55 protein-coding genes (2 of these 55 cut by a window edge) are annotated in these 57671 nt (G+C 54.5%); 30 read left to right on the forward strand and 25 right to left on the reverse strand.

The features are described from left to right. The 4 genes in view from flgE to flgB are tightly spaced (at most 27 nt apart) and all read right to left on the reverse strand, a layout consistent with a single transcriptional unit that may run on beyond the window. Positions 1 to 612, reverse strand: partial view of a flagellar hook protein FlgE gene (gene flgE, locus ABT56_RS08245; protein WP_047878402.1) — the 5' portion only. 600 nt of this gene lie to the left of the window's left edge; 612 of the gene's 1212 nt are visible here — the first part of the coding sequence; the start codon lies at positions 610 to 612; its stop codon lies beyond the left edge, outside the window. Positions 613 to 639: 27 nt separating this feature from the next. After that, entirely contained in the window at positions 640 to 1317 is a 678-nt protein-coding gene (locus tag ABT56_RS08250) for a flagellar hook assembly protein FlgD (protein ID WP_047878403.1), read from the reverse strand. 8 nt (positions 1318 to 1325) lie between these two features. Next, on the reverse strand, positions 1326 to 1745 hold the full coding sequence (gene flgC, locus ABT56_RS08255) for a flagellar basal body rod protein FlgC (protein WP_047878404.1): 420 nt from the start codon (positions 1743 to 1745) through the stop codon (positions 1326 to 1328). A gap of 2 nt (positions 1746 to 1747) precedes the next feature. Further along, positions 1748 to 2122: a flagellar basal body rod protein FlgB gene (flgB, locus tag ABT56_RS08260; protein ID WP_047878457.1), complete on the reverse strand. Its 375-nt coding sequence runs from the start codon at positions 2120 to 2122 to the stop codon at positions 1748 to 1750. Between the two features lie 109 nt (positions 2123 to 2231). On the opposite strand from flgB, the gene flgA reads away from it, so the two are divergent. From flgA to ABT56_RS08275, 3 genes are all read left to right on the forward strand, one after another. Continuing rightward, positions 2232 to 2942 (forward strand): flagellar basal body P-ring formation chaperone FlgA, encoded by a 711-nt coding sequence (gene flgA / locus ABT56_RS08265; RefSeq protein ID WP_053062419.1) that lies wholly within the window; start codon positions 2232 to 2234, stop codon positions 2940 to 2942. Positions 2943 to 3022: 80 nt separating this feature from the next. After that, on the forward strand, positions 3023 to 3283 hold the full coding sequence (locus ABT56_RS08270; RefSeq protein ID WP_047878405.1) for a flagellar biosynthesis anti-sigma factor FlgM: 261 nt from the start codon (positions 3023 to 3025) through the stop codon (positions 3281 to 3283). Next, complete coding sequence (locus ABT56_RS08275; RefSeq protein ID WP_047878406.1) at positions 3283 to 3717, forward strand: flagellar protein FlgN; 435 nt, start codon at positions 3283 to 3285, stop codon at positions 3715 to 3717. The genes ABT56_RS08270 and ABT56_RS08275 overlap by 1 nt, the downstream gene beginning before the upstream one ends. A 55-nt stretch (positions 3718 to 3772) precedes the next feature. On the opposite strand, the gene ABT56_RS08280 is transcribed toward ABT56_RS08275, so the two are convergent. The 8 genes from ABT56_RS08280 to ABT56_RS08315 are packed head-to-tail and all read right to left on the reverse strand — an operon-like array spanning position 3773 to position 11597. Further along, positions 3773 to 4201 (reverse strand): flagellar FliJ family protein, encoded by a 429-nt coding sequence (locus ABT56_RS08280; protein WP_047878407.1) that lies wholly within the window; start codon positions 4199 to 4201, stop codon positions 3773 to 3775. Next, positions 4201 to 5544, reverse strand: a complete 1344-nt coding sequence (fliI, locus tag ABT56_RS08285) for a flagellar protein export ATPase FliI (protein ID WP_053062420.1) — start codon at positions 5542 to 5544, stop codon at positions 4201 to 4203. The genes ABT56_RS08280 and fliI overlap by 1 nt, the downstream gene beginning before the upstream one ends. Continuing rightward, on the reverse strand, positions 5537 to 6241 hold the full coding sequence (gene fliH / locus ABT56_RS08290) for a flagellar assembly protein FliH (RefSeq protein ID WP_047878408.1): 705 nt from the start codon (positions 6239 to 6241) through the stop codon (positions 5537 to 5539). The genes fliI and fliH overlap by 8 nt, the downstream gene beginning before the upstream one ends. Then, a complete protein-coding gene (fliG, locus tag ABT56_RS08295) occupies positions 6241 to 7248 on the reverse strand; it encodes a flagellar motor switch protein FliG (RefSeq protein ID WP_047878409.1) in 1008 nt (335 codons plus the stop codon). The genes fliH and fliG overlap by 1 nt, the downstream gene beginning before the upstream one ends. Further along, entirely contained in the window at positions 7235 to 8959 is a 1725-nt protein-coding gene (gene fliF, locus ABT56_RS08300) for a flagellar basal-body MS-ring/collar protein FliF (protein WP_240478285.1), read from the reverse strand. Before fliF ends, fliG begins: the two co-directional genes overlap by 14 nt. A 20-nt stretch (positions 8960 to 8979) precedes the next feature. Further along, positions 8980 to 9324, reverse strand: a complete 345-nt coding sequence (gene fliE / locus ABT56_RS08305; RefSeq protein ID WP_047878410.1) for a flagellar hook-basal body complex protein FliE — start codon at positions 9322 to 9324, stop codon at positions 8980 to 8982. 27 nt (positions 9325 to 9351) lie between these two features. Beyond that, a complete protein-coding gene (locus tag ABT56_RS08310) occupies positions 9352 to 10743 on the reverse strand; it encodes a sigma-54-dependent transcriptional regulator (RefSeq protein WP_084722196.1) in 1392 nt (463 codons plus the stop codon). A gap of 11 nt (positions 10744 to 10754) precedes the next feature. Then, a complete protein-coding gene (locus tag ABT56_RS08315; protein WP_047878411.1) occupies positions 10755 to 11597 on the reverse strand; it encodes an OmpA family protein in 843 nt (280 codons plus the stop codon). A 644-nt stretch (positions 11598 to 12241) separates the two neighbouring features. Between ABT56_RS08315 and ABT56_RS08320 the strand changes: the two genes are divergently transcribed. The 7 genes from ABT56_RS08320 to flhA are packed head-to-tail and all read left to right on the forward strand — an operon-like array spanning position 12242 to position 18564. Then, on the forward strand, positions 12242 to 13147 hold the full coding sequence (locus ABT56_RS08320; protein WP_047878412.1) for a flagellar motor switch protein FliM: 906 nt from the start codon (positions 12242 to 12244) through the stop codon (positions 13145 to 13147). 8 nt (positions 13148 to 13155) lie between these two features. After that, the gene (fliN, locus tag ABT56_RS08325) at positions 13156 to 13515 is read left to right on the forward strand and encodes a flagellar motor switch protein FliN (protein ID WP_047878413.1); all 360 of its coding nucleotides are present in this window, start codon (positions 13156 to 13158) and stop codon (positions 13513 to 13515) included. After that, positions 13512 to 14246: a flagellar type III secretion system pore protein FliP gene (gene fliP / locus ABT56_RS08330; RefSeq protein WP_047878414.1), complete on the forward strand. Its 735-nt coding sequence runs from the start codon at positions 13512 to 13514 to the stop codon at positions 14244 to 14246. Before fliN ends, fliP begins: the two co-directional genes overlap by 4 nt. Before the next feature lie 21 nt (positions 14247 to 14267). Continuing rightward, on the forward strand, positions 14268 to 14537 hold the full coding sequence (locus ABT56_RS08335; RefSeq protein ID WP_047878415.1) for a flagellar biosynthetic protein FliQ: 270 nt from the start codon (positions 14268 to 14270) through the stop codon (positions 14535 to 14537). Positions 14538 to 14539: 2 nt separating this feature from the next. Continuing rightward, entirely contained in the window at positions 14540 to 15316 is a 777-nt protein-coding gene (gene fliR, locus ABT56_RS08340) for a flagellar biosynthetic protein FliR (RefSeq protein ID WP_047878416.1), read from the forward strand. Then, positions 15316 to 16443, forward strand: a complete 1128-nt coding sequence (gene flhB, locus ABT56_RS08345) for a flagellar biosynthesis protein FlhB (RefSeq protein WP_047878417.1) — start codon at positions 15316 to 15318, stop codon at positions 16441 to 16443. The genes fliR and flhB overlap by 1 nt, the downstream gene beginning before the upstream one ends. Positions 16444 to 16461: 18 nt before the next feature. Further along, positions 16462 to 18564, forward strand: coding sequence for a flagellar biosynthesis protein FlhA (gene flhA / locus ABT56_RS08350; protein ID WP_047878418.1), 2103 nt, complete (start codon positions 16462 to 16464; stop codon positions 18562 to 18564). A 102-nt stretch (positions 18565 to 18666) separates the two neighbouring features. Here the strand turns inward: flhA and ABT56_RS08355 are convergent, their stop codons facing one another. Both ABT56_RS08355 and ABT56_RS08360 read right to left on the reverse strand, forming a co-directional pair. Beyond that, positions 18667 to 22143 (reverse strand): PAS domain-containing hybrid sensor histidine kinase/response regulator, encoded by a 3477-nt coding sequence (locus tag ABT56_RS08355; protein WP_047878419.1) that lies wholly within the window; start codon positions 22141 to 22143, stop codon positions 18667 to 18669. Positions 22144 to 22285: 142 nt separating this feature from the next. Beyond that, positions 22286 to 23452, reverse strand: a complete 1167-nt coding sequence (locus ABT56_RS08360; protein WP_047878420.1) for a 3-phenylpropionate MFS transporter — start codon at positions 23450 to 23452, stop codon at positions 22286 to 22288. A 234-nt stretch (positions 23453 to 23686) separates the two neighbouring features. Here ABT56_RS08360 and ABT56_RS08365 point away from each other — a divergent pair, with 234 nt between their 5' ends. From ABT56_RS08365 to fis, 11 genes are all read left to right on the forward strand, one after another. Beyond that, on the forward strand, positions 23687 to 25498 hold the full coding sequence (locus tag ABT56_RS08365; protein ID WP_047878421.1) for a DUF294 nucleotidyltransferase-like domain-containing protein: 1812 nt from the start codon (positions 23687 to 23689) through the stop codon (positions 25496 to 25498). 24 nt (positions 25499 to 25522) lie between these two features. Next, positions 25523 to 26152 (forward strand): 3'-5' exonuclease, encoded by a 630-nt coding sequence (locus ABT56_RS08370; RefSeq protein WP_047878422.1) that lies wholly within the window; start codon positions 25523 to 25525, stop codon positions 26150 to 26152. Between the two features lie 266 nt (positions 26153 to 26418). After that, the gene (gene acs / locus ABT56_RS08375) at positions 26419 to 28368 is read left to right on the forward strand and encodes an acetate--CoA ligase (protein WP_047878423.1); all 1950 of its coding nucleotides are present in this window, start codon (positions 26419 to 26421) and stop codon (positions 28366 to 28368) included. Positions 28369 to 28713: 345 nt separating this feature from the next. Further along, positions 28714 to 29169, forward strand: coding sequence for a type II 3-dehydroquinate dehydratase (gene aroQ / locus ABT56_RS08380; RefSeq protein WP_047878424.1), 456 nt, complete (start codon positions 28714 to 28716; stop codon positions 29167 to 29169). 18 nt (positions 29170 to 29187) lie between these two features. Next, positions 29188 to 29649, forward strand: a complete 462-nt coding sequence (gene accB / locus ABT56_RS08385; RefSeq protein ID WP_047878425.1) for an acetyl-CoA carboxylase biotin carboxyl carrier protein — start codon at positions 29188 to 29190, stop codon at positions 29647 to 29649. A 16-nt stretch (positions 29650 to 29665) separates the two neighbouring features. After that, a complete protein-coding gene (gene accC / locus ABT56_RS08390) occupies positions 29666 to 31009 on the forward strand; it encodes an acetyl-CoA carboxylase biotin carboxylase subunit (protein ID WP_047878426.1) in 1344 nt (447 codons plus the stop codon). A gap of 214 nt (positions 31010 to 31223) precedes the next feature. Next, complete coding sequence (locus tag ABT56_RS08395; protein WP_047878427.1) at positions 31224 to 31505, forward strand: YhdT family protein; 282 nt, start codon at positions 31224 to 31226, stop codon at positions 31503 to 31505. Continuing rightward, positions 31498 to 32955, forward strand: a complete 1458-nt coding sequence (panF, locus tag ABT56_RS08400) for a sodium/pantothenate symporter (protein WP_047878428.1) — start codon at positions 31498 to 31500, stop codon at positions 32953 to 32955. Before ABT56_RS08395 ends, panF begins: the two co-directional genes overlap by 8 nt. A gap of 99 nt (positions 32956 to 33054) precedes the next feature. Then, on the forward strand, positions 33055 to 33939 hold the full coding sequence (prmA, locus tag ABT56_RS08405; protein ID WP_047878429.1) for a 50S ribosomal protein L11 methyltransferase: 885 nt from the start codon (positions 33055 to 33057) through the stop codon (positions 33937 to 33939). 148 nt (positions 33940 to 34087) lie between these two features. Beyond that, positions 34088 to 35053, forward strand: a complete 966-nt coding sequence (dusB, locus tag ABT56_RS08410) for a tRNA dihydrouridine synthase DusB (RefSeq protein WP_047878462.1) — start codon at positions 34088 to 34090, stop codon at positions 35051 to 35053. A 22-nt stretch (positions 35054 to 35075) separates the two neighbouring features. Beyond that, positions 35076 to 35372, forward strand: a complete 297-nt coding sequence (gene fis / locus ABT56_RS08415; RefSeq protein WP_005372656.1) for a DNA-binding transcriptional regulator Fis — start codon at positions 35076 to 35078, stop codon at positions 35370 to 35372. 83 nt (positions 35373 to 35455) lie between these two features. Here fis and ABT56_RS08420 read toward each other — a convergent pair whose 3' ends face one another. Beyond that, positions 35456 to 36562, reverse strand: coding sequence for an AAA family ATPase (locus ABT56_RS08420; protein ID WP_047878463.1), 1107 nt, complete (start codon positions 36560 to 36562; stop codon positions 35456 to 35458). Positions 36563 to 36676: 114 nt separating this feature from the next. Next, a complete protein-coding gene (locus ABT56_RS08425; RefSeq protein WP_084722197.1) occupies positions 36677 to 37903 on the reverse strand; it encodes a vWA domain-containing protein in 1227 nt (408 codons plus the stop codon). Positions 37904 to 38057: 154 nt separating this feature from the next. Between ABT56_RS08425 and ABT56_RS08430 the strand changes: the two genes are divergently transcribed. Together ABT56_RS08430 and ABT56_RS08435 are read left to right on the forward strand one after the other, a co-directional pair. Continuing rightward, entirely contained in the window at positions 38058 to 40130 is a 2073-nt protein-coding gene (locus ABT56_RS08430) for a leucine-rich repeat domain-containing protein (RefSeq protein ID WP_053062422.1), read from the forward strand. A gap of 163 nt (positions 40131 to 40293) precedes the next feature. Continuing rightward, the gene (locus ABT56_RS08435; protein WP_047878430.1) at positions 40294 to 40815 is read left to right on the forward strand and encodes a fasciclin domain-containing protein; all 522 of its coding nucleotides are present in this window, start codon (positions 40294 to 40296) and stop codon (positions 40813 to 40815) included. Between the two features lie 63 nt (positions 40816 to 40878). On the opposite strand, the gene ppnP is transcribed toward ABT56_RS08435, so the two are convergent. Further along, positions 40879 to 41160 (reverse strand): pyrimidine/purine nucleoside phosphorylase, encoded by a 282-nt coding sequence (ppnP, locus tag ABT56_RS08440; RefSeq protein ID WP_047878431.1) that lies wholly within the window; start codon positions 41158 to 41160, stop codon positions 40879 to 40881. Between the two features lie 174 nt (positions 41161 to 41334). Between ppnP and ABT56_RS08445 the strand changes: the two genes are divergently transcribed. Next, a complete protein-coding gene (locus tag ABT56_RS08445; protein ID WP_047878432.1) occupies positions 41335 to 41544 on the forward strand; it encodes a hypothetical protein in 210 nt (69 codons plus the stop codon). A gap of 7 nt (positions 41545 to 41551) precedes the next feature. On the opposite strand, the gene zntR is transcribed toward ABT56_RS08445, so the two are convergent. Beyond that, positions 41552 to 42013, reverse strand: a complete 462-nt coding sequence (zntR, locus tag ABT56_RS08450) for a Zn(2+)-responsive transcriptional regulator (RefSeq protein WP_047878433.1) — start codon at positions 42011 to 42013, stop codon at positions 41552 to 41554. A 196-nt stretch (positions 42014 to 42209) separates the two neighbouring features. Between zntR and purH the strand changes: the two genes are divergently transcribed. Together purH and purD are read left to right on the forward strand one after the other, a co-directional pair. Continuing rightward, positions 42210 to 43802 (forward strand): bifunctional phosphoribosylaminoimidazolecarboxamide formyltransferase/IMP cyclohydrolase, encoded by a 1593-nt coding sequence (purH, locus tag ABT56_RS08455; protein WP_047878466.1) that lies wholly within the window; start codon positions 42210 to 42212, stop codon positions 43800 to 43802. A 218-nt stretch (positions 43803 to 44020) separates the two neighbouring features. Continuing rightward, positions 44021 to 45313, forward strand: coding sequence for a phosphoribosylamine--glycine ligase (gene purD, locus ABT56_RS08460; protein ID WP_047878434.1), 1293 nt, complete (start codon positions 44021 to 44023; stop codon positions 45311 to 45313). 64 nt (positions 45314 to 45377) lie between these two features. Here purD and ABT56_RS08465 read toward each other — a convergent pair whose 3' ends face one another. Both ABT56_RS08465 and hupA read right to left on the reverse strand, forming a co-directional pair. Then, entirely contained in the window at positions 45378 to 46076 is a 699-nt protein-coding gene (locus ABT56_RS08465) for a DUF1481 domain-containing protein (protein WP_047878435.1), read from the reverse strand. A 40-nt stretch (positions 46077 to 46116) separates the two neighbouring features. Next, complete coding sequence (hupA, locus tag ABT56_RS08470; RefSeq protein ID WP_047878436.1) at positions 46117 to 46389, reverse strand: nucleoid-associated protein HU-alpha; 273 nt, start codon at positions 46387 to 46389, stop codon at positions 46117 to 46119. 227 nt (positions 46390 to 46616) lie between these two features. Here hupA and ABT56_RS08475 point away from each other — a divergent pair, with 227 nt between their 5' ends. After that, a complete protein-coding gene (locus ABT56_RS08475) occupies positions 46617 to 47672 on the forward strand; it encodes a CNNM domain-containing protein (RefSeq protein ID WP_047878437.1) in 1056 nt (351 codons plus the stop codon). 60 nt (positions 47673 to 47732) lie between these two features. On the opposite strand, the gene brnQ is transcribed toward ABT56_RS08475, so the two are convergent. Both brnQ and ABT56_RS08485 read right to left on the reverse strand, forming a co-directional pair. Continuing rightward, entirely contained in the window at positions 47733 to 49043 is a 1311-nt protein-coding gene (gene brnQ, locus ABT56_RS08480) for a branched-chain amino acid transport system II carrier protein (RefSeq protein WP_047878438.1), read from the reverse strand. Positions 49044 to 49526: 483 nt separating this feature from the next. After that, a complete protein-coding gene (locus ABT56_RS08485) occupies positions 49527 to 50114 on the reverse strand; it encodes a YjaG family protein (protein WP_047878439.1) in 588 nt (195 codons plus the stop codon). Positions 50115 to 50211: 97 nt separating this feature from the next. On the opposite strand from ABT56_RS08485, the gene ABT56_RS08490 reads away from it, so the two are divergent. Together ABT56_RS08490 and ABT56_RS08495 are read left to right on the forward strand one after the other, a co-directional pair. Then, complete coding sequence (locus ABT56_RS08490; RefSeq protein WP_047878440.1) at positions 50212 to 51126, forward strand: D-2-hydroxyacid dehydrogenase; 915 nt, start codon at positions 50212 to 50214, stop codon at positions 51124 to 51126. A gap of 17 nt (positions 51127 to 51143) precedes the next feature. Further along, on the forward strand, positions 51144 to 51755 hold the full coding sequence (locus ABT56_RS08495) for a uracil-DNA glycosylase family protein (protein WP_047878441.1): 612 nt from the start codon (positions 51144 to 51146) through the stop codon (positions 51753 to 51755). 167 nt (positions 51756 to 51922) lie between these two features. Here ABT56_RS08495 and hemE read toward each other — a convergent pair whose 3' ends face one another. Together hemE and nudC are read right to left on the reverse strand one after the other, a co-directional pair. Further along, a complete protein-coding gene (hemE, locus tag ABT56_RS08500; RefSeq protein ID WP_047878442.1) occupies positions 51923 to 52990 on the reverse strand; it encodes a uroporphyrinogen decarboxylase in 1068 nt (355 codons plus the stop codon). A 224-nt stretch (positions 52991 to 53214) separates the two neighbouring features. Beyond that, entirely contained in the window at positions 53215 to 53991 is a 777-nt protein-coding gene (gene nudC / locus ABT56_RS08505) for an NAD(+) diphosphatase (protein ID WP_047878467.1), read from the reverse strand. Positions 53992 to 54141: 150 nt separating this feature from the next. Between nudC and rsd the strand changes: the two genes are divergently transcribed. After that, positions 54142 to 54630 (forward strand): sigma D regulator, encoded by a 489-nt coding sequence (gene rsd / locus ABT56_RS08510; RefSeq protein WP_205626065.1) that lies wholly within the window; start codon positions 54142 to 54144, stop codon positions 54628 to 54630. Positions 54631 to 54808: 178 nt separating this feature from the next. On the opposite strand, the gene rpoC is transcribed toward rsd, so the two are convergent. Beyond that, positions 54809 to 57671 carry the 3' portion of a DNA-directed RNA polymerase subunit beta' gene (gene rpoC, locus ABT56_RS08515; RefSeq protein ID WP_047878444.1) on the reverse strand. 1355 nt of this gene lie beyond the right edge of the window, so only the last 2863 of its 4218 coding nucleotides appear in the window; the start codon falls outside the window, past its right edge; its stop codon occupies positions 54809 to 54811.

Raw genomic sequence — 57671 nt, forward strand, 5'->3', positions numbered from 1 at the left:
CTTGACGTAGTACTGGGTCATCTCATGCTCGCCACCTAATGAGTCGTAAACGGTAGTGGTAGAGCTAGAGGTGAACGTTGTCGGGTCTTCTGGGTCGAACGGCGATTTAGCCTGATCGATAACCGCCGACGTCGCATCCAGGTTCAGGCCCAGCTGAATATCGCTACTTGGCTTGGCTGGCATATCACCGGTTCCGATTTGCAAGTCACTCAACGAACCTGTCTGCAGGTTGCCGGTGGCAGTTACGCCATAGCCTTGCAGACGGCTGCCGTCGCTGGCTACCAGGTAACCATCGGCATCCATGCTGAACACACCGTTACGGGTATACATGTTCTGGCCGTTAGCCTTAACCATGAAAAAGCCCTCGCCGTTGATCGCAAGGTCACCGTTACGGCCGGTCGGGGTCGTGGTACCGGTAACGAAACTTTGACGAACCGCAGAAACCTCAACACCGTTCATCTGGCCACCGCCGAACTCCGGCGCGTAGATATCCTGAAATTCGGTACGTGACGACTTGTAGCCCGCTGTATTCACGTTGGCGATGTTGTGGCTGATGGTGTTCATCTGCTCACTGGTAGCGCGCAGGCCGCTCAGGCCGACATTAATAGACATTTGTATGCTCCTTGTTATATTTGATTATCAGGCTGTGATTTCGCGCATGTCGTACATCGACATGGTGCCCACGCCTTTCAGGCTAAGCAGAATTGCGCCACCATCGGCAGGAATATTGACCGACTCAACGTCAGCCGCAATCATCATTTTCTGGGTCCAAGCCTCGTCACCCTTCTCGGCCACGACCTCGAAGGAATACTCGCCACTGCCCAGATCATCACCCTCAATCTTGAACTCGGACATACCCGAGCCTTGTGGGCCAAGCTCAATCTTGTCGACCACTTCGCCTTTGTCGTTGTAAACCATCACTGTGGCCTTATCGACAGGCTTATCGAACTTAACGCGACCTTCCAGCGTCTGGTTCTCGCTCACTTCAAGCTCACCGTTGACTTCCATCAACACCTTCTTGCCAACCAAGTTGGTCGCCTGAAGCATCTCTACGTTGGTCATGCCGATGTTGAGGTTTGCCAAACCAACCTTGACCCCTTCCAGACTCTCTACCGCCGACATCATCCCCAACTGGGTCAGGTACTGGGTACCGTCCGTCGGGTTGAGCGGGTTCTGGTTCTTGATCTGAGCCACCATCATGGTCAGAAAACTGTTGCTGGTTGGCACCTGGCCATTTTGCTTTACATTCTGCTCCGATGCGGTATGCACCGGCTCATGGCTGTACTGGGCCGTTGTTTTTACCTGCGCTAAGCTCATTGCTTCTCCTAGCTAGTTTGACCAAGGCGCAAAATGCTTTGCTGCATGCTGCGGGCACGGGTCATTACGTCAACGTTTGTCTCAAAGCTACGCGATGCCGCCATCATGTCAGCCATCTCCTCCACGACATTGACCGTCGAATAGAAGACATAGCCTTCTTTGTCGGCTTTCGGGTGGTTAGGCTCATAGCGGCGGTGCAACGGCTCGTCACTTTCCACCACCGAATCCACTTTCACCTTGGCGCCCGGCGTACCGTTATCCAAATCCATCATCACGGTCGAGAACACCGGACGCTTGGCGTGATAGCCCTCCGCGTCAGATCCTGCAACCACATCGGCATTGGCCATATTGCTCGCCACCGTGTTCAAACGGATGGTCTGCGCCGTCATGGCCGAACCGGCAATCTCATAAATACTTGAAAATGACATGCTTACTGCCCGTTAATCGCCTTTTTCAGGCCGCTGAGTTTCATATTGAGAAAAGTCATGCTGGTTTCGAATGCCATCGCATTACCGGCAAATTCCGCCTGCTCGACACCGAGCTCAACGGTGTTTCCATCCTGTGAAGGCTGCTGCGGCAGCCGGTACATCAATTCGTGTTCCACATTCTGGTGACGGCGGGCAAGGTGCTTGTGGCGCGATGCCGATGCCGCTTCTTCCATCGCCTGGCTGAAACTGATATCCCGCGCCTTGTAGTGCGGGGTATCCACATTGGCCAGGTTACTCGCCAACACTTTTGCGCGTTGTGTTCTAAAGGCCAATGTATTAGGGTGTACCCCCAGGGCCTGTTCAAAATCGATTGCCATCAGCTCGCTGCCTCCAATCATTGAAGGCGGGTTAATGCACTTATCATGCCAACTTTATCCTAAAGCCGTATCAGGCACTTAACACCAAATGACGATCAGGAATGACACAATGCGGAACTCCTACTTCCGCACAGGAACACCCGGCCTTGCCGGACTATACCTATTGCTGTCAGGTATTGCCTTTCCGGTGCAAGGCCATCCGCTGCAACAGCAAGTCGAGCGCTACCTAACCAAGCAGGTCAGCCAGTATGCCCGCACGGTAGGAAGCCGGGACTATCGTATCGATATCAAGCCGATTGACGTGCCCGCCCCTTGTGGAAAACCCATCTCGCTCAGCATGAACCGAGCCGAACGGCCGCTAGGCCGGGTGACGGTCACCGCCGAGTGTCACCAGCCGAAATACTGGAAGACACGGGTTCGTGCCGATGTAGATGTTTTCCTGCCGCTGGTCACCTTGCGCCGCAATGTCGATCGGGAGCAGGTACTCAGCAGCAAACACCTCATACTGCGCCGAACGAGCCTGAAATCCCTCAGGCTGGGGTACTTTACGGCCATCGCCAAAGTCAGCGGCAAGCTCAGCAAGCGGAAATTAAGTGCCGGCACCGTGCTGACCCCAAGAATGATCGAGCTGCCAACCTTGATCAGACGGGACGATATGGTCACAATCAGGGCCAAGCGCGACAGCTTTACCGCCAGCATGAAAGGCGTTGCGTTAGAAGATGGACAGAAAGGGGAGCGGATTCGGGTACGCAACCAGTCGTCGGGGAAAACCATCACCGCGACAGTTAAGTCGGCCAATATCGTAGAGACAACTTTTTGACTCTTTCATCTTAAGATCGCTTAAGGGGTGGTCGCTAGTTCAAAATAGACCCGTAGCCCACCGATACACAGGCAACGAAAATGATTGGAAAAGTAACGTTCAACACCCAGCCGACACTTCGGCCGACCAGCGCAGCCGAGGCAAAACCCGCCTCTGACGTAGCGCCGGCAAAAAACAACCTGTCACCAATGCAGCAGGCCAAGCATGATGCCGCCCAGCACAGCGATGTGGACATGGACAAAGTCGCCGCGGCCAAAGCCCTACTACGCAGCCGTGACAACAGCGTCAACCTCGACAGCCTGGCTGACAAAATGCTCGACTTCTACCAAGGCGATGCGTAATGAGCAACCATAGTGCAGCCATCAAACAGCTGCTGACGGAGCTTTCTCGCGATGTGAAGGGCTACCAGCAACTGTCTGCCAAGCTCAAGCAACAGCATCAACTGCTGGCCAACCGGGACAGTCGTACCTTGCCTGCGCTCAATGACGAGCTAAACGCTCTGATGGGGGATCTATATCGCCATGCCCAGCAAAGGACACAGGTTCTGGAAAAAATGGGGCTGAGCCCAGATGATAGCGGGATGCAGCGCCTGTTCAAAGCCCTGCCTGCCACCCTCGGTCAACAGGGGCAACAGTTGTGGCAACAGCTATTTCAGCTGACCCAAGAGTGCCAAGAGCTCAACAACCAGAACGGTCGCCTGCTGGCACGCCACAAACAGATGATCGACAAACTGCTCAAACCCGAGCAGCAGTACTGCTACGGGCCGGGGATCTAACGGCCCGCTTATCCACGACACCACAAACCGTTCGCAATAGACCGCTCATGGATCGCTAGCGGCGGCGCATAAAGCGCTGCATAGCCAGCTCATCCAACATTTTCTGCTCCTGCTTGTCACGACGGGACTGCAATGCCGACTCCCGCTTGGTGATCAGACTTTCACCCATCTTGACCTGACGGTGCTGGTTGACAAGCCGAGTACTGACACTGCGCATCTCCACTTCCGTCAACGCCATTTCCTGACGTTGAAGCTTCACCAAGTTATCGACCTGATGGCGGAAACGCCCGATCCCCTTGAGCAACAATGCCGAGGTCTCCACGCCATGACCCAAGGAGTACTGCCCCGGCAGACTCTCAAGCAATTCAAGGCGTTGCTGGTGAGCGTTGTATTGCTGCTGCAACTGGCCCTGATTCTGCTTGAGCTCGTCGAACTTGCCTTCCTGCTGACGCTGCCAGGTTTGAAGTACCGCTAACCGGCGCATCAGAACTGTCCTCCAGACAACTGCAACAACTGCATTTGACTATCTTCCAGCGTCACCTTCTCGTTCATCTTCTGTTGCAGGAACTGACAAATCATCGGATAACTCTGAACGGCCAAATCCAATTGGTGATCCTGCCCCGGATGGTAACCACCGAGCGAAATCAAATCCTGAACCTGACGGTAACGGCTGTAAAGCTGCTTGACCCGCTGTGCCTGAGACAGCTGCTCAGGGCTCACCACCTGCGGCATTGCACGGCTGATCGACTGCTCGATATCTATCGCCGGGTAGTGCCCCTGCTCGGCAAGCTCTCGGTTCAGAACGATATGGCCGTCGAGGATAGCTCGTGCGGCATCGGCAATCGGATCTTGCTGATCATCACCTTCTGACAGAACGGTATAAAAAGCCGTGATCGACCCCCGCTCGGTCGCACCATTACCGGCCCGCTCCACCAACTGCGGCAGCAAGCTGAACACCGAAGGCGGATAGCCCTTGGTTGCCGGCGGCTCGCCGACGGCCAACGCGATCTCACGCTGGGCCTGCGCATAGCGGGTCAGCGAATCCATCAAAAGCAGCACGTCATGACCCTGATCGCGGAAATACTCGGCGATCCGGTGACACAGTACCGATGCGCGTAAACGCATCAATGGCGGATCATCGGCCGGGGAGGCAATGACCACGGCATGCTTCATGCCATCTTCGCCCAATGAGTGCTCGATGAACTCTCGAACCTCACGACCACGCTCGCCAATCAGCCCCACCACGGTAATTTCAGCCGTCGTGTTGCGGGTCATCATGCCCAGAAGGACACTCTTACCCACACCCGAACCGGCAAACAGGCCCATACGCTGGCCCTTGCCAACACTGAGCATGCCGTTGATGGCACGGACACCAACATCAAGCTGACGTGAAATCGGCAGACGCTTGAGCGGGTTGATAGACTCGCCCTGCAAGTTGATCCGGTGCTCTTGGGTAAAAGCACCTTTTTCGTCCAGCGGCTCGCCAAGGCCATTGAATACCCGGCCCAGCATACCGTAGCCGACGCTGATCTTGCTGTCGCCATGCAGCGGCAGCACGCGGCTGCCCGGGCGCAACCCCGTCGCATGTCGAATAGGCATCAGTACCGAGGCGTTGCGGTCAAAACCCACCACCTCAGCTTCGATATAGTCGCCCTGATCCGTTTCCACCATGCAACGCTGCCCGGTGGACAGGCGGCATCCCACCGCCTCCATCGTCAGACCAGCCATCCTCACCAGACGCCCGTAGGTGCGGGCCACCGGCACATCTGGCACCCGATCCATGGCCATACTCAGTTTGGTGGCAAGTTCTTCGGATAAATTACGCATCAGCTAACAAAGTATCCTTTACCACATCCATACACGCCGCCAATCGCTCTTCGCTGTCAGCCAATGCTTCAGAGTCACTGGTCACGACACGGCAACTACCGATAGCCAGGGTATCATCGGCAATCAGGTTCCACGCCGCCACCTGCTCAGGTACCAACTCGGTCAGACGCTGACTGTCCTGCGGATTCAAATAGACCTTGAGATCCGGCTTGTGATCGGGCAACTGAGCGAGGGTTTCCTCAATCAGATTCACCAGCTGGCTCGGCTGCAATGCCAATTCGGCACGAATTACCTGACGCGCGACTTTCATCACCAAATCACACAGCATTTCGCTCTGCTGCTGAACATGCTGATGGAAGGCCAGCTGGATCTGCTCCATAAGCTGGTTGGTCGACTGCACCACGCCTGCCACTTGCTGGCTGGCTTGCTGCATACCTTCCTGCCGGCCTTGCTGGCGGCCCTGCTCGAGCCCCTGAACCTGACCGGACTGAAGCCCTTGGTTCATGCCGTCCTGATAACCTTGCTCATGGCCTTTTTGCAGGCCATCTTGGAAACCGTTATTGAATTCGTCCTGGTAGGAACCACCCTCATCACCAAACAGGTCATCGTCAGGCGCATCAACCAACGGCGGGTAGTGGTAGTTGCGAAAACCACCCAATCCCGGAGTAATTACCGTCACGGACTGATCTTTTCTCATTATTCCACCACCGGTTCACTGAACAGCTGCAGCTCGACCTCACCCTGCTCGGCAAGCTGGCGCAGCAACTGCACCAACTGATCTCGGGCTTCCTCGACGGCGCTGATACGTACTCGTCCCTTACCTTCAATGGCCTCGCGCAAGTATTGCGCGGCACGTTTAGGCATAGTGGCAAAGATACGGTCAAGCAGCTCGGCATCTGCCCCCTTGAGCGCAGTCGCCAGCATGTCCTGATCGGCTTCGGTCACCAGACGGTCCAAGGTCTCTTCGCTCTGGCGAAGCAGCAGGCTAAAGTTGTACATCTTGGCCTCTAGCTTGCTCACCAACTCTGGGTCCAGCGTACGCAAACCGTTAAGCACGGCCTCGCTACGGCGGCCCTCAAGACGGTTGATGATTTCGGTCGCCTTCTGGGTACCGTCGATCATGGTACTGTTCTGTTGGCCGACCTGAGCAAGGAACTTCTCGAGAAGCACCTGCACCTCATAAATCATATCCGGGTGAATCTCGTTGAGGTTCGCCAGTCGGTACAGCAAATCATCGAGCCCTTCGGATGGCAGCAAGCCCAACAGCTTGGTCGCCACTTCAGGATCCAGATAGGCCAAAAACACGGCCTGCATCTGCGGGTGCTCACCGGCGATCAGTTCTGCCAGCTTGTTCGGCTCCAGCCACTGCAGACGCTGCAAGTTATGCTTGAGCGAATCACCATAGATCGAGTCCAGCAACGGCTGGGACAATGACTGCCCCAGCGCCTTGTTCAGGGTGCGCTCCAGATAATTGCGCGATGCCCCGGAGATCCCCGATTCAGTCCGAAAATCCTCAAAGAAACGGCGGAATACCGCTTCTGCCTGATCTTTCTTGACCGCCGGGATCCCCGCCATTGCAATTGACAACTGGCGTACCTGCTCGCGCTCCAGCTGCTGCAGCACATTCGCTGCAGCATCTTCGCCCATGCTAAGCAGCAAAATAGCTGCCTGTTCAATGTCCGATTTAATCTCAGTTGTCTGCATCTTTCGGTGTGATCCATTGTTTTACAACATGCGCAACGCGCTCGGGTTCTTTCTCTGACAGCATCTGCAAGTAAGAAGACTGTACTTCCAAGCCAGTCTCAGGACTTGGCAGATCCGCCAAAATGCTCTCTCGTTCCACCACCGGGCTCATGGAAATCGTTCCAGCTTCCACGGCTTTCGCAACCACCTCTTCGGCGCTGATCTTGGCCTTGCTCTTACCTTCGCCGTCGGTTTCGCTTTCCAGCGCATCGGCATCATTACCGTCCTTGGCGGCCGGCAGCGTCTTGCTGTTGGCTGCTTTGGCCAGTGGCTGCGCTTCAGTGTTGTTGCCCTTTAGCAGGCGCATCAACGGACGGACTACGACCAGCAGGATCACCAGTGCCACGATCGCCGATAGCAGATAACGCAGGTACTCTAGCCAAATTGGCTGCAGCCACCATTCCGGATTGGCATCAATCGCGGCATTGTCCGCTTTGCTGAACGGGAACACGTTAATGCTGATGCTGTCACCACGATCAGCCGTCAGGCCCAGCGCATTACCCAACATCACCTTGATATCGTCAAGCTGCTGCGGCGTGTAGCTGTCAGCCTTGCCGTTAATCACCACCGATACACTCAGTCGCTCCATCGCACCTTGCTGGTACTTAACATGCTTGAGAGTACGATCGACCAAATAATCACGCGATGACTCACCGCGCTCGTTTTGCATATTCGGATCTTTTTCCTCGTCCTCTTCCGGCGGACGGTTACTCAATGCCCCAGGAACACCTTTGGCATCTTTACCCACTTTGCGGTCATAAGACGAGAACTCAGAGCGCACTACGCCTTCTGGGGCATAGCTTTCTACTGTCGATTCAGTACGGTCAAAGTTAATTTCAGCCGCGACTTCTACTCGGAAATTATCCAGACCCACCATCGGCTGCAGCATCTTAGCGGCACGATCAATGTAGGTTTGCTCAAGGTTGTCACGGTATTTCAGATAAGCGGCATTGGCCTGTCCACCGTGTCCCTGCCCTTCCTGCGACGACAGCAAGTTACCATGCTGGTCAATCACATTGACGCGATCCGGCGGCAGGTCAGTCACGCTGCCTGAAACCAAGTTGACGATCGCAGCCACCTGATGCGGTTCCAAATGCTTGCCCGGCAACAGAGAAATCACCACCGATGCTGATGCCTGCTCTTTATCGCGGCGAACAAACAACGTCTGCTTGGGAATAGCAAGATGCACCCGGACATTACCCACTGCATCAATCGCCATAATGCTGCGGGCCAACTCGCCTTCCAGACCGTGGCGGTAACGGGCATTTTCGATAAACTGACTGGTGCCTAGGCTGGCATCCAGCGCCAGAATTTCAAGACCAGTCGGCAACTGGGCCTTTACCCCAGCAGCTGCCAACGCCATACGCGCCTTGCCAACCGAACTGCGCTCGACCATCACCTGGCCCTGCTGCGGTTCGATGTAATAATCCATGCCGTTTTCTTCAAGCACGGCTATAACCTGTGCCCGGTCAAACTGCTCATGCTCGCCATACAATGGCCGGTACTGGCTGTTACTCTGCCACAGGGCGATCACGACAACCGCGGTTACAATCGCGGCAACCAATACCAATACCATCAGGTTACGCAAGGCCGGAGAGCGCGCGGCCATCCCCGTGTTGCCCATGCCTGTGCTACCCATGCTGGCCAATTTACCTAGCCGCTGCTTAATCATTTCTGCCACCGAACAGCCCCTTAAACCGGCATTCGCATAACGTCGTCATAAGCTGTCAGCAGCTTATTACGCACTTGTACCATTGCAGAAAAAGACAGGCTTGCTGTCTGACTGGCAACCATCGCACCGACAAGATCATCGCTCTGTCCCAGATCAACCGCAGTCATCTTGGCAGAAGCCTGCTGGCCCTTCTGATCCACATCCTTAACCATATCAGTAATGATCTTGCCAAAATCGACCTGCTTATCCGCACCGGCAGATAAAGGGTTAGCCGCAATCTGCAGCGGTTCTGCAAACTGAATCTGTGCCTGGATTTCGCTCATCTGGCTCAGCGGTAGCTGCATGTTCATGATTTTGTCTTGCATTATTCGGTCTCAGTTCTCAATGTGGGCTTAGTTGATCAGGGTTTGCTCGGCCGTACCGTCGGTACCTGCCAGCAATTTTTCTATATCCACCCCCTGCTCGCGCATGGTTTGGATCTTGTAGCGAAGCGCACGAGTGGTCACGCCCAACTCCTGCGCCGTTTTGTTTCTATGGCCATTAAACCGCTTCAAAGTCGCGATGATCGTCTCAAACTCGGCCTGCTTGCGGCTTTGCTGCAAGTTCAGGGGTTGCGTCTCTTCATCGACATTGCCCAGCACGGCCATCGGCTGAGATGCCGTAGCCATCATGGCTGGCAGCATCAGCTCTTCCTCACGAATCAAACAGCCCCGGCTCATCACCAGGGCGCGTTGTACTACGTTATCTAGCTCGCGGACGTTTCCGGGCCATGGGTATTCACGCAATCGCTGCTTGGCAGCCTCGGTGAACATGCTCGTCCCCTGAGGCTGATGGCACTTCAGCAAGTGCTTGGCCAGCGGCACAATATCTTCAGGGCGCTCACGCAGCGGCGGGCAGGTCAGTGGAAAAACATTGAGACGGTAATACAGATCCGTTCTAAAACGTCCCTCCGCTACCGCGCTTTCCAAGTTTTGGTTGGTCGCTGCCAGCACCCGAATATTGAGTTTGATCTTCTGGTGGCTGCCCAGACGCTCCACTTCACGCTCTTGCAATACCCGCAGCAGCTTAGTCTGCAGCGTCATCGGCAACTCGCCGATCTCGTCGAGGAACAAAGTACCGTTATTGGCCATTTCCAGCTTGCCGGCATTGGCACTCACTGCGCCGGTAAATGCCCCCTTGCTGTGACCGAACAAAATCGATTCGATCATCGTTTCGGGAATAGCCGCACAGTTTATTGCAACAAACGGGCCATTTTCGCGAGCTGAAGAACGATGAATGAACTGGGCAAGTACCTCTTTGCCGGTGCCGCTCTCGCCGTTAATCAACACAGAGGCATCGGTCTGAGCGACCCGTTGGGCTAACTGGAACAACTGACGACTCTGCTCTGACTCCGCAACCACTTGAGATGATTGCGTTTTCATGACGGCCATACGTTGCAAAAGCTGATTCAAGTGATGGGCTTCAAACGGCAACAGCAGGTAATCCATCGCACCTTTTTTCAGGGCGCGAGTCACCTGCGCCGCCTGATGAACTTCCGACAGAACAACGACAGCACTGCGGCAATCCTGCCAATGCAGCTGCTGGATAATTTCAGCAGCTTCGACACCCTCGCCGAAAATTGCCGGGATCAGCACCATATCCCATTGCTGCTCGGCAACCTTTGCCAAACACTCAGGTAGGCTAGTCACCCACTCAATGTTCAAATCTGCTGCAATCGATGACGCCAACACCTGCTCCAACGCCTCATGGCGAGGATGGAACAGCAGAATGCTCTTTTGCCACATAGCTTGTGCCCCTACTGTTGTACGACCCGGACTCTAATCCGCCCCTTGTCTGCTGGCTGACCCTTCTCCTTAGGGTAGCGTCCACCATGGACCCGGACGCTGATCAACTTCGGCGAAACGCCTCTCTCGATCAGTAATGATGCCAGTTCATCCGCAATCTCTTTTGACTGACGCAACTTGATACTGTTGCGAGCGTTACTGTTCATGTAACCGTCAACCAATACCTTTTTGATGTTGCCTTTGGCTTCGATATAACGGGCAATGCCGTCCAATCGCATCAGGTCAAGCTCTGACAACTTGGTAGAATAAGGGGACAGGAAGAAGGTATTGTCCCTGACTTGGCTAAAGCCCATCGGCAACAAACGGTTCTGGCAAGCAAGAAACTCATCTGATGCACGGGTAAAGCGCACATTGCTGACCTCGATATTGGCCGCACCGCTAGCGACACTGATCGCCACATTGAGCCAATGACCCTGCATTAACTGCTCAAACATCGGGGCAGCATTATTAATCACCATTTTGCTGGTAATCCCGGAAACAATTGCCGATCCCACCCCTTCGAGCTCGAAGGGGGCGAAGTTTTCCCAAGCCGGCGGCATCACATGCAATGCAATGAAATACGTATCTTGCTTAACGCGATTACTGCTAAGTTGGAAAGACAACGGTTTGCCAGCTTGCAAATTAAATGACAGAGTACCAAAGCCCTGAACAGGCTGGCTCAACGTACATTCAGTTGCGCTACCGGTAAATGTCCATGTACTGTCTTCTAGGCTATTGTGCCATTTAACCAACGTTGCTTGAGACGCAACTGAATATAGCAATAGAAAACATGCCAGTACCGCCTGGATATACATCAACCACACCCACTTACAAATATAAGTTAGCCACTAAAGAAATCGGGAAAAATACGTCATCGTCCAAGATAAATTTTTCACGCCGTTATTATAAAAAACTTTAATGCATACACCTTCTAGGAAGCCATTCCATTATGGCATTCTTGAGGTGCATTTTGGCATGGTATTAATATAATAATATCCATACCAAAGAGAAATAGTGCACTATGAGAAAACACTATAGGTCAAGTGTCAACTGCCAATAAATCCTCAACGCGAATTTATTGACGCCATATTTTTGACGCGCTAGGGATAGGGCAATAATTACTCTTCGTGGAAAAAACACTAATAAGAGTGAAACTATTTTCATTACCACAATACCAGAGTAATATAATAAGGTAATTGGTTTTGGTGCCGCTAATTCCAATTAATAATATACTAAATTACATGGTTACTCGATAGTGGTTATTTTTTGACCGTATTGAGTATAAAAATTACAGCGATTTTAATCTTGGGCAAAAGATCAATTTTTTTTGCCACATTAATTAGTAAATATCTCTGCTTTAATTATAATCACCCATCCGCGCCGTGACCTTGAATGTCTTTAGGAATAAAGCCAGTCAGGTATTAAACCAAAAACCACTAGTAGAATAACTGTCACGATAATGAAGCTAACCCATAAGAGCAAAGTTATTGCCAGCCCTGACCAAGCCGACATCCGTGATTTCGACTTGGCGAGCCCAGAGCATCGAATTGGCGCCCTACAGTCGATCATAGATAACATCGGCAAGCAGTTTGAGCGCTTGGCACGACATGCCTTCCATAACCTGCTTCGCCAAAAGACAGATTTCAAACTGGTCCAGCAAGACACCTTGAAATTGCAGGAGTACCTCCAGCAATTGAAGAAGCCTTCAGTGTACCGTGAGTTCATGGTGACGCCGCACGACCTGCATGGCACCATTGCCATCGAAGGTGAGCTGCTGTTCTACATGGTTGATCTGTTTTTTGGAGGCAACGGCCGCTCAAGTGCCCGCCACCAAGAATTCAGTGACACCGAGCTTCGCTTGGTTGAACGCTTCTTTACAACATTGCTCCACCAGTTCTCAACCAGCTGGCACAGCATCACCGACTGGAACAGCCAGCTTCAGGCCAAAAACACCCTGAACCTGTTCAGTCCGATCCAGAACAACCAGCTGTACCAGGTATGTCGCTTCAATATCGAAATCGGCAACCAAAAATCTGGCTGGCTGGAAATTTCACTGCCTTTTGCCGGATTGGACTTCCTTCGCGATCAGCAGTGTCAGACCGCTGACATCGATACCGATCCTGAGCTACAGGCGCGTATCCAGCAGAAAATCTGTCAGGCACCAGTCCGACTACACTCGACCTTGGCCGAGCGTCGCTTGAACTTGGGACAGGTCATGGATCTCCGCCCGGGTGACGTCATCCCGGTAGAGCTTCCGGAGCAGGTAACGGTTCGAGCTGGCAGTACCCCGCTTTTCAAGGCTCGGGTTGCCGAAAACAACGCGAGCCTCGTTTTGCAGATCCAACACATTATTAACCCATCCTAGGTAGACCCATGTCTGAAAATATTGATGATTTGAAAATTGACCTTGATGATATCGATCTTGGTACCCTAGAGCAGAACATGCCTTCCGAGGCCAATGGCCGTTCCGCCCAAGACATGAGCTTTATCCGCAATATCCCAGTGAACCTGACGTTGGAAGTTGCAAGCACCGAACTGATGGTGGGCGATCTGATGAATGTTGGTCTGGGCACCGTTATCGAGCTCGACAAGCTAAGCGGTGAACCGATGGATGTTAAAGTCAACGGCACACTGCTGGGCCATGCCGAGGTTGTTATCGTCAACAACAAGTACGGCCTGCGCCTGATTGACGTTGTCGACGAAGGCGACATGCTCAAAGGGCTAGCCAAGTGAAACAATGGCGTCCTTTGCTAGCCGTTGGCCTTTTGCTCTTGTGCCAGCCGGTGCTGGCACAGGACATCCCACTGCTCAGTATGAGTGGTCCAGGCGGCCAAGAAGAAGTCAGCATCAAGCTGCAGGTTTTCCTGCTAATGACGGCGCTGGCTTTCTTGCCTGCCATGTTGCTGATGGTAACCAGCTTTACCCGTATCATCATCGTACTGGGTATTCTGCGCCAAGCCCTTGGTCTGCAGCAGAGCCCACCGAACAAAGTTCTGATCGGCATTGCGCTGACCCTGACCCTGTTTATCATGCGTCCGGTGATCAATACCATCTACCAAGATGCCGTCGTGCCTTTCCAAGCAGGCAAAATCACCCTGCAAGAAGCTGCCAATGCCGCAACGCCACCGCTCAAGACATTCATGCTTCAACAAACGCGTGAAACTGACCTTGAGCAGATCCTGCGAATTGCCAACGAACCAACACCGGACAACTATGACCAGCTCGACTTTCTGCTGCTCATGCCGGCCTTTATGTTGAGCGAGCTCAAAACGGCATTCCAGATCGGCTTCATGCTGTTTATCCCGTTCCTCATTATCGATATTGTGGTCGCCAGCGTACTGATGGCGATGGGTATGATGATGCTATCACCACTGATTATCTCGCTGCCGTTCAAGCTGATGATCTTCGTTCTGGTTGATGGCTGGGCAATGACAGTCGGTACCCTTAGCGCCAGTTTTGGCTGATCCAATCCGGAGCAGAACACCATGGGTTCAGAATTTGTAGCGACATTTTTTGGTGATGCCCTGCTGATCATTGTCAGCATGGTATCGGTCCTTATCGTACCGAGCCTACTTGTGGGTCTGGTTGTCAGCGTATTCCAGGCCGCAACCCAGATTAACGAACAAACCCTGAGCTTCCTCCCGAGGCTGCTGATCACCCTTGCCATGCTCGGTTTTGCCGGCCCGTGGCTACTGCGTACCTTGAGCGACCTGTTTACCCGGCTGTTTCTCAATATCCCACACCTTATCGGCTGACCATGTTCGATTTCACCGCAGCTGAATTTACCGCCTGGCTCGGCCAAATCTGGTGGCCGTTCGTTCGTCTGGGCAGTGCCCTGATGGCGATGCCGATCATCGGTGGCAGCAGTATGCCGGTCCAGATCCGGATCGGGCTGGCGATGCTCATCAGCATCATCGCGGCACCATTGATGCCTGCAATGCCACAGGTCGATCCCCTCTCAGCCCAAGCGATAATTTATGCCGGCCAGCAGGTACTGATCGGCGTCCTTCTCGGCTTACAGCTAGAATTGCTGTTCGCCGTCTTCACCACTATGGGCCAGATTCTATCCATGCAGATGGGTCTGGGCATGGCGATGATGAACGACCCGGTCAATGGGGTCAGTGTTCCGGCGATGGGTAAATACTACCAGCTCTATACGTTCATGTTGTTCCTGTCGCTGGACGGGCATCTGGTCGCGCTGGAAATTTTCGTCCGCAGTTTCGATGTCTGGCCGGTCGGCACGTTCATGAGTCAGGCAGCGCTGCAAACCCTTGTGCTGCGCTTTACCTGGATGATGGCTGCCGCCTTGCTGCTGGCATTGCCGGCCGTCACCGCCATGCTGCTGGTCAACGGGGCGTTCGGTATGATGAACCGCGCCGCGCCGCAGCTCAACGTCTTTGCCCTCGGTTTCCCGATGACCATGCTGCTCGGCTTGGTGTGCTTGTTGATTTCCAACTCCGGAATACCGGAAAACTTCGTTCAGCTGTGTAGCGAAACGCTTGAGCTGATGCGCTACCTAGAAGGAGGCGTCTGATGAGTGAGAGCAGTAGTCAGGACAAAACGGAACAGCCCAGTCAACAGAAAATCCGCAAGGCGCGGGAGGAAGGTAACCTCCCCCGCTCCCGCGAATTGGTCACTGCACTCCTGATCCTAGGCAGTGCCCTGCTTATCGGGGCGTTCTCCCGCGAGTTGGCCAGTATGTCCGTCTCCGTCAGCGAGCTCAATCTCTCGCTGGACCGCGAGGCAGCCTTCGATCCGGCCATGATGCTGGTTCACCTCGGCACCAGCGGTATCATCATGCTCAAGGCGATTGTCCCGATGCTGGCCCTGATGATGGCTATCTCTGTCTTGGGCAATGTGATTCGCGGCGGCTGGAACCTGTCTGGCAAGGCAGCACAACCGAAAATGTCGAAGCTCAACCCAATCAGCGGGATCAAGCGAATGTTCTCGGCCAAGTCGATGGTGGAGCTGATCAAGAGTATCCTCAAGGTCACCTTGATTGCCGGTACCCTGTACCAGCTGATCGACAGCAACCTAGACAAGATGATGGCGCTCCACCGCCTTCCGCTCAACAGTGCCATCGCTCAAAGTGTCGATATTCTGCTGTCCGGCCTGCTCAGCTTCGGCATTGCATTGCTGGTGATTGCGATATTGGAAATGCCCTATTCAAGCTGGGATTACACCAAACAGCTCAAGATGACCAAGCAGGAAGCCAAAGAGGAACACAAGAACACTGATGGTAACCCGGAAATCAAAGGCCGGATCCGCCAGTTGCAACGCCAAATGGCCCAGCGCAGGATGGTCAATACCGTCCCCCAGGCCGACGTAGTGATCACTAACCCGACCCATTACGCCGTGGCTCTGAAATACGATTTAACCAAAGCGAAGGCCCCCTATGTCATCGCCAAGGCTCTGGATCATAGCGCTCTGCAAATGCAGGGCATCGCCCGCCAGCATGAGATACCAGTGGTAGAGGTACCTCCACTGACGCGGGCCGTGTACTACTCCACCAACGAGTGGCAGGAAATCCCTGCCCCCTTGTATGTGGCTGTTGCCCATATCCTGACCTTCGTGTTCCAGATGGAGCAATACCGCAAGGGCAGGCAACCAAGCAAACCTGAGTTCCCAAGGATTTCAATTCCTCGGGAACTGCGCCGTTAACGGACATAAACTGAGACTATGAAACAAAAACTAGCCCCTGTTTTCAAGGCTCTGGCCAAAGGGCAGCTCGGGATCCCGCTGCTGCTGATGACCATCCTTGCCATGGTGATGCTGCCTATCCCGCCGATGGTGCTGGATATGCTGTTCACCTTCAACATCGTGCTCGCGCTGCTGGTGATGCTGGTCAGTGTCTACAGCCGCAAGCCGCTGGATTTCTCGGTATTTCCTAGCATCTTGCTGGTTGCTACCTTGCTCCGACTGGCACTGAACGTCGCCTCGACCCGTGTGGTACTGCTTGAAGGCCACCTCGGCGGCGATGCCGCCGGTAAGGTAATCCAGGCCTTCGGTGACGTGGTGATCGGCGGTAACTACGTAGTTGGTGCAGTGGTGTTCGTCATCCTGATGATCATTAACTTCGTGGTGGTCACCAAAGGTGGTGAGCGTATTTCCGAAGTAAGCGCGCGCTTTACCCTCGATGCGATGCCGGGCAAGCAGATGGCTATCGATGCCGACCTCAACGCCGGGATCATCGATCACCTTGCTGCCAAGACACGCCGTGAAGAAGTCGCCAAGGAAGCGGACTTCTACGGTTCAATGGACGGTGCGTCTAAGTTCGTCCGCGGCGATGCCGTGGCCGGTATGCTGATCCTGTTCATCAACATCATCGGCGGTATCAGCATTGGTGTGTTCCAGCATGGCCTGACCTTCGGCGATGCCTTCCAGACCTACGCCCTGCTGACTATCGGTGACGGCCTGGTTGCCCAGATCCCATCACTGCTACTTGCAACATCCGCGGCGATTATCGTGACCCGTGTTGCTGACAGCGACAACCTATCGGACCAAATCTCTAGGCAGGTGCTGGCTTCGCCAACCGTCTTGTTCGTGGTTTCAGGCATCATGCTGGTACTCGGCCTGATCCCGGGCATGCCGCACATGGCCTTCCTGTGCTTCAGTGCCGTGGTCGGTTTCGCCGGCTGGCGGATGCATACCTTCCAAGAGCCCGAGGTCAACAACGAAGATCTGCTACGCGCAGAGGAAATCGTTGAGCAAAACGTCCAGCCGGAAACCAAAGAGCTGGTCGTCAGCGACATCCCTTTTGTCCACGCCATGAACCTGAGTGTCGGCTACCGCTTGGTCAGCCTTATTGACCGCCAGCAAGGTGCCGAGCTGCTAAACCGTCTACTGGGTATCCGAAAGACCCTGACCGAGCAACGTGGTTTTGTGATCCCGCATATTCATATTCGTGATGATCTCGCCCTTGATGCCTGCCAGTACCAGATTATGGTACGCGGCGCCGTCGCGGTTTCCGCCGATGTCGAAATCGACAAGCTGCTGGCTATCAACCCGGGGCAGGTCTACGGTGAGGTCAACGGTATCATCACCAAGGATCCGGCCTACGGGATGGATGCGGTCTGGATATCGCCAAACGACAAAGACAAAGCCGTCAACCTCGGCTATACCGTGGTTGACCACGCAACGATTATCTCGACCCATGTCAGCAAGGTGATCAACGACCATATCGAAGACATTCTCGGCCCTGACGAGGTCAACGGTATCCTTGAGCGACTCAACTCGCTCAATGGTAAGCTCTCTGACGATCTTCAGCAGAAGCTGACCAACCAGCAACTGCTGCGGGTATTCCGCCAGCTAACCGTTGACGGCGTGCCGCTGACCGATATGGTGACCATTGCCAACTCGCTGGTCGAATCGGCCGAGCTGACCAAAGATCCGATCCTACTGGCCGCCGATGTGCGCTGTGTACTGCGCCGGGTGATCCTCAACAACCTGGTCGGAGCCCGATTGGACATCCCGGCCCTGACCCTGTCGGCCGAACTGGAAAACATCCTGCTCGGAGCCCTGAGCCAGGCCCAGTCCGGTGGCCATGTCCAGCTTGACGGCTTTACCCTCGAGCCTGGGGTTATCGAAAAACTCCAGCGCAGCTTGCCCGAAGCGCTCGACAACATGCGCCTCAACGGTTATCCGGCACTGCTTCTGGTTATGCCTCAGCTACGCCCGCTGCTGGCTCGCTATGCCCGGATCTGTGCCCGCGGCCTTCATGTGCTGTCGTTCAACGAGATCCCCGACAACCGCAGTATCTCGGTCGTCGGCCACCTCGGCTAACTCGCCCTGAAAAACACAAGGCCCGGCAAATGCCGGGCCTTGTTATATCAATGGCTCCCCATAAAGCGGCCCTTCGCCGAAGGCAGCCCGGCCAAATGCCTGCTACACCTGCCGAGTTGGAACCTGCCTGTTCAGCAACGCCCTTAGCTTAAGCGGCTTGACCGGCTTGCTGATAAAGGTAAAGCCGCGGCCCTCGATTGTCTCGCGCGTCAACGTCGTCCGGTCGGCGCTGATCACCACCCCGCGAAATATCGGCCCCAACCGCAAACTGCACTGCTGAAGTACTTGCAACCCGGTCTGGCAATTAGCCAGATGGTAATCGGTCAGCACCACCTCAGGCTGCCAGCCATCGTCAAGCCGGGCCATCGCATCCGCAACCGTTTCTGCCAGCCGGATCTCACATCCCCAACGCGACAGCAAGGTCTCCATCCCGATCAGAATATCCGGCTCGTTATCAACGCACAGAACCTTCAGGCCAGCCAGCGGTGCAATCTTAGGGGCCAGCTCCTGTGATGGCGCGGCAACATCGGACAAACAACCACGCCGGACCAACAACGAGAACACCGTGCCCTGTCCCGGCCATGATCGCAGCGACAATGGATGGTCCAGCACCCGGCTGATGCCACGGGCAATCGCCAGCCCGAGCCCCAACCCGTGCTCAGCGGTACTCTGCTCAATCCGGGTGAACTCCTCAAAAATATGCGCCTGTTTCTCTTCAGGGATCCCCGGACCGTTGTCCCACACCTCGATCTGCAGCCGCTGCCCACGCCGACGAGTCCCCAGCACCACCCGACCACGCGGATTATAGCGGAACGCATTGGTCAGGAAGTTTTGCAATGCGCGCCGCAACAACTTGGGATCGGACTCAATCACCGCCTTGCTGGCCACAACCTCAAACTGGATCCCCTGTGATTTCGCCAAGGCACCAAATTCGGCACTCAAGGTATCGAAAACCTCACTGAGCCGAAAAGGACGAACATTAACCGATAGCTTGCCGGCCTCAAGGCGCGACACATCAAGCAAGTCTCCAATCAAATCTTCCGCCGCGCCGAGCGCACTTTCGATATGGCGGGAGAGTGTCGCCGCCTCGCCGTCCACCGCCACCTCGGCCAACGACGACGAGAACAGCCGCGCCGCATTGAGAGGCTGCATCAGATCATGGCTGACCGCGGCCAGAAACCGCCCCTTTGACTGTGCCTGACGCTCCGCCTGCTGGGTGGCCGACACCAGTTGCCGGTTGAGGAGCTCCAGCTCGCTGGTACGCTGGCGCACTCGCTCTTCCAAGGTTTCATTGGCTTCCTTGAGTGCCTGCTCCGCATTGCGGAACTCGGTTATGTCCGTAAAACTCATCACAAATCCGCCGCCAGGCATCGGGTTGCCCTGCACTTCAATAACCTGCCCATCGGCACGGATCCGCGAGGAAGTATGGGCAGTTCCCCGCTTGAGGTGCTCCACCCGCTTGGCAACATGCGCTTCGGGATCGCCAGGTCCGCAGAGCCCAAGCTGGGCATTGTGGCGGATCACCTCGGCAATCGGCCTGCCGACCTGAATCAACCCCGCAGGAAAGGTAAACTGCTCAAGGTAGCGCTGGTTCCACGCCACCAGCCTCAACTGCTTGTCGACAACCGCAATACCCTGATTAATATGCTCAATCGCCCCTTGTAACAACCCCCGGCTAAAATCAAACAGCTCGGAAGCCTCATCAACAATGGTGGCGACTTCCTCGAGCTGCATCTTCCGTCCCTGCAGGGCCGAGGTCAGCACCAACCGTGCCGACGAAGCCCCGAATACCCCGGCTAGCACCCGCTCGGTATGGCGGATCAAGCCCGCCGGAGCCTGCATCTGCGGCTGGATCAGCACCTGATGCTGCTCGCTGTAGTGCTGGAAGGCCAAGCGAACCCGCTTTCGCCCGACAAAACGGGCCGCCAGCATTTCCAGCTCGGCAACCGTCACCCGGGTCTGGTACAGGCTGGCATCACCGTTTTCCGGTAACGGCGCCCCAACAAACGATGCTGCCTGAAGCCGTTCGGTGAGGGTCGAACGGGTCAACAGCGATACCCCGACAAACAGGGCAAGGTTAACCACCAGACTAAGCAGCATCCCCCAATCCACCATCGACAGACCAGCAAGGCCGGGTAGGCGTGGCGGCATCAGCAGCCACAGCAGGATGTTGCTCTGCGACGTCCCCGCCAGCATGTCAGTCTGGCCCATCATAGTCACCACCCAGATCGCAATACCGCCCAGCAACCCCGCGTAAACACCGTTTCTGTTCCCTTCGCGCCAATAAATCCCCCCCAGCAAGGCAGGGGCGAATTGGGCAATGGCCGCAAATGACAACCAGCCGATCGCCGACAGCGAGGGAATGTCGCCGAGAATACGATAGACCCCCCATGCCGCCAGCAGCAACAACAGGATCAGGCCGCGCCGTACATTGAGCAAAATACCGGAGAATGCCTGAAAGTTACGTCCGGTGACTTTCAGGCGGCGCAACAACAACGGCAGCACCAAATCATTGGAAACCATAATCGCCAAGGCGATAGTCGAGACAATCACCATGCCGCTGGCAGCCGATGTACCGCCGACAAAAGCCAGCAAGGCGATGCCATCCGCCCCCTGCATCAACGGCAGGTTGATCACATAGGTATCCGGCGAGATCGCTGGCAACCAAATCTGCCCGGCCAATGCCAACGGAATCACAAAGATCCCCATCAGCACCAAGTAGCCAGGAAATATCCAACGGGCCCGGTGGAGATCCTGCGCCCGCTCGTTTTCCACCACCGTGGTATGGAACTGACGCGGGAGGCAGATAATTGCCGCCATCGTGAACAAGGTGTGGATCAGCAAGCTACCGACATCTGGGGTATCCCATACCAGCAGATCTATCGCGGTTTGACCAAGCTGCGGGACATCGAGCAACAGGCCGACAGCAAAAAAACCAACGACCAAGAAGGCCGCCAGCTTCACCAAGGACTCAAAAGCCACCGCCATCATCATCCCGCGGTGGTGTTCGGTGGCATCGATATGCCGGGTCCCAAACAACACCGTAAATAGCGCCAATGCCAAGGTGACAACCCAAGCAATATCGACCGACCCGCCGCTTGCGGCGGATCCCGCAGGGGACAGCAGTTTTTCCCCCAGTGCCGGGGCAACCTGTTCAAGCCCGAGCGTGATCCCCCGTAGCTGAAGGGCGATATAAGGCAGAATCCCGATGACCGCAATCAGGGTCACCCAGACCGCCAGCCACTGCGACTTGCCGTAACGGGCAGCGATAAAATCGGCAATAGAGGTGATGTGCTCGCGTTTGGCTATAAGGATCAGACGGGCAATAATCCGCCACCCCAGCGTAAAGACGAGGATCGGGGCAAGGTAGATAGGAAGGAAAGACCAGACATCGCGGCTTGCTTGGCCGACAGTGCCATAAAAGGTCCATGAGGTGCAGTAAACCGCAATGGACAAGCTGTAGATCCATGGCCGCCATCGGGCCAGCCACTGCTTATGGCGGTCGCCATACCACGCAACCCCAAATAATAGGCCGAGATAGGCCAATGTCACGGGCACGACAAGCCATCCTTGTGCCATATATGCCATCCTTAGCAAATTGGTAACACGTTATTGATGTGACCCAGTGTAACCAAACCCCGGGCCACGACCAATCAGCAGGATCACAATTCTTCTTGTCGGCAACCCGCAACAAGGGGGAGCCAGCAGCAGGAAAGGCCTGTTAGCGATTCACCTCGGCAACCGCCTGCGGTGCGCGCTCAATCTTCATAAACAGCGCAGGGATCCCCATCACCGCCATCAGCCAGAAAATATCACCGCCCCACAACTCGAACAGCCAGCCGCTCAGTGCGGTCATCAGCGCCATAAAGGCCCCCATCGGCAAGGCGTTGTAAAGTGCCTGCAAGGCCACCATCTTGCTGTTGTCCGCCTGCTGGATATAGCGGATTGTCGCCAAGTGCGCCGCGGCAAACGTCACCCCATGCAGGGCCTGAACCGCAACCAGGATCGGCAGCTCAATCATGCTTGCCGTCATCCCCCAGCGAACCAGAACACCGACAGCCGCGAGACGGAACATCGCCATTACGCTCCACCCCGCAAACAACCGCTGGCTCAACGCAAACACGGCCACCTCTGCCACCACCGAGAAGCTCCACAGGTAACCAATCACATCTTCGCTGTAGCCCGCGCCCTTCCAGTAAATGGTACTGAAGCTGTAGTACGCAGCATGGCTTCCCTGCAGCAGGGCGATAATTGTCAAAAAGCGCAGTACCTTGGGATCCCGCATCAGGTGCAGCAAAGCCGGGCGGGGCTGGCTATGGCTGTCCGCATCGGATACCGGTACCACTTGTGGCTGGCGCATTGACAGCAACAAGGCCGCCATCAAACCGGCCAGAGCCACCCAAGGGATAACCGCAGGGCTGTAAGCCTTGGCCAAGACGCCCACCACGGTCGAACCGGCAATAAACGCAATCGACCCCCACAAACGGGTACGGCCATAGTCAAGATGCCCTTCCTTGGCATAGTAATTGGCCAGCGCATCGGAGAGCGGCACTATCGGCCCGACCATCATGTTATAGATGACCGTCATCGCCACCAGTGCCCATAGGCTGCCGCCACAGTAGATATAACCGATACAGCTAAGCAACGCCGCAAAACCGAAACCGCGCAGCGCTGGGATCAGGTGCTCAACCTTGTGGATCCGCGGTGTAAGTACCAAGTTAGCCATACAGCGAACGCCAAAGCCCAGACCGAGCAGCAAGCCGATGTCCGCAGGGCTGACCCCAAGATGGCTGAGCCACAGAGCCCAGAAAGGAAGATAGACACCATAATTGAAGAAAAAGCCGACCAGATACTGTGCGGTCCAGCCGAAGGGGCTACTACGAAACATGCCATGTCCTATTGGTAGAGTAGATGCAGGGGAAATATACCGACAGGCCTCCGGCCCACGGCGGGGCTATTATGCCTATTACCGCCCCGCCTCCCAACGAAATTATCAACCACGGTTCTTTCCCCTTTTATCGCGGGACTAGACTAAAGTCGTCTGTCTTTTTCTTTCGAAGAAGCAGACACTGCAAGGAGTATCGCTATCCCCATACGCTAGCAGCTAGCAAGGAGTGCCGCCATGACCGAGCGCTTTGATACCAGCCATCCCCCGTTCAACCGGCTTAGCAATAGCCAACGGAAACAGCTGGTAGGCGCCCTTGATGTCGCCTACTTCCGCCACGGCGAAACCCTTATAGAAGCCGGAGAGCATTGCGAGGCGCTGTATATCATTATCAAAGGCAGTGTCGAGGAAAGCAGCCCCTCTCCTGCCGACAGCAATGAAATCTATGCCCACTACACCAGCGATGACCTGTTCGATGTCCGAGCCCAACTTGAGGGCACCAGCCGCCACCGCTATGTCGCTACCGAGGATACCCTCTGCTACCTGCTTCCGCGCCAGCTGTTCGTCGAGTTCTACCGTGGCAACCATCAGTTTGCCGCCTACTTCGACACCAGTCTGGCACGCCGACAACAGCTGCTGGAACATGCCCAGCAGCAACAGAATCTTGCCGAGTTCATCCTCACCCGGATCGATGATGGCAACCTCCAGCCATGCCTGACCCTCGCGCAAGCATGCAGCCTCCAGGCCGCAACCGAGCAGCTTCACCAACATAAAATGGATGCTGCCCTGGTCACGCTGGACAACGGCATCGGCATCGGGATCGTGACCCGAACCAACCTGCTCCATGCCGTCATGCTTGATGGCCTGCCCCACCACACAGAGGTTGGAGAGGTCGCCACCACCCCGGTCGTCAGCGTCTCCAAGGGCGACTATCTATTCAATGCCATGCTGGCAATGACCCGCCACAAGATAAAGCGGGTGGCCGTCATGGCGGGGGACGACGTGGCCGGAATGCTGAGCCTAACCCAAATTCTCAGCCTGTTCTCGACCCACTCCCACGTCCTGACCCTGCGCATCGCCCGCGCCACCACCGTCGACGAGCTGGCGGTGGCTGCCAGCAGCCAGCAGAGGCTGGTCGCGACCTTGTTCAATAACGGTATCCACACCCGGTTCGTGATGGAGCTGATCGCCGCGCTCAATGAACAAATCATCGAAAAAGCCTTTCAGCTCGTGGTCCCGCAGCCGCTCCACGCTCATTCCTGCCTCATCGTCATGGGATCGGAGGGGCGAGGCGAGCAAATCCTCAAGACCGACCAAGACAACGCATTAATCCTCGAAGATGGCATCGACTGGCCGGCATTACCGCAGGTGATGGCAACACTCACCCAGACCCTGCAACAGCTGGGCTACCCGCTGTGCCCCGGGCAGGTCATGGTCAACAATCCGAAATGGGTCAAGTCCCAGTCCCAATGGCTAGACACCTTGGACGCCCTGATCCGTCGCGGTGACGGCAACGCAATGATGGAACTGGCCATCCTCGCCGACAGCCATGCCGTGGCAGGTAACCGTTCGCTGCTCCCCCCCTTGCATGAACGCCTCAACCTGCATATGGCCGAACACGAATTGCTGCTTTCCGCCTTTACCCGACCCGCCCTGCATTTCCAGTTGCCGCTGTCCCTGTTCGGCAACCTCAAGGCCGGCAAGCAGGGGCTGGATATCAAGCAGGGCGGCATGTTCCCCATTATCCACGGGATCAGGGCCCTGTCCCTCGAGTACGGGGTGGCGGTGACCAATACCTTCAGCCGTATTGAACAGCTCGCCGAACGCAAGGTGCTGGAGCCCCAAACCGCGTCCAACCTCGCCGAATCCCTCAAGCTATTCATCAAGCTCCGATTACGCCAACAGCTGGAACAGGACGCTGGCGGCATGCTCCAGCACCTCCGGCTAGAGGAGCTCAGCCGGGCCGAGCGCGACCTGCTCCGCCATAGCCTGCACGTGGTCAAGAAGTTCAAGCAATGGCTCGGCTACCACTACCAGATCCGGGATTGAACCGGCAACAGCGAGGCCTTTCCTATGAACGTTCTGCACCGTTACTGGCTGTACCACAAACTGGCAGGCTCCCCCTTCCGTCCCTTGTTCAGACGCTACCAAGGCGACGAACTGGTTTCGCTCGACTGCGAAACGACCAGCCTCGATCCGCAACGTGCCGAACTGGTCACCATTGCCGCCACCCGAATCAAAGCCAACCGGATCCTGACCAGCCAATCACTACAAATTACCCTGAAGGCCCCTGCCAGTCTCGATGCAGACTCCGTGACCATCCATCAGCTGCGGCATCAGGATCTTCGCCACGGTGTCAGCGAAAAAGTCGCGCTATCCCAACTGCTGGACTTTATCGGCAACCGGCCATTGGTGGGCTACCATATCCGCTATGACAAAACGATCCTCGATCGTTACTTCCGCCGCTATTTCGGCTTCCCGCTGCCCAATACCCAGATCGAGGTCAGCCACCTCTACCACCAGCAGCTCGAGCGCCAACTGCCCAATGCTTGCTTCGACCTAAGCCTAGACGCCATCAGCCGCCATCTTGGCCTGCCGGTTCTGGTTCGGCACGACGCCCTCCAAGACGCTATTGCCGCAGCAATGATCTACGTCAGGCTAAAACACGGCGATCTCCCATCCCCTTCGCGGCCTGCGGCCTAATCCGCACCGCCTTAGCGGTCGGGCAATCAATAAATGAAGCATGTTCGATGGCTAGTTTTTCCCTGCAATCGCACTGCAACGGCGGTGATTGACGCACATTTTTTACCATCTCATCCTAAAGTCTAATTGAGGCTTGCGCCGTTCTGTCGGAAGTTAAAGAGAACACGGGGCAACCCTGAAACGAGACACCCGCACTAGCGTGCCCTACATAACACAGAGAAGAATCCGGCCCAGAAGGGGCACCAACGGAGCACAAGGAGAATAGGATGAGTGAAGTTCATGTGTATCCAGTCAATCAGGATATCGCAGCCAGCGCCCACATCACCGACGAACAGTACCGCGAAATGTACCAGCAATCCGTCATCAACCCAGAGGGGTTCTGGCGCGAGCACGGCCAGATTGTTGACTGGATCAAACCTTACTCCAAGGTGAAGAGCACCTCGTTCGATACCGGCCACGTCAGTATCAAATGGTTCGAAGACGGCTCCCTCAATGTCTCGGCCAACTGCCTCGACCGCCACCTCGCCACCCGCGGCGACCAGCCAGCCATCATCTGGGAAGGTGACGACCCGGCCGATGATGCGACCCTTACCTACAGCGAACTGCATGAGCAGGTCTGCAAATTCGCCAACGCCCTAAAGAGCCAAGGCGTGCGCAAGGGCGATGTCGTCTGCCTGTACATGCCGATGGTCGCCGAGGCCGCCGTGGCAATGCTTGCCTGTACTCGGATTGGAGCCGTCCATACCATTGTCTTCGGTGGTTTCTCGCCTGAAGCCTTGGCCGGCCGAATCACCGATTCCAATGCCAAGGTCGTGGTCACGGCTGATGAGGGTGTTCGTGGCGGGCGCAGTGTCCCGCTCAAGAAAAATGTCGATGATGCGCTGGCCAACAAGGCCGTGACCAGTGTCGAGAAAGTTATCGTATTCAAGCGTACCGGCGGGGCTATCGAATGGCACAGCGAGCGCGATGTCTGGTGGCACGACGCCACGGCGGTGGCCTCGACCCACTGCGAGCCCGAGGCGATGAACGCCGAGGATCCGCTGTTTATCCTCTATACCTCCGGCTCAACCGGCAAACCCAAGGGTGTTTTGCACACCACTGGGGGCTATCTGGTCTACGCCACCATGACCTTCAAACACGTCTTCGACTACCAAGAGGGCGAGATCTACTGGTGTACCGCCGATGTCGGCTGGATCACCGGACACAGCTATCTGGTCTACGGCCCACTGGCCAACGGGGCCACCACCCTGTTGTTCGAGGGCGTCCCCAACTACCCGTCCACCAGCCGCATGAGCGAGGTGGTCGACAAGCATCAGGTCAATATCCTCTACACCGCACCGACCGCCATCCGCGCCCTGATGGCCAAGGGCGAGGAAGCCATTGCTGGCACCAACCGCGCTTCGCTGCGGATCATGGGCTCGGTGGGCGAGCCTATCAACCCGGAAGCGTGGGAATGGTACCACCGCACCATCGGCGACAGCCGCTGCCCGATTGTCGATACTTGGTGGCAGACCGAGACCGGCGGGATCCTGATCACCCCGCTGCCGGGTGCCACGGCACTCAAACCCGGCTCGGCTACCCGTCCGTTCTTCGGCGTTCAGCCTGCACTGGTCGACAACATGGGCAACATCCTCGACGGTGCTACCGAGGGCAACTTGGTAATGATTGATTCATGGCCCGGCCAGATGCGGACCCTATGGGGCGATCACGAGCGCTTCGAGCAAACCTACTTCTCTACCTTTCAGGGGATGTATTTCACGGGTGACGGGGCCCGTCGTGACGAGGACGGCTACTACTGGATCACCGGCCGGGTCGACGATGTCCTGAACATTTCCGGCCACCGGATGGGGACCGCCGAAATCGAGTCGGCGCTGGTTGCCTTCGACAAAATCGCCGAGGCCGCGATTGTCGGGGTTCCGCATGACATCAAGGGGCAGGCTATCTACGCCTACATCACCCTCAACGACGGCGAAGTGCCAAGCGCCGAACTGCACAAAGAAGTCAAAGAGTGGGTCCGCAAGGAAATTGGGCCGATTGCCACCCCGGACTTCCTCCACTGGACCGATGCCCTGCCGAAAACCCGTTCGGGCAAAATCATGCGCCGGATCCTGCGCAAAATTGCCACCGGAGACACCGCCTCGCTTGGGGATACCTCAACGCTGGCCGATCCGAGCGTGGTCGATAAACTCATCGCCGAGAAGCAAAAAGTCCTATAACTCTCAGCAAAAAAGCCGCTTACAAGCGGCTTTTTTGATCCACCGCCAACTCTGATAACCTCATCCCCGACAAGAGGTTGCCCCCACCACATAACTCACGCATAGTGCTAAATTCGGCCTATAGTCAACCATAGGCCACCGCTTTATAAAAATTAAGTCAGCGTACAGCTGTTCACTCTAAACTGTGGTGATTAGACCAGTATTTTGCTGCGATTTGCTGTGAATTCTCTATAATTGCACTTCACGCACGCTTTGGCTGATAAAATTGGAACACAAGGAAGGTAATTTACACGTTCGTGCACAATTACCGAGTTAACCCTCAAGAACAGGTGAATTAACGTCAAGATGTCGACCAATCAACGAATTTTATTAATCAATGGTCCAAACCTAAATCTTCTCGGTTTGCGCGAGCCCGGCCACTACGGCCAGCAGTCGCTTGCCGAGATCGTGGACCATCTGACAGCCAAGGCAACCGAACTCGGTGTGACGCTAGAGCACATCCAGTCCAACGCAGAACACGTACTGATTGACGCAATCCATAATGCCTACGGCAAGGTTGATTTCATCCTTATCAACCCCGCGGCATTTACCCATACCAGCGTTGCAATCAGGGATGCGTTGCTGGGGGTTAGCATTCCGTTTATTGAAGTGCACCTGTCCAACGTCCATGCCCGTGAGCCCTTCCGCCATCACTCCTACCTGTCAGACAAGGCAGTGGGGGTTATTTGTGGCCTTGGGCCCGATGGTTATGATTTTGCTCTGCAAGCAGCCGTCAACCGCCTGCGTGCAGCCGCCAACTGAACATAAAGAGAAAGATAAATGGATATTCGTAAGATCAAAAAACTGATTGAGCTAGTAGAAGAGTCTGGTATTGCTGAGCTGGAAATCTCCGAAGGTGAAGAGTCCGTACGCATCAGCCGCGCAACCGCAGCCGTACAGGTTGCAGCACCGGTACAAACTGTTGCAGCCCCTGCGCCAGTAGCTGCACCAGCACCTGTTGCCGCAGCGCCAGCTGCAGAAACCGCACCCGTTGCTGCCGCGCCAGCAGGCCATCAGGTACTGTCGCCAATGGTCGGCTCCTTCTACCGTGCGCCAAGCCCAGAAGCGAAGCCATTTATCGAAGTCGGCCAGTCGGTGAACGTAGGTGATACCCTATGCATCGTTGAAGCCATGAAAATGATGAACCAGATCGAATCGGACAAAGCCGGTACTGTTGTTGCCATCCTGGCTGAAGACGGTGACGCGGTAGAATTCGACCAGCCGCTTGTTATTATCGAATAACCGATCGGGGTTCATTATGTTAGATAAAGTCGTCATCGCCAACCGAGGCGAAATTGCCCTACGTATCTTGCGTGCCTGTAAAGAGCTGGGCATCAAGACGGTCGCGGTGCACTCTACAGCCGACCGCGATCTGAAGCACGTACTGCTGGCTGACGAGTCGATCTGTATCGGCCCGGCCAAGAGCTCCGAGAGCTACCTGAACATTCCTCGCATCATCAGTGCGGCAGAAATCACCGGGGCCGTTGCCATCCACCCGGGTTACGGCTTCCTGTCTGAAAACGCCGATTTTGCCGAGCAGGTTGAGCGCTCAGGTTTCATCTTCGTTGGCCCGAAAGCCGACACGATCCGCATGATGGGTGACAAGGTATCAGCCATCTCTGCTATGAAAAAAGCCGGCGTACCATGCGTTCCTGGTTCTGACGGCCCGCTGGGCGACGACGAAGCCAAGAACAAGGCCATTGCCAAGCGTATCGGCTATCCAGTGATCATCAAGGCATCGGGCGGCGGCGGCGGTCGCGGCATGCGCGTCGTACGCAGCGAGGGCGAGCTGATCAATGCCATCGCCATGACCCGTGCCGAAGCCAAGGCGGCTTTCAGCAACGATATGGTCTACATGGAGAAGTTCCTCGAGAACCCTCGCCATATCGAAGTCCAGGTGATTGCCGACGGCCAGGGCGGTGCGATCCACCTTGGCGAGCGCGACTGTTCGATGCAGCGTCGCCACCAGAAAGTGGTCGAGGAAGCACCGGCACCGGGCATCACCGAGGAGATGCGCAAGTACATCGGTGAGCGCTGTACCCGTGCATGTATCGAAATCGGCTACCGCGGTGCGGGTACGTTCGAATTCCTGTACGAAAACGGCGAGTTCTACTTCATCGAGATGAACACCCGTATTCAGGTTGAGCACCCAGTGACCGAGATGGTGACCGGCGTTGACCTGATCAAAGAGCAGCTTCGCATTGCAGCCGGCCAGCCGCTGTCATTCACCCAAGATGACATCAAGATCAAGGGCCATGCCATTGAGTGCCGTATCAATGCCGAAGACCCAGTCCGCTTCCTGCCTTCACCGGGCAAGGTCGAGCGCTTCCATGCCCCTGGCGGCATGGGCGTACGCTGGGAGTCGCATATTTACTCGGGCTATACCGTGCCACCTCATTACGACTCGATGATCGGCAAGCTGATCACCTACGGCGAGAACCGTGACGTGGCGATTGCCCGCATGAAGAACGCCCTGAGCGAAATGATCATCGACGGGATCAAAACCAACGTCCCGCTCCAGCAGGAGATCATGGCCGACGAGAACTTCCAGCACGGTGGTGCCAATATCCACTATTTGGAAAAGAAACTCGGCATGCATTGATTGCCATTACAAAAGGCTGCCACGGCAGCCTTTTTTCTTGCCGCCTCCATGCAGGGCCCTACCCCTGCGGCGCCATCGCAGCTAAATTCACAGCCATTTCCTAGCGATTCACGCCAAGTTTTGCCACAATACCCCACCTTTTTTGTATGAAGATTAAGCACAATGGGGCACTAGGTGCTCATTTCAACAAGCTTAACAACGGAATCTTTTTGCCATGAAAACGCTTGCTGCGCGCTATCGCCAAGCCCATCGGGAAGCCAAATGGGCGATTGGGCTGGCCTTGGCCTATTTTGCCTGGTGGTATATTTCCGCCTATGCCTTTGCTCCTGCCGGGGCTGACAATGCCATGCCATCACTTTACTGGGGCTTCCCCCTGTGGTTCCTCCTCGCCTGCATCGTCGGCCCGGTCGTATTCACCGTGCTATGCGGCCTGATGGTCAAGTACCTCTACCGCGACATGCCGCTTGATATCGAGCAGGAGAGCCATAATGAATAGTCAGCTGCTGATCCCTCTTGTCCTATACCTTTTGGCAGTATTTGCCGTGGCGCTCTATTCACGACGCGGCCGCAGCAATAGCAACGGCTTCCTCAACGAATACCTCGTCGGCAACCGCAGCATGGGGGGCTTCGTCCTCGCCATGACCTTGGCTGCCACCTATGCCAGTGCCAGCTCCTTCATCGGCGGCCCGGGTGCCGCCTACAAGATGGGGCTGGGCTGGGTATTGCTGGCTATGATCCAGCTGCCCGCCGCGTGGCTGACCCTCGGGGTGCTCGGCAAGAAATTTGCCATCGAGGCCCGCCGCCACAATGCACTGACCCTTAACGACATCCTCTATGCCCGCTACCGCAACCGCGGGGTGGTGATCTTCGCCTCGTTGGCCCTGCTGCTAGCATTCTTCGGCACCATGGTGGTCCAGTTCGTCGGCGGTGCCCGCCTGCTGCAAACCGTCACCGGCCTCTCCTACCAGCACGGCCTGATGCTGTTCGCGGTGACCGTCGGCCTCTACACCACTATCGGCGGCTTCCGCGCCGTGGTGATGACCGATACCATCCAAGGGATCATGATGATCATCGGCACCATTGCCCTGCTGGTCGGGATCGTCCACGCCGGCGGCAGCATCGGCGAGATGATGGGTGAGCTACACCGGATCGATCCGGCGCTGCTGAGCCCGTTCGGCCCCGACAACTTCCTCAGCCAGCCGTTCATGCTCAGCTTCTGGGTGTTGGTCTGTTTTGGCGTCATCGGCCTGCCCCATGCCGCAGTTCGCTGCATGTCTTACAAATCGAGCGGCTCGCTGCACAAGGGAATGGTGATCAGCACCGCGATGGTGGCCTTCCTGATGCTAGGGATGCACCTTGCCGGCGCGCTGGGCCGAGCTATCGTGCCTGATATCGCCAGCCCGGACCAGATCATGCCGACCCTGATGATGACGGTACTGCCGCCGGTTGTCGCCGGGATCTTCCTGGCCGGCCCGATGGCCGCCATCATGTCGACCATCGACTCGCAGCTGATCCAAGCCTCGGCGACCCTGCTCAAGGATCTCTACCTCAATTACATCAACCCCCAGGCCGCAGAGGGCGAGGAGGCCGAGCGCCGCCTGCCGAAACTGTCACTGTGGGTAACCGGCATTTTCTCGCTGCTGGTCTTCGTTGCCGCGACCAACCCGCCGGATATGATCATCTGGCTCAACTTGCTGGCCTTCGGCGGCATGCAGGCAGTATTCCTATGGCCGCTGGTGCTTGGCCTGTACTGGAAAAAAGCCTCGGCCACAGGGGCGTTTGCCTCCATGGCGGTGGGCCTGTCCTGCTACATCGGCCTCTCTGTTGCCAAGCCTGATTTGGGCGGCGTCCACGCCATCGTCCCGACCCTGCTGCTGAGCCTTGCCGCCTTCGTTGGCGGCAGCCTCGCCCGGCCGGTCAGGGTCTCGACCCCGCAACAAGCCTAACTGTCAGATAGCACCCTCGGGTGCTATCTTTTTACCACTGCCTAAATTTCATGCTAGACTCCGCATCCTTGAACCGTAGCTAACATAAGCGAATAGACCATGCCTTGGATTCAAATCAAACTGAACGCAACGGCTGAAAATGCTGAAGCCATCGGCGATATGCTGATGGAAGAGACCGGTGCCGTATCGGCCACTTTCCTGGATGCTCAGGACACACCGGTATTCGAACCACTGCCGGGTGAGACCCGCCTGTGGGGGGATACCGATGTGGTCGGCCTGTACGATGCAGAAACCGATATGAATATCGTCCTTGATATGCTGAAGAACAGCCCACTGATCGCCGACGATTTTGCCTACAAAATCGAGCAGATCGAAGACAAGGACTGGGAGCGCGAGTGGATGGACAACTTCCACCCAATGCGTTTCGGCCGCCGCCTGTGGATCTGCCCTAGCTGGCGCGAGGCTCCAGAACCAGACGCGGTTAACGTCATGCTTGACCCAGGTCTTGCATTCGGTACCGGTACCCACCCAACCACTTCACTATGCCTAGAGTGGCTTGACGGCCAAGATCTGACTGGCAAGACAGTGATCGACTTCGGCTGTGGCTCGGGCATTCTGGCTATCGCAGCCCTGAAATTGGGCGCGGCCAAGGTTATCGGTATCGACATCGACCCGCAGGCTATTCAGGCTTCACGCGACAACGCCGAGCGCAATGGTGTTGCCGACAACCTTGAGCTTTACCTGCCAAAAGACCAGCCAGCCGATATCCAAGCCGATGTCGTGGTTGCCAACATTCTGGCCGGCCCGCTTCGCGAGCTGTCACCGGTAATCAAGAGCCTGGTCAAAGACGGCGGCCTACTGGCTATTTCCGGTGTTCTGGAAAGCCAGGCCGAGGACGTTGCCAGCTACTACGGCGACGAGCTGACGCTTGATCCAATCGCTGCACGCGAAGAATGGTGCCGTATTTCAGGCTACAAAGCTTAAGCACTTTTCCCTCTTGCATTGATGGCCAATTGATTGAAAAAAGTACAGTTTTGTAATGCAAAACCTAAATGCTCAATTATTGGCCTTTTCAGAAAGGGAAAAAATGCGTAAAATGCGCGCCCTTACTGGCATTGTCGGGAATAGACGTTTGAAGATCGGTCCATATCAACTAAAAAACCAGCTGATAGTTGCCCCAATGGCGGGCGTAACCGATCGGCCATTCCGCGAGTTATGCCTGCGCTACGGCGCGGGGATGGCTGTCAGCGAAATGATGTCGTCTAATCCGGACCTGTGGAAAACCGCCAAATCCCAGAACCGCATGGTGCACGAAGGTGAATCAGGGGTGCGCTCGGTACAGATTGCCGGCAGCGATCCGATACTGATGGCCGAAGCAGCGCAGTTCAGTGTTGAGAACGGTGCCCAAATCATCGACATCAACATGGGCTGCCCGGCCAAGAAGGTCAACAAGCGCCTTGCTGGCTCGGCACTGTTACAGTACCCCGAGCTGATCGAAGATATTCTTCGCAGCGTTGTGGATGCTGTAGATGTCCCCGTGACACTGAAAACCCGTACCGGCTGGGATCTCGACAACCGAAACTGTGTCGATATTGCCAAACGTGCCGAACAATGCGGCATACAGGCACTGGCCCTTCATGGCCGGACCAAAGCCTGTATGTACAAAGGCGAGGCAGAATACGATTACATCAAGTCCGTGAAAGAGGCGATCTCGATTCCGGTAATTGCGAACGGTGATATCGATTCACCGGAAAAGGCACGCTTTGTACTGGATTACACCGGTGCCGATGGCTTGATGATTGGCCGCCCTGCGCAGGGGCGTCCGTGGATTTTCCAGGAAATCCACCACTACTTAACAACTGGCGAACACCTGCCGGCACCGTCTACCGACGAGGTCAGCAGTATCATGCTGGGTCATGTTCAGGAGCTTCACCGTTTCTACGGCGATTTTCTTGGCTTGCGCATCGCCCGCAAACATGTGGGTTGGTACTTGAAAGAACAGGCCACAGCTGATTCGTTCCGCCGCTCCTTCAACGCAATCGAGAATGCCCAACAGCAACTCGACGCGCTGCAAGGCTACTTCGACAACGTTGCATAAATACGAGAAGAGCTTACAGAATATGTTCGAACAAAATCTGACTTCCGAAGCATTGACAGTAACAACTGTTACTTCACAGGACCAAATCACACAGAAGCCACTTCGTGACTCTGTTAAAGCGTCGCTGAAAAACTACCTGGCTCAACTAAACGGTCAGGAAGTCGATGATCTGTACGAGCTAGTACTTGCTGAAGTTGAGCAGCCTCTGCTTGACACTATCATGCAGTACACTCGCGGTAACCAGACTCGTGCTGCAACTATGATGGGTATCAACCGTGGTACTCTACGCAAGAAACTGAAAAAATACGGCATGAACTGATAAACAATCAGTAAATCCCTGTATTGAAATGGGCCGCATTGAAAAATGCGGCCCGTTTTCATATCCGGAGCAACAAACCACGGCTAGGCAATGGATACACTCAGGAACTGCTGGGCCAACTCAACGTCAGCCAATACCGCCTTCAGTGCAGGATCGCCACTTTGCATTAAATCCTGCATCAGCCCCAAACGCAGGTCATGGGGCAGTAATTCCATTTTCAGGAAACGCTGGACATTGGTTAGCCCCGTCCCCTTGAGGCTTTTAGGGTTCTGCTTTAGATAATGGCACAAACGCGTGCACAGCGTTGCAAGCACATCGATGCGCGGCGTGTCCTTGCCCACACTGCGAGTAATCGCCGGCAGTACCTGTTTATCAAAATCCTTGGCCGAGACAATGGTTTCAGCACTCACCAACGCACTAAGGTTTTGTCGAACAAACGTCACGAAAGCCGCCGAGGTGGCCTCATCCAGACAAGACTGTGCCAGCTGATGAACCAATGACAGTTCCGCTTTCAGATCGGCGATCCCCTCGATACTCTTGAAAAATTGCACCAACGAGCGCGGGGTCGTACGCGCGCCGCTCACCAGCTCAGGGTAAATCAGCACAAAGTCGATCCCCCGCGAGTCGATACCCGCTTGTTGCGCCCACCACGCCCACGCTTTCGGATCAAACTCGAGGGTAATATGCATCATCCGTGTCAGCATAGCGTCATCCATCGGCGTCACGCTGTAGTCGCCGCCATCTGGGTTGGCTGTCAGCACGATCCGCCATTGCGGCGGCAGCGCCCAGCTCACCAAGGCGTGGTTTTGCAGCAGCTGCATAATACCTCGCAAAATACGGTCATCGGCTCGGTTGACATCGTCGATCAACAAAATACCCGGCACGTCCTCGCGGGGAACCCACTCCGGTGGGGCGAACTGGGTGATGCTCTTGCCATCAACCTCTTTGAGCTGCGGCAAGCCCAACAAATCCCCCATTTCTTCAAATTGGGCGGGGGCAATATCGCGAAAGGCCATGCCTTTTGCCTTGGCTATTTGCGCCACCAATTCGGTTTTGCCTATACCATGGCGCCCCCAAATACACACAGGGGTACGAAGTTGGCTGCCTAACAAATGGTCCAGAAAATTCTGGACCGACGGTGCGTCGCAGCGCTGGCCATAAAATTGATAATGTAGAGCGGTCTTGCTCATGGGGGCTCCCAAAATTAAATCACCTGACGGCACGTTAGCATGCAGTGCAATATAACGATGCGTAACGGCCATCGCGGTTATCTGAAATAAAACAAACTCATCGTCCGAAGGGGATCAGGCGGTCATCGTCAGTACGCGACCGCTCGGTGCTAAATGCGCAGTAACCCTATCATGTGCGGGGTTATGCAAAAGCCACAGCAAGGGCATGCGCGGATGCTCAATAGGCGCAGCGGCTTCGCCATCGGTAAAGTAGATCAGCGCGTCCACCCGTAGCTGGTTGGCGAGCTTGATAGGGGCATTAAAATCGGTTCCCCCACGACCACTCACCTCTGAGATAGGCTCGCCGCGATAGTGGTACTGGCACTGAATGTCGACATCGCACTCAACAATGATGATTTCGGCACCCGTTCGCCAAATCCAGTAAATCTCATCAAAAAACTGGCTGAGCTGCGTCGCCGATACGCTGCCTGATGTATCTACCGCCACCAAGATACGTTGCAGCGGCTGCACCTGGATACCGGGTACGGTGCCATAGCGCTTGGAAGGACGGCGCAGGGTATTTTTCAACTTGGTTTTGCGGGCATTATGCGCAAACAAGCGCAGCAATCGGCGCCAATTGATCTGGGCCTTCATCCGCGCCTCAATCTCGGCCAACTGTTCACGCAACTCCTGTGGCAAGTCACCGCAGCCTACCTCCCCCACGCGATGTGCCGCATTGAGCGCATGCTGCTGCCATTGGCTTTGCTGCAGCTTGAGTATGGCATCCCCCTGCTGGGATATAGCTTGCCAACTCTGGTGCCATAGCCTCCCCGAATCGGGCGACGTAGGGTTGTGGCCTAATTCCGGCATCGACTGGACTAGCTGGGAACGTAATGGCAACAAGGCCTGATAATAGTCATCTACCCCTAAAAATGGGTCGAGCGGCGGCAGGCCCAGCGTGCTGAGCCACGCGTTGATGCTCGCCAACGTGACCATCGGCGGGCAAATCTGTTCCTGTCGCAAATACTGGTTAACCACCAAGTCCGCCGCGCAGTCAAAGATCACCAGATCATAGTAATGATGACGCCGCCACACATGGCCTAAAACCAAATGCAGCGCTTCATGTTTCAATGCCCCTTGCTGTTGCAGCTTCGTTAGCTGCATCCATTGTTCAGGCTGACAACGCAGTACCAACTCACCGTCCTCTTGCCATGTTAGGCAAAGGGCCTGATCGCCACATTCTGGTGCGGCAATGACTTTATTCATGACCGTCAGATAATGGCCGTAAAAAGGTTCGGCCAGCATCAAACGCACCATAGCAGTGCTGATACTTTGCGATGCTGGCAATAACGTTAAAGACATATGTCACCCAAGTGTGTCTGCAGGAACAGCATGTTGCTGCCGAGACGATAACATAAAGTTATGATTGAAAAGAATTTATTGTAATAGCAATGGTATAGCCAACCCGCTTTTATGCTAAATTGCCCAACTCCATACCTAGCATTTTAAGTCAGACATGAGCCTCACACCGCTACCCGAAACCCAACGCCAAGCCTTAGAAAAGGTACATGGCGATCTTAATACCGTCACCGAGCTCCGATTATCACAGCAACGTTGTGCCGATCTCCAATGGCTCGTCCACTGCCCGAACCTGACCCATCTTCACCTCGAGCAGATCGACGACCTATGCCACCCAGAAGGGGAGCACGCATTTCCGTTCCTGCCGCAGCTTGAATGCTTATACCTTTTCGACTGCGAAGGTGAGCAGTTACCGCCAACGATTCGCGGGCTCGGACAGCTCAATGAATTGCTCATTCTCGACAGCCAGCTCAAAGCTGTGGGCGATCTCAGCCAGATGACCCAGCTCGCCGAGCTGTATATCGGTATCCATACATACACCAGTCTTGGGTCATGCCCCAATCTGGACGGTGCCTTGACGCTGCCTCAGCTCAAGGTTTTGACTATCCAGCCACATCTGGACCAACACACTGCGCCCGCCGCACTGCCACTGTTTGCCGCCTCGGTCGATGTCCAGATTGAGTGCGACGATAACCTGCGCCGTAGCAAAGATCTCACCAAGCAGCTCAAGGTGCTGCGCCAGTCACCACTCAGTGATGAAGACAAGCAGCGCTACACCCATATTCTGCTGGGGATGAACTTTACCCGCGAACTGCCTGACATGGACGGTCGGTTTTACCTGACTTTTCTAGAAGGGAAATATCTACCGTTTAAAGAACGCGCGCTAGCTTGGCTGCGCAAGCAAAGTGAAAGCAACCAAACCAAGCTACCGCTGGCTGACGGTGCTGTGCTGTATATTTGCGGAAAGACAGGCATTAAAGCGGCCGAGCTCAAAAACAAGCTGGCACCGCTTGGCATCACGATCAGTAAAACGCTGACGGAGAAAGTGAGCCATATCGTTCTGGGCAATAATCCGAAAGACACCCACTTATTCAGCGACGAAGACCCTCGCTTGATCGATGAGACAGGGCTCCAGCAAACCCTGCAAAGCCAAGCACCGCAATTCCTGCAGCAGGCAATCCACGAGCAGCCCGAGCAGGGCCAGGCAATGGTCGACAACGTGCTGTCGATGCTATCCTCACCCGATGAGGCTGCACACCATGTCGCGCTGAGCATGATTGAACAAGGTGGCGTGACCCCAAAGATGCACCGGCCGCTGTTCTTTGTTCTAAAAACCACCGCGAATGCAGACATCCGCAAATCCATCAAACGCCTTCTGGCTGGGGTGGGCGAAGAGCTATTTCAGATGGCGGTACAAGATCGCGCGCTATTGCACGAGCTATACAACAAAAACACCGAGATGTCCGAGTACGATGGTGAGGGACTGTTCTACAAGCGCCTCAAAGGGCTTGAGAAAAAATGGGGCAAGGATTTGTGCCAGGATGTAGCCCTTCGCCACTGGCAGCATCATTGCGAGGGCTTGCTCTATATCTTGTTTGATAAAGAAGAGAGCGAGTGCCGCGATCAGGCGATCAACGCGTGCATTGAGCAGCTAGAAGATGGCCGCTACAGCCTTGACTGGTCACGCGCCTGTGGTTTCAATAATGGCCTGAATTGGGTTGGTCGCAACCAAGAGACACCGGAGCAGCGCACGAAGCGCCTGATGAATATACACCGCAGCCCGACTCTTTACCTGAGCCGCAACCTCTCTGATCTCAAGAAGAAAAATACCCGGTTACCGGCCCCTGAGCGTTTGTCCGCTCCCGTTCAGGCAATCAATGCTCGCAACTGTTTATTGAAAACACTACCGGTGGATATCGAGCTGTACCCCCATATCACCCACTTGAATTTATCGCGCAACCGTCTAGAAAAGCTACCGGCCAAGCTAACGGCATTGCAGGCATTGACGCACCTAGATCTGAGCTTCAACCATTTTGAAACCTTCCCTCAGGTACTGATAAATATGCCGTCCCTGCAATGGATTGACATGCGCCGCGCCCGACAGCCCGATTACCACACCGGCTACGACACAATGAGCTACCGCCCGATTGACATACCCGAAGCATTTCGCAAGGCCAATCCTGACTGTCAGATCCTCACCGACGAGAACACGCCAGTCATCGACGAATAGTTCTTTCACCCGTTGTCACAGCGCTCGCCGCCAGCTATTGCTGGCGGCTATCTTTCAGGATCCGGCGCGGCTCTCATTGTTAAGACACCTACCCACCTAGAGTGAACCATACTCCCTCTTTGAACGTTCCCCCTTAGGCGTTAATCACAATGAGGCTCTATTCATGAACAACATATTTACTTTTTTCCGCCGTACCGCAATGCTGTGGCTCCTTTGCCTACCCACCCTTGCCCTTGCTGATCACCACGAGCAAACCCAAGCCGAGAAGAATCTTGTCCAAGTAGCCGCCAACAACGATGACTTCCAGACGCTGGTAATGGCCATCAAAGCAGCTGACCTCACTGAAACCCTCGAGGGCAAAGGACCGTTTACCGTACTGGCTCCGACTGATGAGGCTTTCGCCAAACTGCCAGAGGGCACCTTGGCCGAACTGCTAAAACCCGAGAACAAAGAAAAACTTCAGGCGCTGCTTACCTACCATGTTCTGCCAGGGGCGATCTCGTCCAAAGAAGTAAGCAAATTGAAACTCCCGGCAACGGTGCAAGGCGATACATTGAAAATAGAAAATACTGATGACGGAGTGACGATTAACGGGGCGAAAGTCCTGATTGCCGATCTTCCGGCCAGCAACGGGATCATCCATGTTATCGACACGGTACTGATCCCACCTCAAAAAGCAGAATAACAATGCAAGGTATAGCAGCAATAAAAAAAGCTTCGCCAAGGCGAAGCTTTTTTAGCGGGCAGGTTATAGGTAGTCACACAGATAAGCTGTTGGGACATCAACCTTCACTTCGAACGATGAATCCCCCGGTACCTCAAAATCATCGCCGGCATAATAGGTTTCCCAATCAATATGGCCCGGCAGCTTCACGGTCAACGCACCCTTGACCACCGTCATCTTCTCTGGCGCCGCCGTTCCGAAAGTGTACAGCCCGGGAGCCATCACCCCCACACTGGCACGCTCGCCCGATGATTCAAAACCGAGCGACTTCACCTGACCATCAAAATACTCATTCACTTTCAACATGACTTTCCCTATCAAAAACAATGCCATGCTTTGAAGCTATCACACTTACATATCATTCCCTAGCAAAAACACCGACCTTTATTAGACGAATTTTTGACAATCTGGAAAGTTTTTAACCGTCATATTCCGATACACTACGGCAATATTTTTCACTTAACTAATTGGAAAACAACAATGAAAAAAGCAATTCTGCTAGTTGCTGCCCTCAGCAGCCTAGTTTTGATGGGATGTTCGGCGCAGGAGAAACAAGATATCAAAGCGGGCTTTCGTGATATTGGCCATGCTACCCGCGATGCATCGAAAGCCACGGGGCACTTTTTCCGAGACACCACTAAAGATGTCATCAAGAACGCCAAAGAAACGACCTCGTCAAATGACAGTTAATTAGGCGTTACCGACGACACTTCCCGGTACAGCATTGCTCTGCCGGGAATTTTCCCTCACTGCCATGCTCATCCCCCAGCGCTTCCAAGATAGAACAGTGGCTAGCATCATCATCGGCATGCCCACAGCACGCATCATTAATTTTCTTCAGCGCCACCCGAATCCGGCTCAGCTCAGCAATCTTGGTATCGACCTCGTCAAGCTTAGCCTGGGTAATGGCTTTCACTTCAGCGCAACTGTGCCGACTTGCCTCCAAACGGATATCGAGCAGCTCCCGGATCTCGTCCAAACTCAACCCCACCGCCTTAGAGCGCATGATAAACTGCACCCGCGATAAGTTCTCTTCACTGTACAGGCGGTAGCCACTTTCACTGCGGCCGGCTGGCTCCAGCAAGCCATTTTTCTCATAAAACCTTAATGTATCGCTGCTTATCCCTGAGCGTTTTGCCAATTGACCAATCAGATACATCTCATTTCCTTCTTCGATAGCGACAAAAAGCAAACGTTTGCGCAAATCATGGATTCATGTAAAATATGCCGCGTTGATCACACAACAACCAACAGGGACACCCTTAACCGATTCTAGCCGAGGGTATTTGCCAAAAGCCACTGCACACGGTGTCTTTTGGCAAATAATCCCCGTGTTCACTAGAGAGATGGTTGCAATGGAAAACGCTCGTCCTATCCGCCGCGCACTGATCAGCGTGTCTGACAAAACCGGTATTGTAGAGTTCGCCAAGGCCCTAGCCGACCGTGGCGTGGCTATTCTGTCAACGGGCGGCACCGCACGCCTGCTCGCCGAACAAGGCATTGCCGTCACCGAAGTCTCTGACCACACTGGCTTCCCGGAAATGATGGATGGCCGAGTGAAGACCCTGCACCCGATGATCCACGGCGGGGTGCTGGGCCGTCGCGGTACCGATGATGCAGTCATGGCCGAGCACGGCATTGCCCCTATCGACATGGTGGTGGTGAACCTCTACCCGTTTGCTGCGACGGTAGCCAACCCGAACTGCACACTGGAAGACGCCATCGAGAACATCGATATCGGCGGCCCGACGATGGTTCGCTCTGCCGCAAAAAACCACAAAGACGTGACCATTGTGGTTAATGCCCACGACTACGACCGTGTGCTGACCGAAATGGCTACCCACGATGGCTCACTGACTCACGCAACCCGCTTTGATTTAGCCATTGCTGCATTTGAACACACTGCGGCCTATGACAGCATGATCGCCAATTACTTCGGCACCATGGTGCCATCTTACGGCGACAACAAAGAAGGCGACGAGGAGTCCATTTTCCCACGTACCTTCAACCAGCAGTTCGAGAAAAAACAAGACATGCGCTATGGCGAGAACAGCCATCAGGCGGCCGCTTTCTACGTGGAAGCGACCCCTGAAGAAGCGTCTGTCTCCACTGCACGCCAAATTCAGGGCAAGGCCCTGTCTTACAACAACATCGCCGATACCGATGCCGCATTGGAGTGTGTAAAAGAGTTCGACGAGCCTGCCTGTGTGATCGTCAAGCACGCCAACCCATGTGGTGTGGCGCTAGGGGAAAACATTCTAGAAGCCTACAACCGCGCTTACCAGACCGATCCAACCTCTGCGTTTGGCGGCATCATTGCCTTCAACCGTGAGCTTGACGCTGCCACGGCACAAGCCATTGTCGAGCGCCAGTTCGTGGAAGTGATCATCGCACCGACAGTGACCGCTGAAGCTATTGAGGTGGTTGCCGCAAAGAAAAACGTACGCCTGCTGGAGTGCGGCCAGTGGTCAAGCAAGACCACCGGTTTTGACGTGAAGCGCGTTAACGGCGGCCTATTGGTGCAAGAACGCGACCAAGGCATGGTGACACTGGGCGATCTGAACGTGGTCTCGAAGCGCCAGCCAACCGAGGACGAGCTCAAAGATGCGCTGTTCTGCTGGAAAGTGGCCAAGTACGTGAAATCGAACGCCATCGTCTACGCCAAGGGTGACATGACCATCGGCGTCGGTGCCGGCCAGATGAGCCGCGTGTACTCGGCCAAGATCGCTGGTATCAAAGCTGCCGACGAAGGGCTGGAAGTCGCTGGCAGCGTGATGGCCTCCGATGCCTTCTTCCCGTTCCGCGACGGGATCGACGCCGCTGCCGAAGCCGGTATCAAATGTGTGATCCAGCCGGGTGGCTCAATGCGCGACCAAGAGGTGATCGACGCCGCTGACGAACACGGCATGGCGATGATCTTTACCGGCATGCGTCATTTCCGCCACTAATTTCCTCTTCGTATTTGGCACTGTGGCGCCGTTAGCTGCTTTCACCAACTACTTTGAGCAAAACTTATAATTTGGTTTTTTAAGTATTCCGATATTTGAAATACATAGAGCAAGTCAGTGACTTTAAGTTCAAGGAAAAAGCGCGCAGTTTATAAGCATAAATGAGCACTTTTGATGCCGAAATTAAAAAACTGACGATGCTATAAGGATTTTAAAACATGAATGTATTGATTATTGGTTCTGGCGGTCGTGAACATGCACTGGGCTGGAAGGCCGCACAAAACCCTAACGTTAAGACCGTCTTCGTTGCACCGGGCAACGCCGGTACCGCGCTAGAGCCGAAACTGGAAAACGTCGACATTGGCGTGGAAGACATCGCGGCACTGGTTGCCTTTGCACAAGAGAAACAAATCGAGCTGACCATTGTCGGCCCGGAAGCCCCGTTGGTTATCGGCGTGGTCGATGCGTTCCGCGAAGCCGGGCTGCCCATTTTCGGCCCGACCGAAGCGGCGGCGCAGCTGGAAGGCTCTAAAGCCTTCACCAAGGACTTTCTGGCCCGTCACCAGATCCCTACCGGTGCCTACGCGAACTTTACCGAGATCGAGCCAGCCTTGGCATATGTACGTGAGCAAGGTGCACCGATTGTGGTGAAAGCCGATGGTCTAGCCGCCGGTAAAGGCGTTATCGTCGCGATGACGCTAGAGGAAGCCGAAGCCGCCATCAAGGACATGCTGGCAGACAACGTATTCGGGGATGCCGGAAGCCGCGTGGTGATCGAGGAATTCCTTGAGGGTGAGGAAGCGAGCTTCATCGTGATGGTGGATGGCGAGAATGTGCTGCCAATGGCCACCAGCCAGGATCATAAGCGCGTGGGCGACAAAGATACCGGCCCTAACACCGGTGGCATGGGTGCCTACTCTCCTGCCCCTGTAGTAACGCCCGCTATCCACGAACGCATTATGGCGGAAGTGATTTACCCAACGGTGCGAGGAATGGCCGCCGAAGGCACCCCTTACACAGGGTTCCTCTATGCGGGTCTGATGATTGACACTGACGGCACACCGAAGGTCATTGAGTACAACTGCCGTTTCGGCGATCCGGAAACTCAGCCGATCATGATGCGAATGGAATCGGATTTGGTCGAACTGTGTCTGGCCGCCATTGACGGCAAGCTGGATCACGTTGAATCAAAATGGGATCCACGCGCCTCTATCGGGATCGTGCTGGCAGCCGGTGGCTATCCGTCAGCCTACGACAAGGGGGATATGATCTCAGGCCTGCCCCAGCATGAAACCGAGGGCGAGAAGGTATTCCATGCCGGTACGGCCAACCGCAACGGTGAGGTCGTGACAAACGGCGGTCGAGTGCTGTGTGCCACGGCACTTGGCCACAGTGTCTCAGAAGCCCAGCAACGCGCGTATGCGCTAGCCAAGCAGATCAGTTGGGATGGCATGTTCCACCGCAACGACATCGGCTACCGGGCCATTGCCCGCGAGCAGGCATCCAAATAACGCCAAGGCTATTGCCATAAAAAACGCGCCTATAGGCGCGTTTTTTATTACCATACTGAATGCATCAATCAATCAAGACCGGCGCAGCCAGACACTGCATTTCTGGTGCCTTGAGAACCAGCAATTGGCTGGCTGTCAGGCTATCACGGCGAACTTGACCGTTCACCGCCATAAACCCCTGATCCTGATATTCAGCGACCTGTCCGGCTAACTGGGACGACAGTACCGGGTTGAATGTCACGCTCAATTCTCGATTATCACCACAGCGGTAGAACTTACCCTGCTTCCAGTGCCCCTGCACCATCGCCATATCTTCTTCGCGTAATTGTTGGACGACTGCCATGCCGTGCTCTGCTTCCTTGCGCAACTGTTCAAGCTGGCCATTGGTTAGCGGGATCACGTCGCCAGCCAAAGTATAACGCTGGAATACCGCACTGCCTCGGGTATCGTAACGCACATGAAGGGTGTAGGGCTTGAGCTTCTGCTCGTCAAGTGCCTGGCCCTGACGCTTTATCTCGCGCAGCAATCCCTCGCGCCATAGGTAGTCGGAGTGATAGTTGCCAGAATCCCCGGCAAAAACCCTGTCAGACAGCCGCACAGGACGATTCTGCTGCGAGGTATACCAATAGAGCAAGGTCGTGTCCCCCTGACGTTGACCGCCGGTATGGGTCACGATAGGAGTCAGGTTGTTTTCCGGAATGGTCGGAGTGGAGGCGCAGCCCGCAAGAAGGGCAAGGAAGGCAAAAGGGATGAGATGTTTCATGAAAAACTCCGCCAGATAATTTTATCTGGCGGAGTATAGATTATTTCACTGAGTCTTTCAGTGCTTTACCTGCTACGAATGCAGGTACGTTTGCCGCCGCGATTTGAATTTCCTGACCAGTTTGTGGGTTACGGCCAGTACGTGCTGCGCGGTGGTTCACTTTAAATGTACCAAAGCCAATTAGTTGAACCTGGTCGCCTTCCTTAAGGGCATCAGTGATACCGTCAAGTACAGACTCTAGTGCAGTTTTAGCTTGAGCTTTAGAAAGATCAGCTTTCTCTGCGATCAGGTCAATCAGTTGGGTCTTGTTCATTAGGTTTCCCTTCTAAGGTTTTTCTTTAAGACGCATCAACTCTAATTCAAAAGAAGCCCGTGTGGCAAAGGTTTGTCGGCTATGATGTGGTTAGGTGCGGGCTCTTTAACCACAAACTGAGCGCAAGTTCACAAAATGTTACGCATTTAGCATGTGAAATAGTTGTATTTATTCGCTCGAAGCCCGATTAATATAGGCGTCCCTGATACTAGCCAACTAAGGTAAGCATGATACTCCTTACGATTTACATCTCTGTCGCGATAGGTGTTTCGTTCATCTGTTCGGTTCTGGAAGCGGTCCTCCTGAGCATCACCCCTAGCTACATTGGTACGCTGCGCCACCAGGGCCACCCGGCGGCAGAGCGCCTAAGCAAACTCAAAGATAACATCGACCGCCCGCTCGCCTCGATCCTGACCCTGAACACTATCGCCCACACCATCGGTGCGGCAACGGCCGGTGCCCAGGCAACCGTTGTGTTCGGCAGCGAGTGGCTCGGCGTATTCTCTGCCGCGCTCACCGTGGGTATCCTGCTTCTTTCTGAGATCATCCCAAAAACTATCGGTGCAACCTACTGGCGCCAGCTCGCACCAGTTACAGCAAGCCTGCTGCGCTGGATGGTACTGCTGCTGATGCCACTGGTCTGGGTCTCTGAGCAAATCACCCGCCGCTTGTCTCGTGGCCATCAAGCACCCAAGCTTCGCGACGAACTGTCTGCAATGGCGATGCTTGCCCAGGAATCCGGCGAACTTGCCGAAGGCGAGTCAAAGATCCTTGCTAACTTGCTGCAGTTCCGCGATGTCAATGTCACCAAGATAATGACCCCGCGCCCAGTTCTGTTCCGAGTTGATGCCGAGCAGCCAATCAACGAGTTCCTGTCCCAGCACAAGGACAGCCCGTTCTCGCGCCCGCTGATCTACACCGAACAGAAAGACAACATCATCGGTTTTGTCCACCGCCTGGAACTGTTTGCCGAAAGCCAAGCAGGCCGAGGCCAGCGTGAACTGGGCACCCTGATGCGCCCGCTGCCGGTGATCATGAACACCTCGAGCGTACCAAAGGCCTTCGAGCAGCTCATGAAAGAGCGCTCTCAGCTAGTACTGGTCGTCGATGAATACGGTACGGTACAAGGCCTTGTGACCATGGAAGATATCTTCGAGCATCTGGTCGGCGAGGAAATTGTCGACGAGGCCGACAAGAATACCGACATGCAGCAACTAGCATTCCAACGCTGGGAGCGCTGGAAGCAAACCCACGGCGTTATCGAAAGCAAAGACGACGAATAACCGTTGCAACATACAGAAAAGGGGCCTCCAGGCCCCTTTTTTTATCGCTATCACTGATATTTACCGATAACACTGTCCGACATTCGCCATATAAGCCCTCTGACGGCTTGCCACAAGGCCAACGGCCAATACGATAAGCGTAGGTACAAGCCATCCTGCAAAGTAACCATACAACGGCAACCAGGCGCTCAGAGCCTGATCCGCAGCACTTGGCATAATTCCCAGAATATGAACAGCATCCAGCACCGCGAAGCCCAATGCTGTTGCCATTACCGCCAGTACCCATGCCGATGCGATATGCTTTCGTAGCGGTGCGATCAACAAAAGGGCAATCGCAACCGGGTGCAGGGCAACAACTGCAGGCAAGGTTATCGCCAACAATTGTTCAAGACCGATATTGGCCACCAGCCCAGCCAGAGCCATTGCAACCCAAACCGCAGCACGATAAGGCACCCGTGAAAATGTCCGACTGTAAAATTCGCTGCCCGCGGTTGTTACCCCGATCGCTGTCGTCAGACAAGCCAGTACCATCACCACGCCAAGCAGAACCGTCCCGGCATTGCCGAAATGATAACAGGTAAACGCCGTCAGGATATCGCCACCATTGGTAAATGCCGTGCCTAGATAGGCACTGGTTGAGCCGACATAGGCCAACGCGATATAAACGACTGTCATTGCAACGGCATACATCAAGGCCGCCATCAGGGTGTATTTTGCCGTAGCTCGCGGGCAACTCACCCCCATAGACTGGATTGCCCTGAAAATAATCCAGCCAAAGCCAATCGAACCCAAGGCATCCATCGTCATGTAACCCTGGGTCAACCCTTCTGCCAAGGCACCCGTCACATAGGGACCTTGGGCGACCAACGGTTCACCCGCCGGTGACACCAATGCCGCGGTCACCAACACCGCCAATATCACCACCAGCAAAGGGGTCAGGCACTTGCCAAGGCTGTCGATCAGCTTGCCCGGATGCAAGGCAAAAAAGATGGTAAGCAGACAGAAAATGACCGTGAACGGCAGCAGGAAATCATCGCCGAAAAAAGGGGCCAAGCAGAACTGGTAGGCAACGGTGATCGCCCTAGGCACGACAAATGCCGGGCCAATCACCACAAATACCATCACCCAGAAACTGGTTGCCAGCGGCCGTGGCAGTACCGCCGTCAGATTATCCGACCCACGAACCAAGGCTACCATCACCAGTGCCAAAGCCGGCAAACCCACCCCGGTAAGAAGGAATCCGGCCATCCCACTGACAAAGTGCTCGCCAGATTGAAAGCCCAAGAATGGCGGAAAGATCAAGTTACCCGCCCCCAAGTACATGGCAAAAGTCATGAACCCCAGTGCGGCGATATTACGAATGCTTAGCATAGTCATCCTCTACAGCAGTCGCTTGGCGTAAAGTGAGAGGAAAAAATCGGAGGGAAAATTTGACCTGTCAGCTTCAACGCAAGCTGACAGAAAATAGGTGCGGCCTGTCAGCCCCGGATAAGTTCCAGAGAGAGCAGGAGGAGTAGGCTGGCAACAACAGGAGATATCCCATTGTGGGCAAGTGGTGATATTGCTATCAATCCGTGCATGCTCATTCCTCGCTAACAGGTCAGTAAAAAGAAAGCATGACGCTTTCCGGTTCGTCTACTGTTATAAACGCCAGCCGCCCCCGAAAACAAGCGGCAATATAAAATAAGTGTAGAGACCCTGAATGGCGGTAAAAAACCAGCATTTAACGCCAAATTCTCACAAAGAATTAAAACATTAAACCAGCAATGGCAGTTGTATTCTTTTTGCGTATTTATTGAGGCATAAAAAAAAAGAGCCGCTGACGGCTCTTCTTTTGATAACGCAAGTACCCGATTACAGCTCGATACCGATGTTGCTGACAGGTTCATCACGCAGCTCTTTGCGCAAACCCTTAATCAACTCGATGTCGCGTCTTTCGGCTTCTTTCAGTGCACGGAAGATAGCCCACTGCATATCCCATTCGGCACAGATCGCCTCATTTTCTTTTTGGTTTTCATTGGTCACTTCGATTCCAGTCTGGGCATATTCCAGATCGGCCACCGTTTCCGCTGACAGCGAGCTCAGTTTAACCAAGGTTTCCAGCATCAAGTCACGATCAAGCATCGCATGCAGCAGATCGGCCAACGCAACACAGGCGTCAATAGCCGGGTTTACGGCGTACAAATCGAAATCTTCAGCGTTTGGCACTAGCTCTTCGAGCTTCTCCAACTGGTTTTCGAAGTTGATCTTCGCTGTTTTGACCGTCAGTATCTCCCAGATACTGTCGAGAATAGAGCGGTACTTATGCGCCTCTGCAAATTCGGTTTCCTGACAGAAGAATGCGTAGTTTGGGTACATTCTTTCACAAAGCGATACCATAAAGGTAATGTGTTGCCATGGTTCTAATTTTTCTAGACGAAGCTGAACAGGATTCTTTAGCATAGGATCATCTGCAGTTATGGTTTGCCCCGGATCTTACTTTGATCCTATACCTACTGCAATACATGGAACACCCCCTGCATCCATAGAAGGATTTCCTATGCACAATCTGATGATCTGCACCAATGATCCGCACCGATACCAGCAACAGATCGAAGCCCTTGAACTCCCCGGTATGGAGCTGACCGACGATCCTCGCCTTGCCACCATCCTGCTGGCTGACCCACCCGCTGTCGCAAATAGGCTAGAAGACTTTCCCCGCCTGCAGTGGTTGCAGTCGACCTATGCCGGCATTGACACCCTAACCGCACCGGGACTGCGCCGGGACTATCTCCTTACCAATGTCCGAGGCTGCTTCGGCCAGCTCATCAGCGAATACGTGCTCGGCAATATGCTTGCTCTTACCCGCCATTTACGCGATTACCACCAGCTGCAAATGCAACATCGATGGTCTCCCAAACCCTACCGAAGTCTGGCCGGGCTAACCATGCTGATCCTCGGCACCGGAAGTATCGGTAACCAACTCGCCACCGCTGCACGCGCACTGGGATTGCGCTCTGTTGGCGTCAACCGTAGCGGTCAGTCGAGCAACGCCGGAGGTTTTGATGATATAGCCAAGATAGATATGCTGGATCGCTGGCTTCCCTTTGCCGATATTGTGGTATCAACCCTACCTGCAACCCCGAAAACCGATGATCTGCTCAATGCCGAGCGGCTAGGACTATGCCAAGGAGCCTTGCTGTTTAATGTCGGCCGAGGCAATGCCCTGTGCGAGGAAGGCCTGCTTCAAGCACTCGCTAGCGGCGCAATCCACCATGCCTTCCTCGATGTATTCAAACAAGAACCGTTGCCGCAGGAGCATCCTTTCTGGCAGCACCCGCAAATCACCGTCACCCCTCATATTGCTGCAGTCAGCTTTCCCGAGGATGTTGTCGATATCTTCGCCGACAACTACTCTCTGCTGGCGAACAACAAGCCGCTCCGGTACCTGATAGACTTCAATCAAGGATACTGACAAGCCGACAAGCATCAATGAAGACATGTACAAGCCATGCAGCACCGCTAGATGGACTGCTCGATCAAATACGCCGCTGCGAGATCTGCAAGGATCACCTGCCGCTCGGCCCCCGCCCTGTGATCCAAGCCGCCAACAGTGCCAAACTGATGATTATCGGTCAGGCACCCGGCACCCGTGTCCACGCCAGCGGGATCCCTTGGGACGACCAAAGCGGTGAGCGCCTGCGCCGATGGCTAGAGATTGACCGTGATACATTCTACAACCCACAACACATTGCCATTATGCCGATGGGGTTATGCTATCCGGGCAAAGGAAAATCCGGTGATTTGCCGCCCAGACCAGAATGCGCACCACAATGGCACCCACAAGTTCTGCCTTTGTTGCCACAGATCGGCATGACGCTGCTGATCGGCCAATATGCCCAGCAACGTTACCTCAATGACAAACCCAAGGCCCTCACCGACACCGTCAAGCGGTGGCAGCAGTGGGCACCGCGTTTTATCCCGATGCCGCACCCTTCGCCGCGCAACACCCTCTGGCTCAAGCGCAACCCGTGGTTCGAGGAAGAGGTCGTGCCCTATATCCGCGATTACGTCCACCAGCACCTTGGATTAACAAAGGAATAGATAAACAAAAAGCCCACACAACGTTCATTGTGTGGGCTTTATCAGGGAGCAATAATGCATTGAGGCAGAGCGGCTGGGGTTAAGAGCAAAGAGAAAGCGCGCCGTTTATAAGCATAAATGAGCACTTTCGATGCTGCCATTGAGCCCAGCCGTGAAGCATCAAGGTATTATTTGTGGTACGGCTTAGACAGCTCGTGCACCGCTTCTACGAACACGCCCGCATTCTCAGGCGGCACGTCCAAATGGATACCGTGACCAAGGTTGAACACATGGCCGGTACCTTCGTTGCCGTATCCCTCGAGAATTGTTGCCACCTCTTGGCGAATACGCTCAGGCTGGGCATACAACATAGATGGGTCCATGTTGCCTTGCAGGGCGACTTTATCACCCACGCGACGCTTGGCATCAGCAATATCAATGGTCCAGTCTAGGCCGACTGCATCACAGCCCGTTGCTGCGATTTGCTCTAGCCACATGCCGCCGTTTTTGGTGAACAGCGTTACTGGTACGCGACGGCCTTCGTTTTCACGGATCAAACCATCAACAATCTTGTGCATGTAGCGCAGTGAAAACTCGTTGTAATCACGCGGTGTCAGTACACCACCCCAAGTATCAAAGATCATCACCGACTGAGCACCGGCTTTGATTTGAGCGTTCAGGTATTCGGTCACGCTGTCTGCCAACTTATCCAGCAACAGATGCAGGGTTTGCGGCTCGGCGTACATCATCTTCTTGATCTTGGTGAATGCCTTTGAGCTACCGCCTTCAACCATGTAAGTCGCTAGCGTCCACGGGCTACCGGAGAAACCGATCAATGGCACTTCGCCTTGAAGATCTTTGCGGATCTGGCGCACGGCGTTCATCACATACTGCAACTCGCCTTCAGGATCAGGCAGGCCAATCTTGTCGACATCGGCCTTGCAGGTGATCGGGCGGTCAAAAACCGGGCCTTCGCCTGCAGCAAAACGCAATCCCAATCCCATCGCATCCGGGATCGTCAGGATATCAGAGAACAGGATCGCCGCGTCCAGCGGAAAACGGCGCAGCGGCTGCAAAGTCACTTCACTGGCCAACTCGGCATTTTTACATAGCGACATGAAGTCACCTGCCACGCTGCGGGTTGCCCGGTACTCTGGCAAGTAGCGGCCAGCTTGGCGCATCATCCATACAGGTGTGCAGTCTACTGGCTGCTTCAGCAAAGCACGCAGGTAGCGGTCATTCTTTAATTCACTCATTAGGGACTCCATGGTGTGTTTCAGCAGGCTATTGTATCACTAACCTATCGCAACTAAAGAAGCGCTTTGTTAAGCGGATCAAGTTTAGAGCAACAATCCATTCACCAAATTTGCGGCAAGTCGCCTTATCGTGGTACAAATTCTGCGCGCTAGCAATAATAACAATGATTTTGCTCGTAGAAGGCAAAATAACTGCACCTTACCCCTCCTACCGGAGGGTTTTTTTATGCTTGGCCTTTATCTGCTATCAGAACCAAGGTCTCCTCGATCAGACCGCGAGCAATCGTACCGGCTGGGGCAACCTCTGGCAGTGTCTCCCTGGTCGCCCATATCGCATCCGCCAGCTCGGCATAATCCGGCTTGAGTTCGCCACTTTGGTAGTCGGCCAGAAAACCCATCATTAAGTTAGACGGAAACGCCCAAGGTTGGCTACCGAAATACCGAACATTGGTCACTTCTATCCCTGTCTCCTCACGCACTTCACGTACCACGCACTGCTCCAGCGTTTCGCCCGCTTCGACAAAACCAGCGATCACCGTGTACATACCATTTTTATGACGAGGGTGTTGGGCCAGCAGAATTTTATCGTCTTTGCGAACAGCGACAATCACACAAGGCGAGACACGGGGATAATGCACCCCATGACACTGCTCACATACCATTGCCACGGCTTGCGTATCAAACCGACAGTGCGATCCGCACTGGGAGCAATAGGCTTGGGTATGGCGCATATGAGATAGCTGGGAGGCCCGTCCGGCCAAGTTGAACAAGCTGGCATCGCAACCAAGCAATGCCCTCAGGCTATGGAATTTCTCGTCAGGCAGAGACTCCGGCGCCTCAAGCCAGTAAACCGGGCGGCCTTGATATTGTCCAATTTCAACGGCGTTCTCCGACGAAAACGCCGCCGTAGCTCGGGAAGCCAGGGGAAGCTGTTGATCTTCCAAATAAATAAGGCGTTCTCTAACAATGCACCAATAGGCTAATTCTTGATTTTTTAACATCAACTTCACATCCATCCTTGCAGGGTATCGCTTTTGCTGGCAATCTAAACGTAATACGGAAGTGAGTCCGTAATCCAAGGTTCTCTTTTATAAGAGATTAACAGGTATTGTTATCAGTACCCCCGTTTCGGTACTGTAGATCATGAGGGCATGGTCATGTTAAGCAAATTTGAGCAAGTACAAAAGCAATGGGGCGGCAGCAGCGATGTGATTGACCACTGGCTGATGTCGAGGCAGCAATTACTGATAGATTACTGCAAGCTGGCCGGCATGCCGCCATTCGAACACAATAGCCGACAACTACCAACCACCTCCCAACTCCAGCTTTTCTGCCAACAACTCGTTGATTACATCTCTGAAGGCCATTTTAAAATCTACGATATGGTAATGGCTCGCTGGAATGCGACTGGCTACTCGCCTACCGAAGAAATCTCCCAACTCTACGCTACAATTACCCAAACCACTGATCCACTTCTCAATTTCGCCGATAAATATACCGAAGTCAAAGATGACGATGAATTGCCAGACTTCAATGATGATTTGTCGGCAATCGGTGAACTCATTGAGCTGCGTTTCGCGCTTGAAGATACCCTGATTGATCTGATCGGTGAAAGTCTAGCCTGTCCACCAGGCGCCTGATACAGCAACCTCTGAAGCACTCCCTGCCCTGCAAACGCAAGGCGGGGGCTTTCAGACGCTTTCTCCACCAGCATACTTGCTGCAGATAGCTAGCTTTATGACTTGCCCAATCAAAAATAACAGATAATAAAAAAGGGTACCCGAAGGTACCCTTTTTTCATTGTCTTAACGACCGAGATTAGTTCTCGTCACTCAGACCAGCATTTAGCAATGCTGCAAGATCCTGAGACGCTTGCTCAACATCTACCTGAGGTGCTACTGGCTCAAGCTCCGCATCACGCTGGCGCTGACGCTGCTGATGGTACGCGAAACCGGTACCTGCAGGGATCAGACGACCAACGATTACGTTCTCTTTCAGACCACGTAGCTCATCGCGCTTACCAGATACAGCGGCTTCTGTTAGAACGCGCGTTGTTTCCTGGAACGATGCCGCAGAGATGAACGATTCAGTTGCTAGCGATGCCTTCGTGATACCCAGTAGGTCACGCTCGTAAGTCGCAACTAGCTTACCTTCAGCTTCAAGCTTACGGTTCGCGATAGTTACGCGAGAGTATTCAACCTGCTCACCAGGTAGGAACTCAGAGTCACCCGCAGAAACAATCGTTACCTTACGCAGCATCTGACGAATGATCGTTTCGATGTGCTTATCGTTAATCTTAACGCCCTGTAGACGGTAAACTTCCTGAACCTCGTTCACGATGTAATCCGCTACCGCGTGAACACCACGCAGACGCAGGATATCGTGTGGAGACTCTGGACCATCGGCGATAACATCACCACGCTCTACGCGCTCACCTTCGAACACGTTCAGCTGACGCCACTTAGGAACCATCTCTTCGTAAGCGTTACCTTCAGCAGGCGTAATGATCAGACGACGCTTGCCTTTAGTTTCCTTACCGAACGATACAGTACCTGTGATTTCCGCTAGGATTGCAGGCTCTTTCGGCTTACGTGCTTCGAACAGGTCGGCTACGCGAGGTAGACCACCGGTGATATCTTTAGTACCGCCAGATGCCTGTGGAATACGAGATAGCGTATCACCGATACCAACCATTGCACCGTCTTCTAGCTGGATAATTGCTTTACCAGGTAGGAAGTACTGTGCCGGCATTTCAGTACCCGCGATCATCACGTCGTTGCCGCTTTCGTCAACCAGCTTGATGGTAGGACGCATGTCTTTACCCGCACCGGTACGCTCTGCAGCGTCAAGTACAGTGATCATAGACAGGCCTGTTAGCTCATCAGTCTGGCGAGAAACTGTCACACCGTCGATCAGGTCAACAAACTGCACACGACCTGCCACTTCAGTGATGATTGGCATTGTGTGTGGGTCCCAGTTCGCAACTACTTCGCCAGCTGCCACTTCTTCACCGTCTGCTTTAGACAGGTGAGAACCGTAAGGTAGCTTGTAGTTCTCTTTCGTACGACCAAATTCATCAATGATGGTCATTTCAGACGCACGAGATGTGATAACTAGCTTGCCGTCGTTGTTGATAACGAACTTAGCGTTTTGCAGTTTCACAGAACCGTTGTTCTTAACCTGGATGCTGTTTTCAGCTGCTGCCGCAGATGCCGCACCACCGATGTGGAACGTACGCATTGTCAGCTGTGTACCCGGTTCACCGATTGACTGTGCCGCTACAACACCAACTGCTTCACCTTGGTTAACCAGGTGACCACGAGCTAGGTCACGACCGTAACAGAACTTACAGCAACCGAAGTCGTTCTCACAGGTAACAACAGAACGTACTTTCACGAAGTCAACAGAGTTGGCTTCTAGAATGTCACACCATTTCTCGTCAAGAAGGGTGTTGCGTGGAGCAAGTACTTCTTCAGTACCTGGCTTCATCACATCTTCAGCAACAACACGGCCTAGTACGCGAGAACCTAGAGGCTCTTTAACGTCACCACCTTCGATCAGAGGCATCATAGTGATACCAGCGTGTGTACCACAATCGTCAGACGTGATCACAACGTCCTGCGCAACGTCTACTAGACGACGAGTCAGGTAACCGGAGTTCGCAGTCTTAAGTGCGGTATCCGCAAGACCCTTACGAGCACCGTGGGTTGAGATAAAGTACTGAAGTACGTTCAGACCTTCACGGAAGTTCGCTGTGATCGGTGTTTCGATGATCGAGCCATCCGGCTTAGCCATCAGACCACGCATACCCGCTAGCTGACGGATCTGAGCGGCAGAACCACGCGCACCAGAGTCGGCCATCATGTATACGCTGTTGAACGATTTCTGCTGTTCTTCTTCGCCGTCACGGTTGATAACGGTGTCAAAAGACAGGTTATCCATCATCGCCTTAGCAACCTGCTCGTTGGCTGTTGCCCAGATATCGATAACTTTGTTGTAACGTTCGCCGGCAGTAACCAGACCAGACTGGAACTGCTCCTGAATTTCAGCAACTTCCGCTTCTGCTTCTGCGATCTTGGTGTACTTGGCTTCAGGTACAACCATGTCGTCGATACCAACCGATACGCCAGACAGTGCCGCGTAAGCAAAACCGGTGTACATGATCTGGTCAGCAAAGACGACTGTCTCTTTCATGCCCAGTTCACGGTAACAGGTGTTCAGTAGCTTAGAAATTTGCTTCTTACCCAGTGCTTCTGTGTTCACTAGGCTGTATGGCAGACCTTTTGGTACGATCTTCCATAGCATTGCACGACCAACAGTCGTATCAATTAGCTTAGTTTCAGGAGTCAGGTTGCCCTGTGCATCTTTCACAAACTGAGTGATACGTACTTTTACACGTGAGTGCAGTTCAGCGTTGCCTGTACGGTAAGCTTTTTCAGCTTCCGCAGGACCCGCTAGGTACATGCCTTCACCCTTCGCGTTGATCTTGTCACGCGTCATGTAGTAAAGACCCAATACAACGTCCTGAGAAGGTACGATGATCGGATCACCAGACGCTGGCGATAGGATGTTGTTGGTAGACATCATCAGAGCACGAGCTTCAAGCTGCGCTTCCAGAGTCAGAGGTACGTGTACCGCCATCTGGTCACCATCGAAGTCGGCGTTGTATGCCGCACACACA

The organism is Photobacterium aquae (genome assembly GCF_001029445.1).
GTDB classification, from domain to species: Bacteria; Pseudomonadota; Gammaproteobacteria; order Enterobacterales; family Vibrionaceae; genus Photobacterium; species Photobacterium aquae.

Coding starts and splice junctions, on each gene's coding strand:
- flhA (WP_047878418.1), top strand. CDS start 16,462: ATGAAACAAAAACTAGCCCCTGTTTTCAAGGCTCTGGCCAAAGGGCAG.
- fis (WP_005372656.1), top strand. CDS start 35,076: ATGTTCGAACAAAATCTGACTTCCGAAGCATTGACAGTAACAACTGTT.
- panF (WP_047878428.1), top strand. CDS start 31,498: ATGAATAGTCAGCTGCTGATCCCTCTTGTCCTATACCTTTTGGCAGTA.
- fliG (WP_047878409.1), bottom strand. CDS start 7,248: ATGCAGACAACTGAGATTAAATCGGACATTGAACAGGCAGCTATTTTG.
- ABT56_RS08320 (WP_047878412.1), top strand. CDS start 12,242: ATGAAGCTAACCCATAAGAGCAAAGTTATTGCCAGCCCTGACCAAGCC.
- purD (WP_047878434.1), top strand. CDS start 44,021: ATGAATGTATTGATTATTGGTTCTGGCGGTCGTGAACATGCACTGGGC.
- ABT56_RS08425 (WP_084722197.1), bottom strand. CDS start 37,903: ATGTCTTTAACGTTATTGCCAGCATCGCAAAGTATCAGCACTGCTATG.
- ABT56_RS08395 (WP_047878427.1), top strand. CDS start 31,224: ATGAAAACGCTTGCTGCGCGCTATCGCCAAGCCCATCGGGAAGCCAAA.
- ABT56_RS08310 (WP_084722196.1), bottom strand. CDS start 10,743: ATGTGGCAAAAGAGCATTCTGCTGTTCCATCCTCGCCATGAGGCGTTG.
- ABT56_RS08495 (WP_047878441.1), top strand. CDS start 51,144: ATGAAGACATGTACAAGCCATGCAGCACCGCTAGATGGACTGCTCGAT.
- ABT56_RS08270 (WP_047878405.1), top strand. CDS start 3,023: ATGATTGGAAAAGTAACGTTCAACACCCAGCCGACACTTCGGCCGACC.
- ABT56_RS08250 (WP_047878403.1), bottom strand. CDS start 1,317: ATGAGCTTAGCGCAGGTAAAAACAACGGCCCAGTACAGCCATGAGCCG.
- rsd (WP_205626065.1), top strand. CDS start 54,142: ATGGTCATGTTAAGCAAATTTGAGCAAGTACAAAAGCAATGGGGCGGC.
- fliN (WP_047878413.1), top strand. CDS start 13,156: ATGTCTGAAAATATTGATGATTTGAAAATTGACCTTGATGATATCGAT.
- ppnP (WP_047878431.1), bottom strand. CDS start 41,160: ATGTTGAAAGTGAATGAGTATTTTGATGGTCAGGTGAAGTCGCTCGGT.
- ABT56_RS08275 (WP_047878406.1), top strand. CDS start 3,283: ATGAGCAACCATAGTGCAGCCATCAAACAGCTGCTGACGGAGCTTTCT.
- accB (WP_047878425.1), top strand. CDS start 29,188: ATGGATATTCGTAAGATCAAAAAACTGATTGAGCTAGTAGAAGAGTCT.
- fliH (WP_047878408.1), bottom strand. CDS start 6,241: ATGAGAAAAGATCAGTCCGTGACGGTAATTACTCCGGGATTGGGTGGT.
- nudC (WP_047878467.1), bottom strand. CDS start 53,991: ATGTTAAAAAATCAAGAATTAGCCTATTGGTGCATTGTTAGAGAACGC.
- acs (WP_047878423.1), top strand. CDS start 26,419: ATGAGTGAAGTTCATGTGTATCCAGTCAATCAGGATATCGCAGCCAGC.
- accC (WP_047878426.1), top strand. CDS start 29,666: ATGTTAGATAAAGTCGTCATCGCCAACCGAGGCGAAATTGCCCTACGT.
- flgA (WP_053062419.1), top strand. CDS start 2,232: ATGCGGAACTCCTACTTCCGCACAGGAACACCCGGCCTTGCCGGACTA.
- ABT56_RS08485 (WP_047878439.1), bottom strand. CDS start 50,114: ATGCTAAAGAATCCTGTTCAGCTTCGTCTAGAAAAATTAGAACCATGG.
- flhB (WP_047878417.1), top strand. CDS start 15,316: ATGAGTGAGAGCAGTAGTCAGGACAAAACGGAACAGCCCAGTCAACAG.
- ABT56_RS08465 (WP_047878435.1), bottom strand. CDS start 46,076: ATGAAACATCTCATCCCTTTTGCCTTCCTTGCCCTTCTTGCGGGCTGC.
- ABT56_RS08445 (WP_047878432.1), top strand. CDS start 41,335: ATGAAAAAAGCAATTCTGCTAGTTGCTGCCCTCAGCAGCCTAGTTTTG.
- hupA (WP_047878436.1), bottom strand. CDS start 46,389: ATGAACAAGACCCAACTGATTGACCTGATCGCAGAGAAAGCTGATCTT.
- ABT56_RS08475 (WP_047878437.1), top strand. CDS start 46,617: ATGATACTCCTTACGATTTACATCTCTGTCGCGATAGGTGTTTCGTTC.
- hemE (WP_047878442.1), bottom strand. CDS start 52,990: ATGAGTGAATTAAAGAATGACCGCTACCTGCGTGCTTTGCTGAAGCAG.
- ABT56_RS08280 (WP_047878407.1), bottom strand. CDS start 4,201: ATGCGCCGGTTAGCGGTACTTCAAACCTGGCAGCGTCAGCAGGAAGGC.
- ABT56_RS08435 (WP_047878430.1), top strand. CDS start 40,294: ATGAACAACATATTTACTTTTTTCCGCCGTACCGCAATGCTGTGGCTC.
- ABT56_RS08365 (WP_047878421.1), top strand. CDS start 23,687: ATGACCGAGCGCTTTGATACCAGCCATCCCCCGTTCAACCGGCTTAGC.
- fliR (WP_047878416.1), top strand. CDS start 14,540: ATGTTCGATTTCACCGCAGCTGAATTTACCGCCTGGCTCGGCCAAATC.
- ABT56_RS08430 (WP_053062422.1), top strand. CDS start 38,058: ATGAGCCTCACACCGCTACCCGAAACCCAACGCCAAGCCTTAGAAAAG.
- ABT56_RS08360 (WP_047878420.1), bottom strand. CDS start 23,452: ATGTTTCGTAGTAGCCCCTTCGGCTGGACCGCACAGTATCTGGTCGGC.
- fliF (WP_240478285.1), bottom strand. CDS start 8,959: ATGATTAAGCAGCGGCTAGGTAAATTGGCCAGCATGGGTAGCACAGGC.
- ABT56_RS08355 (WP_047878419.1), bottom strand. CDS start 22,143: ATGGCACAAGGATGGCTTGTCGTGCCCGTGACATTGGCCTATCTCGGC.
- ABT56_RS08335 (WP_047878415.1), top strand. CDS start 14,268: ATGGGTTCAGAATTTGTAGCGACATTTTTTGGTGATGCCCTGCTGATC.
- ABT56_RS08370 (WP_047878422.1), top strand. CDS start 25,523: ATGAACGTTCTGCACCGTTACTGGCTGTACCACAAACTGGCAGGCTCC.
- aroQ (WP_047878424.1), top strand. CDS start 28,714: ATGTCGACCAATCAACGAATTTTATTAATCAATGGTCCAAACCTAAAT.
- zntR (WP_047878433.1), bottom strand. CDS start 42,013: ATGTATCTGATTGGTCAATTGGCAAAACGCTCAGGGATAAGCAGCGAT.
- ABT56_RS08315 (WP_047878411.1), bottom strand. CDS start 11,597: ATGTATATCCAGGCGGTACTGGCATGTTTTCTATTGCTATATTCAGTT.
- purH (WP_047878466.1), top strand. CDS start 42,210: ATGGAAAACGCTCGTCCTATCCGCCGCGCACTGATCAGCGTGTCTGAC.
- flgC (WP_047878404.1), bottom strand. CDS start 1,745: ATGTCATTTTCAAGTATTTATGAGATTGCCGGTTCGGCCATGACGGCG.
- fliI (WP_053062420.1), bottom strand. CDS start 5,544: ATGCGTAATTTATCCGAAGAACTTGCCACCAAACTGAGTATGGCCATG.
- flgB (WP_047878457.1), bottom strand. CDS start 2,122: ATGGCAATCGATTTTGAACAGGCCCTGGGGGTACACCCTAATACATTG.
- ABT56_RS08490 (WP_047878440.1), top strand. CDS start 50,212: ATGCACAATCTGATGATCTGCACCAATGATCCGCACCGATACCAGCAA.
- brnQ (WP_047878438.1), bottom strand. CDS start 49,043: ATGCTAAGCATTCGTAATATCGCCGCACTGGGGTTCATGACTTTTGCC.
- ABT56_RS08420 (WP_047878463.1), bottom strand. CDS start 36,562: ATGAGCAAGACCGCTCTACATTATCAATTTTATGGCCAGCGCTGCGAC.
- prmA (WP_047878429.1), top strand. CDS start 33,055: ATGCCTTGGATTCAAATCAAACTGAACGCAACGGCTGAAAATGCTGAA.
- fliE (WP_047878410.1), bottom strand. CDS start 9,324: ATGCAAGACAAAATCATGAACATGCAGCTACCGCTGAGCCAGATGAGC.